We start from the raw sequence: 57,671 nt of genomic DNA, 5'->3' as shown, positions 1-57,671 counted from the left end.
GGCAACCCTGCCGACCGGCGCGGGCAGCTTCGTGCTTTCGCTGTCCTACGGGCTGTATGTGCAGCGGACCTCATCGGTCATATTGATCAGCACGATCGCCTCGGTAGCCACTATTTCGGTCTTCTACGCGATTTTTCCACCGACAGTTTGACATTGTGAAGGGTTGTCACCGCGCCCATGAGCGGCCGGACGCACGCCCTAACACCAAGGTATTATGATATACGAATATTATAGTGTTTTTGCCGCCCTCCGACAGTAATCCTCAAATTCACCTATCTTGAATCCCTTCCTAATAAGTAACTTTAACTAGTATTTTATACCGAAACTCGATGCCATATTTGCATATTAACACCATTTTTGTGGATATTTGTCGATTATCGATTAACCCTTTGTTAATTAATTAACTACGATGCTACCAGCCAAGACGGCAATAATCGTCGAGTTTCCGTGATCCAGCGTCGTCATTCTTACGTACGAGGTTGGCATGTTGAATAGGGGAAGGCGTCACAAGTGTTCAAAATATTGAACTGTCCTGACCGATTGCGGGTGCGCAAACCTAGCCCGACGCAATCGCGGACACCGAACAACTTAGCCGGTCACAACTGAGTGGAACGGCCACCGTTGCACCCTCAAATGGGGATTACTTGAGTACGGCTGAAGTGAAATAAGCGCGGCATCGTAATCGAATGTATTTCAAGCGCACCTGAAAGAGGAAGCACACTGTGTTCGGAAATTTTGCTACTGCCGGGACTTCAGCCCGCGACTCCCAAGCCTTGCTCGACGCGATTGGGGCCTCCCAAGGGCTCATCCATTTCGAGCTGGATGGAACCATCATCACCGCGAATGAGAATTTCCTCAAAGCCGTCGGCTACGAGCTTTCAGAGGTCCGCGGCAAGAATCATAGCATCTTCGCGGATCCGGAATTCGCCAAAAGCCCCGAATACCGTCAATTTTGGGACAATCTGAAAGCCGGTAAGTTTCAGGCCGGAGAGTTTCCGCGCCTGAACAAACAGGGCGAAACCGTCTGGCTTCAGGCAGCCTATAATCCGGTTCTCGACCGAAGCGGCAAGGTGGTCAAGGTCGTCAAGAATGCGATCGACATCACCGAACAAAAAATCGCCGCCCTGGACAATATGGCGACGCTGGAAGGCATCGGCACATCGCAAGGCTTAATCGAATTCGAACTGGACGGCACGATCAGAACCGCCAACCGGAACTTTCTGAACGTGGTCGGGTATACGTTGTCGGAAGTCGAAGGCCAGCACCACAGCATGTTCGCCTCGCCGGAATACGCAAAAAGCCCCGAATACGCAGCCTTTTGGGAAAATCTCCGCGCCGGGAAATTCCAGTCGGGCAAATTTCCGCGCCTGAACAAGCAAGGAAAGACGGTCTGGATTCAAGCAGCCTACAATCCGGTCCTGGGGCTTGATGGCAAACCCTACAAGGTGGTGAAAAACGCGGTCGACATTACCGAAAGCATGAACGCCCAGCAGAGCTTGGCGGAAGATCTCGAAAACGTCGCGGATACCGTGTCGTCAGCCGCCACCGAACTTCTCAGCACCTCTCAGTCCATGGCGTCGTCGGCCGAGGAAACGAATTCCCAGGCCCAGGCAGTCGCCGCTTCCGCCGAAGAATTGAGCTCGTCGATCAAGGAAATATCCTCGCAGACCCAGCGGACGAATGCCTCGGTGGAACGGGCGGTTGATGCGGCAAGGACATCGAATGAACGCGTCGCCACCTTGCAGCGAAAAGCGGAAGATATCGGCAATATCATCAGCGTGATCAACGAAATCGCAAGCCAGACCAATCTACTGGCTTTGAACGCCACGATCGAGGCTGCGCGCGCCGGCGAAGCCGGCAAAGGCTTCGCCGTGGTCGCCAACGAAGTCAAATCCCTGTCGACCCAGACCGCGAAAGCGACCGAAGAGATTTCGTCCGAGATCAAGCAAATCCAGGCCGAGACCAAGGACGCCGTCGATGCCATTGCCGGCATCATCGACCTGGTGAACGAAATCGCCCAGATGGCCGGGGCTATTGCAAGCGCGGTCGAACAGCAGAACGCCGCAACCAACGAGGTAAGCCAGAACATCGCGAATGTTACGGAAGCTTCGGCGGAGTCCGGTTCGGCTGCATCGCAAACAAATGCCGCCGCGGGCGAATTGTCTATCCAGGCGGAAACCCTGCGCAGCCGCGTCAGCGATTTTCTAGAATCCAACACGAAATAGCCGTTGGTAAGGCACGAAAGGATCGAAGCCAGATGCGACTTCGACAAGCCCGCCTGGGCGGCCGTAGGGAATCTCGAGGCGATCAATCTGCCGCAGGAGAGGCGGACGGGTTGATCGCGGTCCGCACCGACAAGGCGGACAAATCGCGCCTTGCGCCGCGCAAAGTGCCGAAAACGGCAAGATCTGGCGGTGACGCTTACTGGAGCATGTCGCAATCACGCCACACAATCGATGCTGGGCGAGCTGAAATGGCTCAAATATCGGCCGAATTCCCCCCCATTCGAGGGTTAAGCGCGAAGATGTATTCGCCTACACACGTACACATTAAAGCGGCGGAGCCGAACTGCACTGCGCCTATTAATTATAAAGTCATACCCTGAAAGGGAGCTGGTACGATGAGAGCTTCAAATTTCCGCGTGTCCATCCGCATTTATGCCATGGCAGGCTTGCTGTTGGCGACTATTGCCTCAGTTTCAGGTATCGGCATTTGGAAAATGCACAAGATCGGCAAAGAGGTTACGGAAATCGCCCATCGCGACATTCCGCTGACAGAGATCGTTTCAACGATCAGTGTCCATCAACTCGAACAGGCTGTTTTGCTGGCCAAGGGAACCGGAGATCTTAACCCGGCCGATACGAACACGCTTTTGAAAAGTTTCACGGATTTGGGACACAAGGTGGATGCCGAACTGAAGCAAGCGCTCAACATGGCGTCCATGGCCCTTGAACAGGCTTCAACGCCTGAGTCGCGTCGGGAATTCGAGAACCTCGTCACGCAATTGGACCGGATCGGAAAAGAACACCTCGTCTATGAAGAGCATGGCGAAAAAGCACTCCAGCTGCTGATTTCTGGTGATGTGGAAACCGCAACGGAAATCGCCGCGGATACGGCAAAGGAACAGCAGGAATTGAACCGCGAATTGGCGGAAGTGCAGGGCCAGTTGGATCGCTTCACCGCCGCCGCCGCGCTGAAGGCGGAAGAGGACGAAAAGCTCGGCATACAACTGCTTATCGGCAGTGCGGTTGCCGGTACCATCTTCGGGATCCTCGCCGCTTTCTTCATCGGCCGTTCGATTGCAAGGCCGGTCGCGCAAATCACGCAGGTGATGGGCCGTTTGGCCGCGGACGATACGGATGTGGAAATCGACTATACCGAAAACCGTGACGAAGTGGGTGAGATGGCCCGTGCCGTACAGGTTTTCCGCGACAACGCCATAGAAGTGAAACGCCTGAAAGCGTTGCAGGAAGAAGCGGACCGCAAAGCCGCCGAGGACCGCGCCACGATGCTGGCCGATGTCGCCGCACAGATCGAAAACAACATTGGCGGCATCGCCCAGCGCATGGCGGCCGGCGCAACGCAGGTCAAAGGTTCGGCGCAACAGTTGAGCTCGAACGCAGATCAGGCGTCGAGCCAGTCCAGTATGGTCGCCAGCGCCTCCGAGGAAGCATCGGCAAACGTTCAAACCGTTGCTGCTGCAGCCGAGGAATTGGCGGCAACCGTTTCGGAAATCAGCCGTCAGGTCGTCCATTCCACGGAAGTTGCGCGTCGCGCTGTCGAGGAAGTCGAGAAAACCAATTCCAAAGTCCAGGACCTTGCGCGCGCCGCGGGGCAGATTAACGCAGCCGTTTCGCTGATCAGCGATATCGCCGAGCAAACAAATCTGCTGGCCCTGAACGCCACGATCGAGGCGGCACGCGCCGGCGAGGCGGGCAAGGGTTTCGCCGTCGTCGCGTCGGAGGTCAAAAGCCTCGCGACACAGACAGCCAGCGCGACCGGGGAAATTTCGTCGCAAGTCGCCGAGATCCAGTCCGCAACCAACGAGGCCATCCACGCGATCAACGCGATCGGCAAGGTGATTGAAGAAATCAGCAACACGACCAACGGCATCGCCGCTGCCGTCGAAGAACAAGGCGCCGCGACTCAGGAAATCGCCCGCAACGTGGAAGAGGCCGCCAGCGGCACCGAGGACGTCACGTCGAACATTGCCGGCGTGGCGCAGTCCGCGACGGATACGAATGCACAAGCGCGCGAATTGCTGACTGCGTCGGAAACGATGGATCAGGATTCCAGTGAACTGAGCCAGCAGGTTGTCGATCTGGCCAACCGGATCCGAGCCGCCTGACGAACAGGGTGTAGGGACGTCCGCACGGCTTCCAACAGCAACGCATGATGCGTATCGCTGTCAGATGTCGCGGACGTCCTTAAGGAAGGTGGCGATTGAACTGGTCATTTTACCGGACTGGTCGCCGATAGAATCCGACGCATTCCGAACGTCACCAGCCGCAGCCTTCGTCACTTCGGCGCTTTCGCTTACATATTGTATGTTCTTGCTGACGTCTTCCACAGCCACGGATGCCTCTTCCACATTTCGGGATATCTCATTCGTGGCCGCGGTCTGTTCTTCGATCGCTGCGGCCACCGCAGCCGAAATCTGGTTGACCTCGTTGATCGTTTTCGAGAAGGCCGTGATACTTGTCACCGTCGTCCCGGTGGCGGACTGAACCGCAGCGATCTGGCGTTCAATCTGCTCCGTCGCCTTTGCCGTTTCAGCCGAAAGCGACTTCACCTCGTTGGCCACCACGGCAAAGCCCTTGCCGGCATCGCCTGCGCGGGCGGCCTCAATCGTGGCGTTCAGGGCAAGCAGATTTGTTTGCTCCGCGATGTCCTTAATCAAATCGACGACTTCGCTGATCTGCGCAACCGCGGTCTCCAGGCTCGTCACGGTCTGCACCGACGACTCTGCCTGACCCACCGCCGAGCGCGATATCTGCGCCGCGTTCTGGATCTGGCTGCCGATTTCGACAATGGATGCGGAGAGTTCTTCTGTCGCGGCGGCAACGGTTTGCACGTTCATCGCACTTTCCGACGAAGACGCGGCGACGGTCGCCGCTTGGGATTGAACGTCCGACGACGCCTGGTCCATCTTTCCTGCTGTATTTCCCATTTGGGTGATCGCCGTGGCGACTTCCGCAAGGATGCCTTGTATCAAGGCATCAAACTCGGCGGTTCTTTTCATCAGCCTGTCCGCGCGCTCAACTTCCAACTGCTGCGCTTTGCGCTGTTCCTCGGCCAGCCGGTCGGCTTTTATCAGTGAGTCGCGGAAGCTCACCACCGAATGCGCCATACGTCCTATTTCATTGCCGTAATCCGTCGCAGGGACGTCTACGTCCCGTTTCCCATCGGCCAACTGCCCCATTGTGGCGGTCATAGACAGAATCGGATTGTTGATTGTCCGTGCGACGCCAAACCCGGCAAAAGCGGCGACAAGCGTTACAACGGCAATCGACGCGGGAATGACCACCTTGGTCTGTTCGACCACCTGGTCCGCCTTCGCGATCGCAGCCGTCCCGTCGGCGTTTATGGTGTCGGCGATGCTCTGCATGATCGGTTCGATTTCGGCAAAAACATCGGAAAGGCCGCCTGTCTTTTCATCAAGATCGAGGATCAATGCCGCCAGTTCCTTAAAAGAGGAAACATAGACAGTCATCAATTCTTCGATCTCGGTCCGCGTTGCAGCGTTCATGTCCGATGCGTCCAACAAGGCCCGCAGTTCGCCTCGGCGATCATCAATCCGGCCTATATATTTGGGGTCGATACGAAGCAAAAAATCCTTTTCGTGCCGGCGCATCATCAGCATTTTGACAACCATATCCGGGTTGCCGGACTCGTTGAGCCGCTCTTCCACATTGTGCACGGCCGACCGCAACTTACCGCGCAACCCGTCTTCCTCGGTCAAGCCGATTGCGATCACATCCGCCGCGACGTGTTTGAACCGTTCATGATAAGTGTTGATACCATCGTTCACCGCCCTGATATTGGTGGCGACCGCGGATGGCACCCCCAATTTTTCAAGCCGGTCCAAATCGTCGTGAATTGCGGCGACCACCGCGTCGAGTTGCGTCGCGTATTTTTCATCACGCCTGAGAAGAAAGTCCTTTTCGCGTCGCCGCGCGTTCAAGAACAGGTACTGCACCGATTGAACGATCGAAATGCGGGCGCCCGCCGCCTCAGCGATTTCTCGTTCCGCACTGACCTTTGCGTCGCTCCAGAAATACACGCCGCCGACGATAAGGAAGCCGAGAACGGCCAATCCCACGATCGAAAGTACTTGTTTCAGAATACTCAAGTTCCGCATCCGACATCCCCTTAAATTATGCAAAGTACGACGCCGACATCCGCCAATGCCCGACGGAAGATCGCTTCCCACAGCTCCGCGATAAAAATACCCAGGCACTGAACAAATTAATATTTAGTAAACTTGAATATAATTGGTGCAACACGCCGACCGGTCAACCGTCGGCCCGGTCAATCGGTGAGAAAGTCGATGACCGCTCGAGCACCACCGGATGAAATCGCATGCCGGGCATGGCTTTCATCGATGGTGACAGTGAACTGTCCACCTTCCCCAGCACCGGCCAAGGCCTTTTTTACCACTTCCTCGTAATGTCTGCCCTTCACATTCCGGTAGCAGCAGCGGTCGTAGCGGTTGAAAAGCTGATGATAGGCCCGTCCCTCGCCGGCGCCGGCCAGAATGAACAGATCCAGGAAAGAGATCGGCCCGCTTTCTGCCAATTCCCTGGCGATGCCGAACAGTTCATCCTGACCTTCGCGAAGATAGGGCGGCAGGATCCCCGCGGCGGCGACGGTTCGGCGCAGCCGGGGGTCGATCGCCGCGGCGAAGGTGACCGTCGCAGCCCCGGCGGAAAATCCCAGGGCGTCAATCTGTGCGAAACCCAACCCCTTCAAAAGGTCCACGCCGGCCAGCACAGGTTCCACATGCAGCGCAACCGGCGTGTCGAGCTGCGCCAAGTCAAGCTGAAGATTGGCGAGGCATGGAACACCCTCGGGAACCGCGCTACCGTCCGCTTGTTTGTCGCAATGTAGTTCGCGGGCGCTTTCGCCATAGCCCAACTGGTTGAAGGCAAGAACCGTCCATCCTTGCTTCAATAGGGGTTCCAGCCAATCCCGTGCCGCAACGAAAGTCGAAGCCATGCCGTTGTGGTAAATGACCGCCTTGCCCGCACCCGGACCGCTGTTCCCATCCAGCGGCGTCAATAAATAGGCGTAGGAAATCAGGTCAGGCCGAACATTGATGTAGTACTGCGCCACACCGCCAAGCCCGTCCCAGTCCAATATTTCAGACGCATGCGACCAACCGGCGCGGGGATAGTACAGCTTCGCCACCCGGCGTTCCGCCGGATCGGTACCGTATATCCAGCCCAACAGCGCCTGCCGCGCCGCCGCCACGTCCTCTGCGGTATCGATCGTTATCAGGGCCGCAGGGTCGGTCTTGAGCAGGTCTGGGTTGATTTCCTCATACTGGTAAGGCGACGACGCTTTCAGCCGTTTGTAATAGACATTGATCGGGTCCAATGTCCGCGCCGCAATCAAAACCCCACCCGCCAGCACAACGATAATCGCCAATCCAATGCCGATCCGTTTAAGTGCTTTCGCCCGCATAGGCCCGTTCCCCGCTCCTGGACATCGTCTCGTCGAGCAAACCTTTCGGCACCGGGTTTGGCAAGCTGAAGAAGTATGGGTTTTTTTTACCCTTTACCGAACCATTTTCGGTATTATTTTTCGATTTTTGCCGATTCCGCGCCAAACTCAGCAAGAAATTGCCGCTGGTCCGGTCATAAACTGGAAGGAAATCACCGTAGAATACTAGGAGATTTTCGTGTCCTTTTCCCCGTCCGGCAAAACCAACGTCAATACCGTGACCAATATTGACCAAGGCTATTCCCTGGATGATCGGTACACGCGCGCCTCCGGCCGCGTTTTCCTGACCGGGACGCAAGCGCTCGTCCGACTGCCGATGTTGCAGGCGCTCGCCGACCGGGCGAAGGGGCTCAACACGGCCGGGTTCATTTCCGGCTATCGCGGATCACCGCTCGGCATGTACGACCAAGCCTTGTGGCAAGCAAAGAAACATCTCGAACCGCTGAACATCCACTTTCAGCCGGCGATCAACGAAGACCTGGCCGCCACGGCAATCATGGGCACGCAACAGGTGGAAACCGAAGGATCGGCCACCGTCGACGGCGTGTTCGGCCTTTGGTACGGCAAAGGACCGGGCGTCGACCGATCCGGTGACGCCCTAAAACACGGCAACGCCTTCGGATCTTCCCCGCATGGCGGCGTGCTCGTCGTCTGCGGCGACGACCATGGCGTTGTCTCCTCCTCTATGCCGCATCAAAGCGATCAGGCACTGATGGCCTGGTCCATGCCGGTCTTGAACCCGGCGAGCGTGGAGGAGTATCTGAGCTTCGGCCTTTTCGGCTGGGCATTGAGCCGCTTCACCGGCGCCTGGATCGGCTTCAAGGCGATTTCCGAAACCGTCGAAAGCGCAACTTCCATCGCCCTGCCCGAAACCATGCCTGCCTTCTTGGAGCCTGCGGATTTCGTTCCGCCACCAGGCGGCTTGCACTACCGGAACGGCGACTTGCCGAGTTTGGCGATCGAGGAACGGCTGCGCTTCAAGCTGCAAGCCGTGCGCGCTTTCGTCCGCGCGAATCGAGAGGTCTTTGCCATCGACCGTGCGATTGTCGACAAACCCGACGCGACGCTCGGCATCGTCACGGCCGGCAAGGCGCATCTCGACCTGATGGAAGCGCTGCGCCTGCTGGGGCTGGACGAAACGGCGCTAAAGGACGCGGGTATCCGGGTCCGGAAACTAGGCCTGACCTTCCCGATCGAACCGGTCGCGATGGAAGACTTCTGCACCGGCCTGTCCGACCTTCTCGTCGTGGAGGAAAAGGGCCCCGTCGTGGAAGGCCAGATCAAGGACCAATTCTACAACGCCCCCGCGGATCGCCGGCCCCGCCTTTGGGGCAAGAACCACCCGGACGGCGCGGCCTTCCTGCCCGGCTGTGGGGAAATGCGCCCAGCGCGCCTGGCCCGCTCCCTCGCCGAATTTCTGGATGCGACCGCGCCCTTTCTTCAGGCAGGCGCCCGCCTGGTCCGTGCCGGCCTGGCGCCAAAAGGGCCTGAGGCAGCCTCCCTGGCCGGGATCAACGGCGCGGCCAAACGCATGCCGTATTTCTGTTCCGGCTGCCCGCACAACACCTCGACTAAGGTGCCCGACGGGTCGAAGGCCTATGCCGGGATCGGCTGTCATTTCATGGCCAACTGGATGGACCGCGAAACCTCTGGCCTGACCCAGATGGGCGGCGAAGGCGTGAACTGGATCGGCCTCGCCCCGTTCACCAAAACCAAACATGTCTTTCAGAACCTGGGGGACGGCACTTATTACCATTCCGGCTTGATGGCGATCCGCCAGGCGGTCGCTGCGAAGGCCAACATCACCTACAAGATCCTCTATAACGACGCGGTCGCGATGACCGGCGGCCAACCGGTGGACGGGACGCTGAGCGTTCCGCAAATCGTCAACCAGTTGCGCGCGGAAGGCGTGGAACGGATCGAGATCGTCACGGACGACACCGCGCGCTATGGCGGCTTTTCCGACGTTCCGGTTCACGACCGCGCCGAATTGGATGCCGTGCAGCGGGACCTGTGCACGGTTGGCGGCGTCTCCGCCCTGATCTACGACCAGACCTGTGCGACCGAAAAGCGGCGGCGCCGCAAGAAAGGCGACTTTCCGGATCCGGCGAAACGTGTGGTCATCAACGACCTCGTCTGCGAGGGCTGCGGCGATTGCGGCGTGAAATCCAATTGCCTTTCCGTCGCGCCGCTGGAAACCGAATTCGGCACCAAACGGGAAATCGATCAGTCCAGCTGCAACAAGGACTATTCCTGCCAAAACGGCTTCTGCCCCAGTTTCGTGACTGTCGAAGGCGGCCAGCTACGCCGCAAATCCGGCGCGGATATTGCGGCCCGGTTGGACGCATTGCCCCTGCCTGTGATGCGGGAACATGAATTGGCAAACAAACCCAGCGAGATCCTGGTTGCCGGCGTCGGCGGAACGGGCGTCGTCACGGTCGGCGCGCTGATCACCATGGCCGCGCATCTGGAAGGCCGCCCGGCCAGCGTGCTCGACTTCATGGGCTTCGCGCAAAAAGGCGGCGCGGTGTTGAGCCATGTTCGCATCGGCGCGCGCGGCACGAAACTGAACCAGGTTCGTATTGAGCCGAAACAGGCCGACCTGTTACTCGCCTGCGACCTCGTCGTCGGCACCTCGCCGGAAGCGATCGCGACGCTCGATCCGGAAAAATCACGGGTCATCGCCAACAGCCAGACGATCCACACGGCCGCCTTTTTGAAGGATCCGAAAGCGATACAGAAACCGGATATGATGCTGGATATTCTGTATCATGTTTTGGGCGAAGCCGGGGTCGACAGCCTGAACGCGACCAAGGCGGCTTTGACCCTGATGGGCGACTCCATCGGGGCGAATATTCTGATGCTGGGCTATGCTTGGCAGAAGGGTGAAATTCCGGTCTCCCTGCCCGCACTGACCCGCGCAATCGAGTTGAACGGCGTCGCGGTGGCGGCGAACAAGCGCGTCTTCGGCTGGGGCCGTCTGCTCGCTGCCGATCCCGACGCGGTGCGCGACCTGCTGGCCGATGGAGAAGATCGCGGCCGCTTCAAGCCCGCCGAAAGCCTGGACGAGATCATCGCAAGGCGTGTCGATTTCCTGACCGGCTACCAGAACGCGGCCTATGCGGATCGTTTCGTGGCCCGGATCGAAAATCTTCGAAAGGCCGAGAAGTCTTTGAACGGAAAGACGGAACTAACCGAAGCCGCTTCCCGGTCGCTGTTCAAGCTGATGGCCTATAAGGACGAATACGAGGTCGCGCGCCTGTTCACGGAAAGCGATTTCGAAGCCCGCCTCGCCGCGCAGTTCGAGGGCGATTACAAGATCGCCTATCATCTCGCCCCACCGGGACTGAGCAGGCCCGGGCCCAATGGCGAGGAGCCGGCGAAACGCCGTTTCGGCCCCTGGCTGCGCCCGGCAATGAAGGGCTTGGCGCGGTTGAAGGGCCTGCGCGGCAGTTGGGCCGATCCTTTCGGGTATCCCCCGGAACGCAGGACGGAACGCGCGCTGATCCAGCGTTTCGAGGCCACACTCGACGAAATCGCCGCAACCCTGACCCCGGAAAATCGGGACGCGGCGCTGGCGCTTCTCAGCCTGCCAATGGAAATTCGCGGCTTCGGACCGGTGAAAGAGCGCGCCCTGAAAACCGTTATGCCGGAATGGGATGCGCTTGAAGACACCTATCGGAACCCACCCGAACCCGCCTTCCAGTTCGCCGCCGAATGATCATACCGGCAAGGCCGTCGCGTATTTGACCCGGCGGAGCGAGAAACGGGAATTGACCGAGGCTACCTGTTTCAGCTTCAGCAAGCGGCCGGACAGGAAGCGCTCGTAGCCTTCCATATCCGCGGCGACGATGCGCAGGTGATAATCCCGGTCGCCGGAAACCGCGTGGCATTCCATCACCTCCGGCCAGGTTTCCAGCGCGCGTTCGAACGCGGCGACCGTTTCGTCGTGATGATCGTTGAGTGAAACAGTGGCCAGCACTGTCAAACTGAGCCCCGCGCTTTTCGGATCGACCAGGGCGACCTGGCCGGTGATCACCCCATCGTCGCGCAGTTTCTTCACCCGCCGCCAACAGGGGCTTTGCGACATGCCGACCCGTTCCGCCAATTGGGCAATGGGGATATCCGCCTGTTGTTGCAGGATGGCGAGAATTTTCCGGTCCATATCGTCGAGCGTGCTCATGGCCCGAGATTAACCGAGCCCGTCGCGCACAACCAGTCCGCTTGCAGCCCCCTTTTTACGGTGCCAGTTTTCCCCAACGAGAAGACGAACCCTGGTTTCGCAAGGAGGAACGCCGTGTCCAAACCCGTCATCATGCCGTTCAAGGGCGTATCGCCCACGATCGGGAAAGACGTTTTCATCGCCCCGACGGCCGCAATCATCGGCGATGTCCGCCTGGGCGACCGCAGCAGCGTTTGGTTTTCCTGCGTGCTGCGCGGCGACGATCATTATATCGAGGTCGGCGAGGACACGAATATCCAGGACGGCACCGTCGTCCATGTCTTCGAAGGGAAATTCCCCACCCTTATCGGCAAGCGCGTTACCGTCGGCCATGGGGTAATGCTGCACGGTTGTGTTTTGGAAGACGATTGCATGGTCGGGATCGGGTCCAAGGTTCTGGACGGCGCGCATGTGGAATCCGGCGCGGTCGTGGCCGCCGGCGCCGTCATCTCTCCGGGCAAGCGGGTGAAGTCCGGCGAGCTTTGGGCCGGCGTCCCCGCCAAACCCGTCCGCGAGGTACGGGATGTTGAGCGTGGCTTCATCGACGAGAACTGGCGCCACTATCATGAGGGTTTGGCGAAGGTCTACCTCTCGGAAAACTAATCCTTTCCCATTTTCCAGGCGGGCCGGACGGTTGCGGATCGGTAAAATCAATTATTTTATTGAACGATGTTCATTTAATGCCTATTTATTGAACGATGTTCATTAAAGTCGGGGAAGCGTCATGTTTGACAGTCTCGTTTTGCTCTTGCTCGCGGCAGGGCTTTCGATTGTGGCCACGCCGATCATCGCGATCACCGCCCATACGCGCATCGGCAAACTTCGCGATGAGATTGCCGAGGTGAAGCGCCGGCTGGAAACAGTCTCGCTTCGGCAGATGGAAGGCGACGCCCCCGAAGCCGACCCTGCGCCCGAAGAGACGCCCGACCCGGAACCGCGGCAAAAGCCGGACCCCGCCCCCATCCCGGTACCGGAACCTCAATCAGTGCCAAAATCGCCAGTTGGGCCGCCAATTGGGTCGCCAGTTGGGCCGACAACCGAACCGGCGCCGCAACCCGCGACTGCCGCACGCGCAGACGAAACGCGGGAAGACGGCACGCAAGACGGCGCCGATGGTGAACGGAACTTCGCCACGAAATGGCTGGTTTGGCTGGGTGGATTGACCATCGCGCTGGGGGGCGTGTTCCTGGTCAAATACAGCATCGATAACGGCCTGCTCACCCCCGCCATGCGCATCGCCACCGGGCTGATTCTGAGCATCGCGCTGGTGATCGGCGGCGAATGGGTTCGACAGAAAACGGCCCAGCGGGAGACCGACCGCAGCGACGAACCTGCAAAGCGCGCCGACTACGTGCCGCCGGCCCTGACCGGCGCCGGTGTCGCCACCGCCTTCGGCAGCCTTTATGCCGGTTATGCCCTTTACGGCCTGATTTCACCGCTTTTCGCCTTCGCCGCCATGGCGGGGGTGTGCACCCTCGCCTTGGGTCTTTCCCTGTTGCAGGGCCATTTTGTCGCGATCCTGGGCGTCATCGGCGGTTTGGCCATTCCCGCCCTGGTCCATTCGGACAGCCCTTCGGCCTGGGCCCTGTTTTCCTACCTGACCTTTATTGCCGGCGCGGCTTTCGCCATCGTCCGGTATAAGGATTGGTGGTGGTTGGCGAGTATCACGCTTCTGGGCATGTCCGGCTGGCAGTTTCTGTGGATCGTAGGCGGCGCAGCGGATCAATCCATGTTGCCGCTTTACCTGCACATGGTTGCAGTCTTCGCGATCACCGTGGCCTGCCGACCCGGCGATAGTTTGGGGTCACCGCGACGAACGCCGTCGCACCCCCTCGATATCGGCGCACTCGCCCCGATCCAGCACATGGTGACCCTTGCGGGCGTCTGCCTGGCGGGCATGACGGTATTCGCCCTTATGCGAATGTCGCACGACAGCGGCGCGGTTCTGTTCGCCGGATTGGTGGTCGCGATACTGGGCGGCACCGCCTTCCGGGCGCGGATCCTGGACGCCTTGCTGCCGATCAGCGCCGGCCTGGCACTGGCGGGCCTGTTCACTTGGATCGTTCCGAACCAAGTCGGATATTTCGGGTTGAGCCTGTTTGACACCAGCAACACGGCCGAACTGGCGCAGATTCCCTTCTCCCCCGAATTCCAAGCCTTTGGCTTTGCGGCCGCAGCCGCCGGGATTTGGTTCGCCATCCTGGGATTCGCCGGGATCTACCGAAATGGGCGGCGGGACCTATGGGCCGCGATCTCGGGCGTCGTTCCTTTGGCCACCCTGTTCCTGGCCTATGCCAAACTGTCGACGCTTTTGCCGCAAACCCTGTGGTCGGGCATCGCCATGGCCCTGGCATGTGGGGCGATCGCCGCGACCAGCCAGGCCGCTCGCCGCCGCAGCGACCCCTTCATGGAAAGCGTGGTCGGGCTATATGCCCTGGCGGCTCTTTCAGCGATTGCGCTGTCCCTGACCATCCTGCTGGACGGGTCCTGGCTGACTATCGCGCTGTCTTTCATGATCCTGGCCGCCGCCTGGGTGAATGGCAGGTTCGAGATTGCCTATCTGCGCCCCGCATCCGCGATCGTCGCGGCCGTCGTGATCGGGCGTCTCGCCATGCTGAACCAGATCCCCTTCACCTTGTCTGTCGTGGAAAGCGACGCGGTCTGGATTCTGTATAGCTACGGTCTTCCGGCCATGGCCCTTGCAGGGGCGGCCCGGCTGTTCCGCAGGCAGAAGGACGACACCCTGGTCGGATTGCTGGAATCTGGCGCCATCGCGCTTGCCTCCGCGACCGTCAGTCTGGAAATCCGCGAATTTTTCGGCACCGCCACGGAATGGCCGAACCGTCTGACGCTGATCGAGGTCAGCCTGCACAGCTTGAACTGGCTGATCTCCGGCACGGCTTTGTATTACCGCAACATCGTCCGCCCCCGGGCCCTGCACCGCATCGCGTCCCGACTGTTCTTGGGATTGGGCGGGGCTGCCGTGGTCGGGCTTCAGGTCCTGCTGATGGGACCGTTCACGGGTGAAGCGGTCGGGAGTTCGACCTTTATCAACACGTTGTTGATCGCTTATCTGGCTCCCGCCATGATCGTCGCGGTGCTCGCCTATCTGGCCCAATGGGGCGGGGAGCGGGCACTGGCCCGCATACTTGCATTCGCCGCCGCCGGACTGGCTTTCCTGTGGATCAATATGGAAGTCCGGCACGCCTTCCACGGCACGCGGCTGGATATCGGCCCGACGACGGAAGCGGAGCTGTACACCTATTCCATCATCTGGCTGCTCTGCGCCGCCCCCGCCTTGATCCTGGGTTTGATCCGCGACCGGCGGATACTGCGCCGGGTCGGCCTGGGGCTGGTTTTGCTGACGACGGCGAAGGTCTTCCTGGTGGATATGGGCGACCTGGACGGGCTGTACCGGGTGATTTCCTTCCTGGGCCTTGGCTTCAGTCTGGTCGGGATCGGCTTCCTGTATCAGCGCTTCTTCAAGTGAGGCGGCCGCTGCCAAACCATGTCAGCCAATCTCGGGTCCGGCCGACATTGTGACAAACTCATGACATTTTTCTTCAAAATGCGCACGACGTGCGCTATCCTCCAAGAAGAGGGGACGGGAAATGGAGGTTTGTTATGGAGCTTGCGCTTTTGGTGCTGCTGATTGATCCGACCCCGTCGGCCACTTTCCAGCCGATCAATCAGGTTTACCGCTATGTCCCGGTTTATGAATGCCGGGCGGCGGAAAAGATCTACGAGGCCTATACCGACCGCATCGCCGTATGCCTGGACGGGGTGGATGAGGACTTGTCGATCGACGAAATCGTCGCCCTGGCCAGTAAGAACATGGCGATCCCGCTGACGGATAAGAGCATCCAGTAAGAAAGCGAAAGTACCGGCCGCATGATTGGATTCCCGGCATGTGACGGGCAATAGATCGACCGGACAGCCCCCACCGCATGATGCCATCCCTAACCGGCAAACAGGTCCAAACCGGCGAGGCCGGGTCCGCCTTCCTGATCGAACCGTCCACGAGGCGGTGGCGGTCGACGGAAGACTCATCTAATCGAACAACACGGCGATCATCAGCCCCCGCACGAATATATCTCGACGAAGCATGCGAGAGCTGATTCGATGTCCAAGCACGCCGTCAATATTAACGAGATTCCCGGTCCGGCCAGTCCCAGATGAAAAAGCAAATTGTGAAACTGTTGCGAATGGCGAAGGTCTTGCGGCAATCCTATGCCCGGCCCGGTCGGCAGTATGAGAGCGGGACATGGTGGGACGAGAACTTCTACGAGGACTCGATCAGCGACAGCGATACGATCGGCCCAGGCAGAAACCGCTATTCAACAGCCTATCACTACGCCAGCGTCGAAGCCCTTATCTGCAAAGCGCTGTTCGAACGCCTTGAGAACGGCCCTGTCGGCGACGTCATCGATATCGGATCCGGGGCGGGGCATTGGCTCGACTTCTACACCCAGCTGGGCGCGTCTTCCCTGCACGGCGTCGAAGTATCCCAACGTGCCTATAAGGCCTTGAACGAACGCTATGCAAACACCCCCAATATGACCCTGGCACATGGGACCGCCAGCGACGCTTTGGCCGAGGTATCCGGGAAAGTGGACCTTGTGAACGCCATCGGCGTGATGTTTCACATCGTCAGCGACGATGAATGGCGCGAGACCATTCAGCGTATGGCGGGCGTCCTGAAACCCGGCGGATTGCTTGTCGTCGGCGGTTGGTTCGGCTCGCTCGACGGCCTCAACGCGCAAGTCGACAAGCAAGGGCGGATCAATAAACGATTGCGCAGCGCGTCGAACTGGAAACGCACCCTGGCTTCGTCCGGGTTCGATGAAATAGAGATCTTGCGCAACCGCATGCGCGACGGGATCGCCGACGCCCAGCCGGAAAACCACCTTCTCGTCGCCCGCAGAGCAAGATGACGGATCCACGCTTCTCTCAAGCCGCAACCTAATTCAGGCGCCTTGTAACCATGACCAAAATTGCCCTCCGCCCCGCCGAAGAAACCGACGCTCTGGATCTACTCAGTTGGCGGAACGACCCCGCGACGCGGGCACAGTCGAAGAACCCTGAAAAGATAGACGAAGCCTCACATCTCGCCTGGTTTCGCGGAAAGTTGGCCAGCCCCGACAGTCTGATCCTGATCGCGGAAATCGACGGCACGAAAATCGGATCGGTCCGTTTCGACTGCGCCGGCGAACAAGCATTCGTAAGCATCGCCCTTGCGCCCGATTGGCGCGGAAAGGGATTAGGCGGCACCGTTTTGATACGGGGCATCGACAGATTCCGCGACTACGGCTGGCGCGGACAGGTCTTGGCGGATGTCCACGTGGACAATGCCGCAAGCCAGCGCATTTTCGAACAGGCCGGATTTCGCAAACAATCATCCAAGGGCGGGTTTGATCAGATGGCGCTTATCCAGTAAGGAAAATCAGGGTTCCACGCAGGATCGAAGGCTGGTGTGGGTATTCAACCGAAGAATTGTTTTGCGATAGTATGGTTCCGCCCCGAATGTGCTGGCGCCTTGTCGGACGGCAGACATAACCCCTGACATGCACACAGGAAAAAAATGTCCTGGCAAGAATTACTGCCTTACTTCCGCGCCCTGAAAGAAGCCGTCGCCGAAGGTGAACCGCTGCAAGAACCATGGGAAGCGTTCCAGCAGGCGGTACAGCGGACAAGCGGGAATCCGCCCTACCATCTGCGCGGTCTTTTGAAGGTTGTCGGCACATACAGCGAGGGACGGCCCAAATCGGAAATCGTGATTCTTGACCACGGATGCGGTGCGGGATTTTCACTCCTTTATCTATGCGCCCTGGGCTATACGAATGTGCTGGGCGTCGATATCCCCAGCACCGCCTGCGACCGGTGGAACACGCTGTTCCGAACCCTATTCAAGGAAGACAAGGATCGTTTCTTTCGCTATTCCGGCGAGGCGCTACCCTTCGATGACCGAACGGTTGACGTCGTGTTCAGCCAACAGGTCGTCGAACATGTCGAGCAAGCGGTTTTCGAAAACTACTATCAAGAAGAAGGCCGGGTTCTGAAACCGGGCGGCATTGCTTTCCACACCGTTCCGCACCGCTTAGTTCCCTTCGATTCCCATACAAAAACCTGGCTTCTCCACTGGTTTCTGCCGCGCGGCATGTGGCTTGGCGCATTGCGGATGCTGGGCCGCGATACATCCTCCGTCGAAACCAGTTTGTTCCTGCGCTGGCCCTGGCGTCATTTTGACCAAGCCCGTCGTGCCTTCGGGCATGTGGACGATGTAACCCTGATGCGGCTTCAGGATTTAACCGACCTGGACTATTACGACGGGCCGAAGCGGTTGCGGGGCGCATTGACGCGTGCCGTGGCCCTACCCGTTATCGGGACGGCCTTGGGGGCGACAATAAGCAAATTCGTTATGCGCGATACCTTATCGCGGAAAGTCGCGCGCTGAACCGCTTAAATTCTTCGTGACAGAGGCGGCCGACGTGGTTATACACGGGCCAAAGCTTGTTCACCGCGTGAACGCTGGAGGCGATTCCCCTCCAGTGCGGTAGCCGTTCTAAAGGACGACACAGTTTATCGACGACGCCACAGGCCTTTTAGCCGCCCGCGCACGTCGCAATCCCCACGACCTAGACACCCTACCTGATGAAGGGACCGCCTCATGTCTCATGACTTCTCCAGTGTTGCCATTGTCATGCGTCCATGGATCACGGAGATCCTGTTGGACATTGTTTGCGAGTTGAAGCGTCGGCACGGATCAAAAATCCACGCTTATGTCGATAACAAGGTCGATGTCACGTATTTCGAAAAATACGTGGAAGACGGCACATTGGATAGCGTGACCTTTTGCGGTCATATGAACACGGCGCACGAGATTGAAGTTGAAAACGAGCAGGAGGTTCTTCGCAAAGCCCGTCACTTTGAAACGAAGATCGGGCGCACGATCAACTCCGTTTCCATGTCTCGGAAGGCCTACGGTGCCCCGTTTTACCTTGGTGGATATGGGTTTCCCAAATCCAAGGTTTACAAGAATTCCAGTACGCTTCAGATCATCAACGGCTTCGTTAACGAGTTTGAATTCTGGGAAAAAGAATTCGCCGACAAATCAATCACGTTGATGATGAACGGTTGGGTTTCGAATGCCGTGATCGCCCGTGCGAACGGCATTCCGTTCCGCCGCTTCATGGAGACGCCGGTCGGCAGTGCCGCGTTCTGGGTTTGCGACGAATACCTTCAAAACCCCATGGTTGAGCATCGATACAATGAGCTTCTCGATCAAGAATTTGAACCGATCAACCTGACGTCTTCCTATGCGAGCTCAGCGCTAGGCAATAAGAACCGGCTGAAGTTGTTCGGAAACCCGCTCAACCTCCTCCCAGCCTATTTCCGCCTGACACGCGACCATGTCTACAGCTTCCTGCGCGGTCGGTTTAAAGCCTACCCGTGGTGGAGCGAGATCCAGTACGAAACCAGCCTTCATACCGAGTTCTGGAAGTTTCTCTATATGAGGAAGGGATACAAGGCCTCGGACTTGAGAGCCACGCCTTACGTCTACTTCCCGCTCAATCGCGAACCCGAGCACACATATATGATGATGTCGCCGGAGTTTCTGCACCAATTGCCGGCGCTCGCTTCCATCGTTCGCGATTTGCCGTCAGGGTTCGTTGTCGGTGTGAAAGAACACATCGCCGGCGTGGGGTCACGATCGCCCAAATTCTACGAGCAGATATCGTATTTTAAACAAACCCGGTTCTTGGACCTCGTGGAATCGACGTTTGAATGCATGCGCAACGCTGAGATTGTCGCGACGGTAGCGGGGACGGCCGGCATCGAGGCGTCGGTCATCGGAAAACCCGTCATTTCCTTTGGCCGCCACGCGCTGAACAGGTTCTTGCCGCATGTGCTCGAGGTAACGGACGAAGCGCAGGTCACCAAATACCTTAGCATGGTCGCCAATAAGGAAATCGACCTGGAAAAAGCCAAGGTCGACGGCGCCCGATTCCATCAGGCCGTATTGGATGTTGCGTTCGACATGTCCGATTTCGAATGGGACGAGGACCGGAAAATTGACGGCAAGATCATTGGCGACGCCGTCGATCTTCTGGAAAACAGCGTCCGTATCATCGGTGTTGGATCCATTCCGGGTTTGACGGACCAGCACGAAAGCAAAGCCGCATAACGCGGAGGAAGAAAATAATGCCCGATCAATCAATAAATCTAGACAACGAAAAATCCACCGACGCGACGGAAAGCCGCCTGCGGAACCGGGACAAGACGCTGATTCAATCGGCCGTCCTGAGTGAAACGCCGAGCTTCCCGAAAAGCGTCTTGGTCGAAGTGGCCAATATCTGCAACCATGCTTGCACCTTCTGCCCGTATCCGTTGACCACCCGGCGCGGAAAACTGATCGATCCGGAGTTTCTCAAGCGCGCTCTCAAGGAAGCTTATGATCTTGGCGCCCGCGAGGCCGGCCTGTATGGCGGCGCGGAACCATTCACCTGCAAGAAGCTGGACCTGCATGTCCGAAACGCCAAAGAGGTCGGATACGACTATGTATATGTGTCGACGAACGGATCTCTGCCGAGCAAGGAGCGCCTGAAAACGGTCATCGACGCAGGCGTCGACTCACTCAAATTCTCGGTGAATGGCGGCAACAGGGAAACCTACGCGCTGGTCCATGGACAAGACCATTTCGACAAGGTCGTCGAGAATATCGAGTTCGTGCTTGAGCATCGGAAAACCCTCGACCGTAAGATGTTTGTCTATATCTCGTTCGTTCAGGTACCGAAGAACGCGGACTCGCTGCCTGAACTCATCGAACGGTTCGAGGGCCGGATAGACGAGTTCTACATAAACCCCGCCGTCAATGTTTCCGGGCAGATGCCGAACCTGCCGCTGGACGAGAACATGCCGGATACCTGCGTCATCCCATTCAACCAGTTGAACATCACGGCAGAAGGTCATCTTCGCGTTTGCTGCAACGACTATCAGAACAGTCTTGCCATCGAAGACCTGAACAAAATGAGCGTAGGCGACGCATTTTACGGCGACCGGTTCCGTGATTTCCGACGCCGCCACATGAACGACGATTTGAAAGGCACGCTTTGCCACAATTGTCTGAAGGGATGCTTCGAAAAAGTTCACCCCCTGAACCCCGAACTCGGGGATTGGGGTCCCTTGAACCAGTCAAAGCTTCGGATCATCTAAGCCTGAAACGTCAAAACAGTATCGATACCGTCAGTGTTCTCATTACTCTCCAAGTGCTTCGAGCTAGGGTTAAAACCCTGGCTTGTCGTGTATCTTCTGTTTCTCAACTTGGTCGCCGTGGTCGTCGAAGGCCTGGGTTTGGCCATGATGCTGCCGATCTTCGAGTTTCTGCAATCCAACGGAGACCTGCAGACGCTGACCGAGAAGGGCGTTCATTGGAAATACATCCTTGAGGTGGCCGGGGCGCTGGGCGTCCCCGTCTCGCTTGAGAGCCTGCTTGCCTTCACACTGATCATGATCATTACGCGGCAGGCGATCCTGTATGCGCGGCAAGTCACGGTCAGTGCGGCGAGAATGGCGCTGCAGAAATCGCTTCAGGATGAAGTTTTTCGCCGATATCTGCATACCAGCCTTGAGTTTCAGAAATCCCATTCGACCGGCACCGTTGTAAACGACATCGTCGGCGAGATCGGCAAAGCGACACGGGCCATTGTCGATTTGCTCACCATCATCGGTATTCTCGTCGTCGGCGCCGTCTATGTTACCGCAATGCTCGTCATTTCATGGCAGATGACCCTTTCGGCGCTCTGCGTGTTCGGGGTCATCGTCTTCAGCGTTCAGGGCCTGATGCGGCGGAGCCGGGAGATCGGCCAACAAATCGTCGATATCAATCAGTCGATCACGCATTTCCTGGTACAACGACTGTCTTCGACCCGTCTGATCCGACTTTCCCGTACCGAACAGGCTGAAATAGACCGCTTCTGCAGCTACACAACGGTAAATGCCGATCGTGCCGTATCCCTGCAGCGATCCAAGGCCATCATCGACATCGTCCCCGAGCCTATTCTGGCCATCACGGCTGCCGCCACGATCATCTTCGGGGAAGCCTTGTTTGGCCTGACGATCACGACACTGAGTGTTTTTCTGGTCATTGCGCTTCGCCTGCTTCCAACCGTCAAACAAGCGCAATCGGTCCGGCAGAATATCCTGGCCAACCATGGCAGTATCGAAGTTGCGGTAAACAGCCTGACGAGCCTGAAGGCCAAAGAAGAATCGGCAAGCGGCAACCGCACTTTCGGCTCCCTCGACCGCGAAATTCGCTTTGAATCCGTCAGTTTCTCGTATGGATCCGACGAAGATAAACGCGTGTTGGATCATCTTGACCTGACCATTCCCGCCGGCAAACTGGTTGCCATCGTCGGCCCGTCCGGTGCCGGAAAATCCACCTTGATCGATATGCTGCCGCGGCTGCGCATTCCCGATTCGGGCGTTATCCGTTTCGATGGCGTCGATATATCCGAATTTAATCTGCACAGCCTTCGCAATGGGATCGCCTATGCGCAGCAAAGCCCTGAAATCTTCGATGGAACCATAGCGGACCATATCCGGTACGGTCGATCGGACATGCCCGATGCGGATGTGCTTAAGGCTGCAAAACTGGCCGGGCTGGGTGACTTCCTGGACGGTCTGCCTGAGGGGTTGAACACCTATGTCGGCGAAAAAGGCGGGTCCCTATCCGGCGGCCAGAAGCAACGGCTTGAAATCGCCCGCGCCATCCTCGGCGGCGTGCCAATCCTGATTCTAGATGAGCCGACCAGCCAGCTGGACGCCCTTTCGGAACGGGATTTTTGCACCTTGATGACCCGGTTGGCCCGTGAAACGAATATGACCATAATCATGGTCGCCCATCGCATCTCCACCATTCAAATCACGGACGAAATTATTGTGATGCTGAATGGCAAGGTCGTTGATACCGGCGTCCATTCCGAGCTTATCGACAAGAACGGTTGGTATCGTACCGCTTTCGGATCCCCACCCGCGCTTCATGCCGCGGATGGTGGTGTCGAAAGCGCGGAAACCGCGGCACAGACGGTCTAGGCATGATGAGTAAGGCGCATATGGCGCGACAACAGGCCGTCTTGAAAAATGCCGTGGAAAGCGCTGTTTCGCAGACAGCGCTTTCTTGAACTTTGATTTGAACCGCGAATTGGCTCAAACCCTGTTTTGCGGGACGTCCCGACGAGAATGCCCGGCCAGCCGGTCGTACGAAACGAGGAAAAATAATGGATAGAGATCGCGACCTGGATAAGGTCCTGGAAGACGGCTTCGGCGGCAAAATGCGGAGCTTCACCAATCCCGAAATGGATCTCAACGGCAAGAATATTCTTGTAACGGGTGGGACCGGGTCCTTCGGCCATGCCTTCGTGAAGAGCGTGATCGAACGGTATACCCCGGAGCGGCTGATCATTTTCTCGCGGGATGAGCTAAAACAATACGAGATGGCGCAAGTCTTCTCCGATACGGAACACCCGTTCCTGCGCTACTTCATCGGCGATGTCCGCGACTTGGAACGGCTGAAAATGGCCATGCGCGGGGTCGATTATGTGGTCCATGCGGCCGCGCTGAAGCATGTGCCGATCGCTGAATACAATCCGTTCGAATGCATTCGGACCAACGTGCACGGCGCGGAAAACGTGGTGAATGCCTCGATTTACTGCGGCGTCAAAAAGGTTGTCGCGCTATCGACGGACAAGGCCGCCAACCCGATCAACCTCTACGGCGCCAGCAAGCTCGCCTCGGACAAGATCTTCGTTGCCGGAAACGCCCTCGGCGGGCGGAACGGGCCGCGCTTCTCGGTCGTGCGGTACGGCAATGTCATGGGGTCGCGCGGCAGCGTCGTCCCCCTGTTCAAGCGCCTGGTGAATAACGGCGCGACCCATCTGCCCATCACGCACCCGGATATGACGCGTTTTTGGATCACATTGCGTCAGGGCGTGAACATGGTCCTCTCTTCCTTCGCGCGTATGCAGGGCGGCGAAATTTTCGTGCCCAAGATTCCCAGCGTCGATATCAAAACCCTGTGCGCGGCGATCGCACCGGACCTGCCCATGGAAGACATCGGCATCCGGCCCGGCGAAAAAATGCATGAGATCATGATTACCGAAGACGACGCGCGGGCGACGCTCGAACTCGACGATATCTATGTGATCATGCCGCTGATGCAATTGTGGCGTGAATCCAGCCGCGAAGAGTATTTCGCCTCCGGCGCGCGGGAAGTCGACCCACGGTTCTCCTTTGCCAGCGACACCAACACCGAATGGCTGTCACTTGAGGAAACCCGCACGCTGTTGAATTCCCTAGGATACTAAAATGGAACGCGCGTTCCTTCCCTATGGCCGGCAACAGATCGACCAAGCCGATATCGATGCCGTCGTTGGTGTATTGACCTCCCCGTATCTCACCACGGGGCCCAACGTCGCATCTTTCGAGGCCGCCCTGGCCAAAGCCGTCGGCGCAGACCATGCCATCGCCTGCGCGAACGGAACCGCCGCGTTGCACATGGCCTACCACGCCTTCGGTGTCGGGCCCGAAACCTCCGTAATCGTTCCGACCACGACCTTCGCCGCCACGGCAAGTACGGCCGACCTTTTGGGCGCGGAAGTCGTCTTCGCCGACGTTGACCCGGACACGGGTCTGATGACCCCGGAAACCGCGCAAGAAGCCATATCCAGGGCGAGCTTTCCGGTACGCTGCATAACGCCGGTGCATCTGGCGGGCCAGATGGAAGACATGGCGGCAATGCGGGCATTGGCGGATTCGGTCGGCGCCTATCTTCTGGCCGATGCCTGTCATGCACTGGGCACCGTGTCGGACGAAGGTTGGCGGGTGGGTGCTTGTCCCCACACCCATGTCGAGACGTTTTCCTTCCATCCGGTCAAGACAATCGCAGCCGGCGAAGGCGGAGCGGTCACGACAAGCGACGCCAAGTTGGCGCAAAAAATGCGGCGGTTCGGCAACCACGGCATTGTGCGCACAGGCGACGAGTTCACCTACAAGGATCTTGCGCTCGACGCCGAAACCGGGGCCGTGAACCCGTGGTACTACGAGCTTGCCGAGCCGGCCTTGAACTACCGCCTGTCGGACATTCAGTGCGCCTTGGCGGAAAGTCAGCTTGCGAAACTGCCGCAGTTCGTAGAACGCCGGCGGGCGCTGGCCGACCTCTATGACCGGGCGTTCAGCACGTCCCCTGCGCCGGTTAAACCGTTTGGCAGAACGGCCGCGAACCAGCCCGCTTGGCATCTGTATGTGACGCTGATCGACTTCGATGCCATCGGCAAGTCCCGTGCGGCAGTGATGAACGCATTGCGGGAACGCGGCGTCGGGACCCAGGTTCACTACATCCCGCTGATCCTGCAGCCGCACTTCCGATGCGATGCCGCCAGTAACCAATATCCGGGGTCGCTCGCCTATTACCGGCGCGCGCTGAGTATCCCCCTATTTCCGAGCATGACCGACGACGACGCGGAATATGTCGTCCGGTCAATCGAGTCTGTCCTAGAGCCCTAGGCTCCCAAAGTGCCATGGAGAACGTTATGCGCTACTGCACGAAGTGTCTGATGCCGGAAACCGCGGAGTCCCTCCAGTTCGATGAAGAGGGAGTCTGCTCCGTCTGCCGACAGGTTGAATTCAAACACACGAAGATCGACTGGGATCATCGCCGCGGAGAGCTGGACAAGATCGTCGCGGACTTCCGTGGCAAGGGAATGTACGACTGTATCGTCCCGTTTTCCGGCGGGAAGGACTCGACCTTCACGCTTTGGTACCTGGTCAAGAAAATGAAATTGAAGCCGCTGGTCGTTCGTTTCGACCACGGCTTCCTGCGTCCCACGCTGCAGGAAAACGCGCTGCGCACCTTCCGGACCCTGGGCGTCGACGTGCACCACTTCACGCCGAATTGGCAGGTTGTCCGGAAGCTGATGTATGAATCGCTCAAACGGCGCGGCGATTTCTGCTGGCATTGTCATACCGGCATCTTCGCCTACCCGATGTGGGTGTCGCTGTGGCAGAACATTCCGCTTCTGGTATGGGGCGAACCCACGGCCGAATATGCGTCCTTCTACAGCTATGACGAGCATGAGGAAGTGGACGAACGCCGGTTCAATTCCTTCGTCAATCTGGGCATGAACGCAGAAGATCTCGTCGGGATGCTGGACAACACGATTTCCGACTATCCCGTTACCGAACGCGACATGCTGCCCTACACCTATCCGCCAATGCGCGACCTGCGGAAACAGGGCACACGGTCTATCCTGCTTGGGTCCTACATCCCCTGGGACGTCAAGGAACAGGTCAAACTCATCAAGGACGAACTCGGCTGGAAAGGCGACCAGGTCGAGGGCATTCCGCCGATGTACGATTACGAAAAGATCGAGTGTTTCATGCAAGGGGTGCGCGACTACATCAAACACCTGAAACGCGGCTTCGGCCGGACCACTCATCTTGTCTCGATCGATATCCGGAACAACCGGCTGACACGGGACGAAGGCGCACAATTGGTGGAGGACTATGACGGTCGCCGCCCGGCCGCGCTCGATGTGTTCCTAGAATTCCTCGGTATCACGGAACAGCATTTCATGGACTTGATCGAGCCGCATGCGGTCGAGCCGCACAAGACGCCGTCCTGCGAGGAATGCCAGTCGAATTGCGCCAATTGGAAGCCATGGGACTATGACCAGTGGCCGCGCGTCATCGGTGATATGGAATTGGACAGCAAAAGAGAAGCTTCACGGTGAGTGTCGTATCCGTCATTGACTATGGCGCGGGCAACATTTCCTCCGTGTCCAACGCTATCTGGTACGCGGGTGCTGATGTAGAAGTGATCAGCACCCCGGACGAGGTCGCCAAGGCGGACCGGCTTGTGCTTCCCGGTGTGGGGGCAGCCGGCACCGCGATGGCGCGGCTTCGTTCCAGCGGGCTGATGGATGCGCTACGTGAAATGGTTTTCGACAAGGCCCGGCCCTTCCTGGGGATCTGCATCGGCATGCAGGTCTTGGCGGAAGAACTGGAAGAGTACGGCGCGGGCGCCGGTTTTGGCTGGGTTCCCGGAACGGTTCAAAACCTGAAATCCCATGCCGCGGAGCGCCAGACGGTGCCTCACATCGGATGGAAAGCGATTGAGGTTAACGCTGAGAACCCGCTGTCCAATATGATGAGCCCCAAAGGCGTCTATTATTTCTGCCATTCCTTCGGCCTGTTCGGCACGCCGTTGGCGCAATCGACCGCTACCCTCGACACATTCGATGGATGCGTTGCCGCCATCGGTTTCGATACGGTCGTCGGAACGCAATTCCACCCCGAAAAATCCCAAAACGACGGCATTCAATTCCTCGAGTCCTTTCTGGCCTGGAAGCCTTAGCGAACACACGATGCGCGAACTTTGCAGAATTATTCCCAGCATGCTGCTGTCCAAGAACCGGTTGGTTAAGGGCACGCGCTATGCGGAGTACCGAGATGCCGGCAGCGCCAAGACGACGGCGCGGGCCTACAATGCGCAGGGTGCGGACGAGATATTCCTGCTGGATATCGACGCCAGCAAAGAAAACCGCGAACCGGATTTCGAAACGATCGCGGCGGCGGCGCTGGAATGCTTCGTCCCCCTGACGGTAGGGGGCGGTATTTCCTCCCTCGATATCGCCGACCGGTGTTTCAAGAGCGGTGCGGACAAGATCTGCCTCACTTCCACGGCGCGTTCCAATCCGGCCCTGATCGACGGAATCGCGCACCGATACGGAAGTCAGGCCACGGTCATCGGCATCGATGTCTGGAACGAGGACGGGACCTATCTGCTGTACGACCATCTGACCGGCCGCCCGACACGCGATCTTTCGTTGGAAGATTGGCTGGACCAGGTGATCGATCTGGGCGCCGGGGAACTTCGGGTTATGGATGTGTCGCGCGAAGGGACTCGGGAAGGCCTGAACACCGACCTGTACGACAAGGTCCGAACCCGTGTGTCCGTTCCGGTTATTCTGGAGGGCGGCGCAGGCACTTTGTCGCAAGTTGCCGAAGCCTTGTCCGCAGGGGTCGATGCCGTCGCGCTTGGCACCTTGCTCGTCTTCTCGGACAACAATATTCGCAAGATCAAACACTATATGCGGCACGAGAAGCTGCCGGTCCGGTTGTAGCATGCCAATGCAAAGCATCATCGAAACGGCGCGCCTGCGTCTGCGGGAACTTGAACCGGACGACGTCACGGACGCGTATGTCTCGTGGTTGAACGACCCCGAGATCAACCGGTTCCTTGAATCCCGGTTTGCCGAAAACACGATGGACGATGTAAGGCGTTTTGTCGGGCAATGCCGGGGCCGGGAAGATACACAGCTTTTCGGTCTGTTCGCGGAAGACGGTCAGCATATCGGCAATATCAAGATCGGCCCGATTTCAACGCATCACAAGCGCGGTGAAATCGGTATTCTGATTGGTGAAAAATCCGCTTGGGGAAAAGGGTTCGGCCGCGAAGCGATCGCCGGGCTTGCCAACTATGCATTCCAAGACCTAAAGCTCGCAAAGCTGACGGCCGGCTGCTACGCGCGCAATGTCGGTTCGCGCAAAGCGTTCCGCCAAGCGGGATTTGAAGAAAAGGCCATCCGGCCTGCCCATTTCTGGTGCGATGATCATTGGGATGATTTGGTTTTGATGGACAGGTTCGCCAGCCAGTCCACCGGTTCAGGAGAATAGGGAAATGAACGATCACCAGTATGTCGCTTTCGGCGAACGCAAGGTCGGCGACGGGGAGCCGATCTTCGTGACCTACGAAGCGGGACCGACCCATGAAGGCGTGGAAAGCGCGAAGGATCTGATTCGGCACGCCGCCCGTGCAGGCGCGGACGCCGTGAAATTCCAGATCTTCGATCCGGACCGCGTCGTCGAGGACAAATCCGCCCTGTTCACCTATGAAATTCTCGTCGATCGGGAAACGGGCAAGACGGAAACGGTTCAAGAACCGCTCTACGACCTGCTGAAACGCCGGGCCCTTTCGAATGACGAATGGCGCGAAGTCAAGGCTTGCGCGGATGAATGCAATCTCGCCTTTTTCGCAACCATCGGCTTCCCGGATGAGGTCGACCTTGTCGAATCGCTTGGTTGCGCTTCGATCAAGATTGCATCCGGCGATGTGAACCATTTCCCGCTGATCCGCAAAGCAGCCCGAACAGGCATGTGCTTGCAACTGGACACAGGCAACTCGACGATCGGCGAAATCGAACGCGCGATCGACGTGATCCGCTCGGAAGGCAACGACAACGTCATTATCCACCATTGTCCGTCGGGTTATCCCGCCCGTCTGGAGGGGATCAACCTCAATATCATTCCGTCGCTGAAGACCCTGCTGGGTTATCCTGTCGCCTTCTCAGACCATTCGCCCGGCTGGGATATGGATGTCGCCGCCGTCGCACTTGGCGCGAACCTGGTCGAAAAGACGATTACCAAGGATCGCATGACGCGCAGCATCGAGCATATCTTCTCCCTTGAACCGCAGGACATGGCGGCCTTCGTGCAATTGATGCGCGACCTGCCGACGGCGCTGGGCAGCAGCCGCCGGATCATGCAGCCGGTGGAATTGGAAAAGCGGGAAATCGCGCGCCGCAGCACCTATCTTGCCGAAGATACGCCGGCAGGCCGGAAGCTGAAGGATTGCGCGCTCGACTATCGGCGTCCGGGCGGCGGTCTTGCCCCCGACCAAGCCGAAGCTTTGGGCGAACAGTCACTGCGCACCGATCTGCCCGCCGGTCACAAGGTAATGCCGGGCGATCTTGCCTAACCGGTTTTCCACCCTCGTCATCCCTCATATCTGGCGTCCATGAAACTCGCCCTCATCCCTGCCCGCGGCGGCTCGAAACGGTTGCCCAGGAAGAACATCGCCGATTTCCTCGGGAAACCGATCATCGCGCATACCATCGCCGCGGCGCAGAATTGCGGGATATTCGACCATGTTGTCGTGTCTTCCGACGATGATGAAATCATCGATGTCGCGGCAAAGTTCGGTGCGGAGATCATCGCCAGACCCAAGGACCTTGGCAGCGACAGCGCCCGGGTCACGGATGTCTGCCTGCATGCGATGCAATTCTTCGACGACCGGTCGGAGGCCGTCACCGAACTATGCTGTCTGTACGCGACAGCGCCGCTTCGCACGGGCGACGACATCGCGGCGGTGCACGGGCTTCTTGGTGTAGAGGGCTGCGGTTTCGCAATGGCCGTCAGCACCTACCCGCTGCCGCCGCACCAAGCCCTGCGGGCCACACCGGCCGGAACGCTGGAGCCGATGTGGCCCGATTTGGTGTCCAAACGTGAAAGTGACCTGCCGACCTTGCTGGTCGACAATGGCAGTACCTATTCGGTGAATGCCACGGCGTTCAAAGAACACAGAACCTTCTATGGACCGGGGCTGCGTGGGCATGTGATGCCGCAGTCCCGTTCCATCGACATCAACACGCGGGAAGATCTTGTGGTCGCCACCGCCGTGGCGTCATCCCGGTAGGCTAAGATGAAGTGTATTGTCATCGGGTGCGGTTCGATCGGTCTGCGGCACAGCCGCAATTTCGCCGCTGCGGGCTGTGAGGTTGCCGTGATCGACCAGGACGCGGTTCGGCGCGATCAAGCCGCGCAAGAAACCGGTGCGCGAGCCTTCGCGACCCTAGACGAAGCCTTGGCCTGGCAACCCGATATGGCCGTCATCGCCGTCCCCCACCGGTTTCATGTTCCGCTTGCGCTGGAGCTGCTGGACCGGGTTCGCGCCCTTCTCATCGAAAAGCCCCTGACGCTGTCGGCCAATGAAGCAAAACGGTTTCAGGATCGGGCGCAGCAATCCGACACGCTTGTCCGCGTTGTCTCCAACATGCGGTTTCATCCGGGCGTCGCGTCGCTTCGTGAGGCCCTCGACAGCATCGGCGAGCCGCATTTCGCCCGCGCCCATTACGGTAATTACTTGCCTGCCATGCGTGCCGACGGGGACTACCGCAAACTCTATTGCGCCCATGCCAGCGAAGGCGGCGGTGTGATCTACGACGCGATTCACGAAATGGATTACCTGTGTTCGTTCTTTGGCCAGGCAACGGGCTGTGCCGGTACGTTTGGCAGGATCGGAACGCTTGATATCGATGTCGAGGACTGGGCGTCCATCGTGTTGACACATGCCACGGGCATGCGGTCCAGCATTCATCTGGACTATTTGCGCAACCCGAAGTCACGCGGCTGCGAAATTGTCGGGACACAGGGTACGATCCTTTGGGAAAGTCTGGGCAAGGCGCCGGAAGCATGCCGGGTTACCTTCGCCGACAGCAAAAGCCGAAAGACATTGTTCGAATCCGCGGGGATAGACACCAACCAGCCATATCTCGACATGGCAAAGAATTTCACGGCATTGGTGGACGGCGGGGTCACCGATGACGATCGTTTGGCGAGCGTCGACGACGGCGCCCATGTGGTTGCGCTGGCGGAAACCTGCAAGCAATCGCTGGGCAGCTCGGTGGCCCTGGGGGCCGAATTCTCAAGGGAGGCTTCACATTCATGCAATCGGTAGTCGTCGTTGATTATGGGTTCGCGAATCTGCGATCCGTGCTGAACGCGTTGGAGTGTTTCGAAATATCCGTCAGCGTGGCCGAGGCAGGAAGCGAGTTGAAAGGGGCCGACAAGATCGTTCTTCCGGGCGTCGGGTCGTTCGATGCTGGGATACGCGAACTGCGCCGGCGCGGGCATGAAGAAGCGCTGGCCGAAACGGTCCTGGACAAGAAAACGCCCTATCTTGGTATCTGCGTCGGGATGCAGTTCCTGTATGAAGGCAGCGAGGAAGGCGTCGAACCCGGCCTGGGATGGATCAAGGGAACCGTCACCAAGTTTCCGGAAGGCCCTGGAAAGCCCAAGGTGCCGCATATCGGCTGGAACGCCGTCAGGAAAAGCAAAGAAAGCCGGCTTTTCAACGATCTGGCGGAAGAGTCCGACTTCTACTTTGTCCACAGTTATTCCGCGCCGGTCGGCGGTACGGACGACAGTTGGGTCGCGGGAATCTGCGACTACGGCTATCCTTTCGCCGCGGCCGTGGAAAAAGACCACATCTCCGCGACCCAGTTCCATCCTGAGAAATCACAGCTGGCCGGCATGAAGCTGATTCAAAATTTTCTAGAGATCTGAGCCATGACTGTAGCGACCAAACACAGGCTTATCGCCACGCTTTTGTGCTATCGCGGAAACGTGGTTCAGACCCGGAGGTTTCGGCCCACCAACATGGTTGGAAACGCCTTCACGGCCGTGGATTTCTTTAATTCCTGGGCCGTCGATGAGATCTGCGTTCTGGAGATTTCGGCCGACGATTCCTATCTGGACCATTTCCTTGAGGTCGTGCACGGCCTGTCGCGCCGCTGTTTTGTTCCGCTATCCGTCGGCGGCAAGATCCGTGACCTGGACAAGGTCAGGGAATACACCCGGGCCGGCGCCGACAAAGTGGTTCTGAACACACATGCTTACCAGTCGGACAGCCTGATAGAAGACGTCGCCGGTTCATTCGGCAAGCAATGCGTCGTAGTTTCCGTGGATGCCGCGCCGAACCCCGACATGCCATCGGGTTATGAAGCGGTTATCGCGCGCGGCCGCGAAAAGACCGGCGAGGACGTGAATACCTGGGTGCTTCGAGCGGCGCAACGCGGCGCGGGGGAGATACTCCTCAACAACATCGAGCATGACGGCGACAAGCGGGGCTATGACCTGTCCCTCATCAAGAGTGTGACCGCGGTATCCCCGATCCCCGTGATCGCGTTTGGCGGCGTCGCGAATTGGGACCACCTTGTCGAAGGAATTGAGGTTGGCGGCGCCGATGCCGTTGCCGCCGGGAACATCTTTCACTACACAGAACACAGCACGAAAAAGGCCAAGGAGCACATGGCCGCGCAGGGCCTTTGGGTCCGCGATTCCACCTTCTATAAGGTCGATATGCCAAGGCGGCCGACGTACCAGCCCTACTAGGAGCAGTTTAATGGAATATTGTAAGCGTTGCGTATACCCGGCCAACGCAAAGCCCGGGATCATTCTGGACGATGACGGCATCTGTTCGGGTTGCCGCAGCTTTGAAAGCCGGACGACTTTGAAAGAACAAGTCGACTGGGCCTCACGCGAAAAGATGTTCCGGAAGATCCTGACCGAGGCGGCCGAGAAGCAACGCGCGAAAGGCAATCCCTACGACTGCATCATCCCGGTCTCGGGCGGCAAGGACTCCACCTATCAGGTCTATGTCGTAAAGGAAAAGTACGGGTTGAACCCGTTGCTGGTGTCTTACAACCACACCTTCAACACACCGCTGGGCATCCGAAATCTGGCGAACCTGATTGAACAGACGGATTGCAATCTGGTCCGCTACTCCACCGCGCCGGGCTCGGCGATCCGGATCGCCAAATACATGCTGAAGCTTGTTGGGGATGTGACCTGGCACTATCACGCCGGGATCATGACCTTCCCGATGCGGGCGGCGGTGCAGCACGATGTGCCGCTTGTCGTTTGGGGCGAAGAAGGCTTTTCCGAACTGGTCGGGATGTATAACGACGACGATTTCGTCGAATTCACGAAGAAGAAGCGCCAAGAGCACTCCATGCGGGGGTTTGAGCCGGAAGACCTGCTGCAGCGGGACGATTGCCCGCTGACACGCTACGACCTGGCCCCCTTCTTCTATCCCTCCGATGAGGACCTGGAGCGGGTCGGCGTTCGCGGCATTTATATGTCGAACTTCCTTCCCTGGGACGGCCGCGATCAGGCGGAATTCGTGATCAACAACCTGAACTTCGCAACCGCCCCTGAGCGGGAACGTACGTTCAACACCTACGCCAAATTGGACGACATCCATGCCAACGGCCTGCACGATTATCTGAAATACCTCAAATTCGGGTACGGCCGTGCGACCGACGACGCCAGTAACGAAGTCCGCCATGGCCGGATGACCCGTGAACAGGCAATCGATATGGTCGAAAAACATGACCATGTCCGCCCGTTTGACCTGGACCTGTTCCTCGAAGCCTCCGGGATGACCGAGGACGAACTGCTCGCCATGATCGAGCCGATGCGCGACCCGTCGATCTGGGCCAAGAACGATGCCGGCGAATGGGTAACGAAGGACAGCGTCGCGAATCACCGGAATGAGGACGGGGTCGAAGAAGCCCGCATTCCGATGATCGAAAATGCGCGCCCATTCCTTCATTCGCCGCCGAGCGACGACGAACGGTCGAACTTTTTCGAAAAACAGAGCCATTACGTGCTGCTGTAGGGCCACTGAACTGTCGGTCTTGGCATCACGCTGACACGGAAAACCTGGAAAGCCGGTCGGATCGGAACTTTTCTGTTCATTCTGGAAGCCGGCGGCGACGTGGGGTTGGGGCATTTCAGCCGCTCCTCGCGTCTCGCCGCCGTTCTTTCGGCGCGCGGCCACACCGTCCGCGTCGCGGTCCGCGGGGTGCCATCACCAAAACCCGTGGCAGGCGCGCGCGTTGAAGGCTTTCCCGGCGACCTTACCGACGCGGAACTGGCGGAAGCGCTTGGGCGCGACGCAGTCTGGGACTGGGCCATCGTCGACGGCTACGGCCTGGCGAAGGAGGGTTGGCCGGCGCGCAAGGTGTTGGCGATCGATGATTTGGGGGATGCGGTGTTCCACGCTGACGCCATTCTCAATCAGAACACAAACCGGAACCTTTACACCGGCCAGGAATGGCGCAAACCGGCGGTCCTCAACGGCCCGGCCTTTGCCCTGCTCGATCCCTCCTACACCGCGATCGCCGCATCGAACCCACTCTCGGCCGGAACCAGGAACCTGCTCGTGACACTGGGTGCCAGCGACCCGCAGAACTGGACGCGACGCGTTTTGGAAGACTGTGAAGGTCTTCCGCAGGATTGGACCGTGACGGTGGTGATCGGCCCCTTCTTCAAACATGAAGCGACCTTGCCCGCGTCGCTGCCCGCGGCGCGACTGGACTATGTGCACGCCCCGGACGGGTTACAGACGCTGCTCGAATGGGCGACGCTGGTCGTCACAAGCGCCAGTGTCACCGCGTTCGAAGCCTGTGCGGCAGGCCGACCCGTGATCGCGGTCCAGACCAACGCCGCGCAGCATTTCTTGATGGAGACGGTGGTGTCCTCCGGCGCCGGTCGGGCTTTTGAGCCCGGGTGTTTACCTGGGACGATTCAGACCATAATGAATGCAGACGTCGCTGCGGCCATGCGCGACCGGGCCATGAACCTCGTTGATGGTTTGGGATTGGTTCGCGTCGCCGAATGGCTGGAAAATCAACTTGACGCACAACCCGCGCCGAACGGCGCCGGCATTGGATAGCACCATGACATCGGTTTCCCCCCCTGCCTCTGCCCCATCCACCATAGAACTGGCCGGAAAACCGGTTGGTCCGGAACATCCCCCGTTCATCATCGCCGAACTTTCAGGCAACCATCTGGGCCAGCTGGACCGGATGCTGGACCTTGTGCAGGCCGCGGCGGACACGGGTGCCGATGCCATAAAAATCCAGACCTACACGGCCGATACGATCACCATTGACCATGACGGCCCCGGTTTTGTGTTGGGGCCCGGCCTTTGGGAAGGACGCAGCCTGTACGAACTGTACCAGGAAGCGCACACGCCCTGGGAATGGCACGAGGCGATATTCAACAAGGGTGCCCAGGTCGGCATTCCGGTCTTCTCCTCGCCCTTCGACCCGACGGCTGTCGATTTCTTGGAGCAGTTCGATCCGCCGATATACAAGATCGCGTCCTGCGAATTGGTGGACCTGCCCTTGATCGAGTATGTCGCCGCCAAGGGCCGTCCTATGATCATGTCCACCGGGATGGCGGATCTTGGCGAGATCTCCGACGCGGTGGAGGTCGTTGCAAAGGCGGACAATGTTCCGATGTGCCTGCTGCACTGCGTTTCCGGTTATCCGACACCGGTGGCCGAGTGCAATCTGGCGACCATCCCCCATCTGGCGCAGGCCTTCGGTGTTCCCGTCGGTCTGTCGGACCACACATTGGGCACCGCCGTACCCGTGGCGGCCACGACTCTGGGCGCGACGGTCATCGAAAAGCACATGACCTGGAAACGGTCCGACGGCGGTCCCGATGCGGACTTCTCGCTGGAGCCCGCGGAATTCGAGGCGATGGTGACCGCAAGCCATGAGGCGTTCGCGGCGGTCGGCCGTCCGTCCTATCAAACGACGGATAGCGAGGCCGGAACCAAAGGGCTTCGGCGCTCCTTGTATGTGGTTCAGGACATTTCGGCGGGCGATACGCTTTCGGCGGATAACGTTCGCTCCATCCGACCGGGCGGCGGGCTTGCACCCAAATTCATAAAGTCGGCAATCGGCCGGAAGGCGCGGCGGGATCTTCCGCGCGGAACCCCCCTGTCCTGGTCGGATATTGACTAGACGAACTCGCCGGCCTGGTGTCGACGGCTTTTCTGTGCCGTCCGATGCCTGTCCGGAAACCGTGTTCGCATAGATTCTTGGAAGTAGATTCTTATGACTGAAGCTTCGGATTTGGCGCCGGTGAAGCCAAAATCTATCCTCGTGTTCTCCCATTCGGAACTTAGCGGTGTGCTTTCGGATTTCCTGAAAGGGTTCAAATCCGATGGCGCCAAGGTCACGCTTGTCTGCAAGAACCAGCAGGAAGTTCATCACTACGAACAGACCTACGGGACGCTGTTCGACGCCATCGAAACGACGACGTTCAGATACGACAGCCTGCTTGAACCGTTGGAAGCGCCGCAAGAGTGGATTGATCGCGCGAAGGCCCTGGAGCACGAACTGGGTTTTCGGTTCACGCATTTGCTTTTGGACGACCGGCACCTTGGCACCGGGTTCCTGGCAGCCGGAACAAACTACCGCGAAACGCGGTGGAGCAGAGCAGCGACCTACCCGAAGGCGCTTCGCGCCTATGTATCATTCGTCGAATTCTTCAAAGGGCTTTTGCAGAAGCACGACGTCGATCTGGTTCTGCAGCCCAACAAGTCCTGTTGCGTCGCCGCGCGGGGCATGGGCATTGCGATCCGCTATTTCGTATCCGCAGGATATGAAGACTATTACTACTGGACCGAAAACGAGTTCATGGAACATCCGACGATCGCCCATGCATTCGAGAAGGCGACCGTTCAGCCGGACGGCCCGACGATCACGGGCCACTACAAGGTCTATCTGGACGAACGCGCCAAGATGATCAGGCGGTTCTCTACATCCATCATGCTGAAGAACATGACGCATGAATTCGTGCGATATTTCTACTACCACCTTCGCCGCTACGAGAAGCGGAAGGGCTTGGTTCTGAAGGCGCAACTGCGCGAGCATTTCGACATATGGGACCATTTCCGGACCCTTCAACGGAACGCCACGGCCAGCCTGCAGGACATCGAGAACGTTCCCTTCGTGTATTTCCCCCTCAGCGTCGAACCGGAAGTGACGCTGACGCGCGAGTCACCTGAATTCAATCATCAGCCCTTCGCCATCCAAGCGCTTGCGAAAGAGCTTCCGGCCGGGACCTTCCTTGTCGTGAAGGAGCATCTCACCTCCGTCGGGGCGCGGCCGGCGGACTTTTACAAGTCGCTTCGTAAGATGCCGAATGTCATTTTCATCGACCCGATGGAGTCCGGCCTTAAGGTCATGGACAAGGCAGCCGCCGTCGCGACGATCAACGGGACATCCGGTTTCGAGGCGGCGGTGAAAGGAATTCCGCTGATCCTTTTCGGCATGCACGCAAACTACCGCATGCTTTCCCACGTTAAGCAGATTACCTCATGGACCGACATCGGACCGGCACTCGATTGGGTGTTCGGCACAGAGCCGCACGACATTGGGTCATACGCGGAACGGGGGAAACAGTATCTTCAAGCCGTGGTCGATGTGGCCATCGATATGCACGGCACCGACTTGATGGGCAGAGTATCGCCGGAGCTGCTCGACAAGATGCGGGAAACTTTTGATGCTTCCTTCCAGCAGCAAAGTTAGCATGGCGGTCACCAACACCAGCACGGAAGCCGATGCCGAGGCGCGCGGCCCCCTTTTCTTTGATGCACCGGCGATCAGATCAGCCGGGCGGGCAGGCTTTGCGGACAGTTTCTGGTGGCCGGTTTCCGAACACGATCATACCCAATTCCTGGACGCCTTTTGGAAGGCTTTCGACCTTTTCCACGCCGCCCTTGAGGGTGAAGACAAATATGTGCTTCTGGCCGATACGCAGTTCGCCTTCATTTTAGCTGCGCATTGCCATTTTGCCGGTGCATTTGCCCAGGCCAAGGCATTGGGTGTCGAGGCCAACTATACCGAAACGTCCAAACGTTTCCTGGAACCGGATTGGGACGTCTTCGCGACGGCTTTCGATGCCCCGCCGGCGGCCAAACTCATATCAAGGCTCCGAATTCGGAACCTCATCCGCAACACAATCTTCAATACACGCGTGGCCTGCAAAACGCTGATGCGGGGCCGCCTTCCACGATACGATACGATCGGCATCGGGAGCGGCGACGATCTAAAGCTTGAGTATCTGGAACGAAAGGGGCGGCTTTGCCGGCATCTGTATCTGGAACTCGTCCTGAATGGTGTGGAGGCTGAATCCGCAAAAACTTTGTCGTCAGAAACCATCGAGCATCTTCATCGTTTTCTCGAATCCGCCGCCGCGGCTGCATCGAAATACTTGAGATGCGAGAACATTGAGACTGCGACAATCGCACAGGCCTGGATCAAACGGCTGCAACGATTGAAGCAGCTGTACACGTTCGCGGCCAGAACGATGCCGGCGGCGGAAAGCGTGGTTGTCACCCAGCTAGGAAAGCCGCTGAACAGGACCTTGGCATTCGCAGCGAAAAGCCGCGGCAGCCAGGTCATCGGCTTCCATCATGGGAACGACATGTGCAATTTTTGGGAACGGGCGCAGGCCTATTCCGAATATGCCGTATGCGACCTGTTCGTTTGCCCGACGACGAAATCGGCCGAACACCATGCGACGGAATACCGGCTGTCCGGCATTTCCGAACAGCAGCCCACAGAGTTCATCGGCCTGGAAACGAGTGACTACCAACGGCAAATAGAGGCGTCGCGGAAATCCGCCCTGCCGGCGGAGATCCGGTCCGTGATGATCGTCGGCTATCCGATGACCGCGCTGCGGTATCACTATTCACCAGCCGATTTCTTTGCTTTTCAATTGGACCTCGAAATCCGTGTCTGCCGGTTTCTGAAGGATCAAGGCTACCGTGTACTGTACAAAGCCCATCCCGATAGGCTGAAGGAAGTTCAAGGGCTTTTCGACGATCTGGCCGATGAGGTGATCGCAACCCCCTTTGAAGAAGTCTGGCAACAAGCCGACGCGATCTTTTTCGGCTGCATGACCAGCACGACGTTCGGCTACACATTGTGTACGAACCGGCCGGTCATCGCCCTCGACATCGAAGAGACGGAGTGGAACCCGGCCTTGAAACCGCATCTTGATAACAGATGCCGGTTCGTTTCAGCTTACTGGGATTCCCGTAACCGCCTGATATTCGATGAAAAGCAGTTCGCCACCGCCCTGCGCGAACCGCCCACACCGCCCGATCAGGGCTATGCCAATGCTGTCTTACTGCCTCAAACCGATAAGAGTGCACCGCGATGACGTTACGCAATACTGATCTTGATGTAAGCAAGAGCCTGGCTTTGCTTGAGCGTAGTCTCAAAACAATTCCGCTAGGCGCGCAGACTTTCACGAAGAGCTTCCAGCAACATGTGCATGGGACAACCCCCTTGTTCCTGGAGCGCGGCGATGGCCCCCGATGCCTGGATGTCGATGGCAATTGGTACATCGACTATGTGATGGGTCTGCTGCCCATCGTGCTGGGCTATTGCGATCCGGATGTCGACAAAGCGATCAAGGATCAGCTTGCCAAAGGGATTTCGTTTTCGCTGTCGACCGACCTGGAGGCCGAGCTTGCAGAACGGCTTGTGCGACTGATCCCTTGTGCTGAAATGGTTCGTTTCGGCAAGAACGGGACCGATGCGACATCGGCGGCCGTGAGGCTCGCGCGGGCAAAGACCGGTCGCGACAAGATTCTGGTTGGCGGATATCACGGCTGGCAGGATTGGTATATCGGCGCGACGACACGAAGCCTCGGCGTGCCGGAAGCGGTTCGGAACTTGACCGTCAAGTTCCCGTTCAATGACCTGGATGCGCTGACCGCCGTGGCCAGAGAGCATGGTAAGGATGTCGCCGCCATCGTCATCGAACCCGCGGTAACGACGCCGAAACCGGGATACCTGCAAGGTGTGCGCGACATCGCGGATGAAATCGGCGCGGTCCTCGTCTTCGACGAAATCATCAGCGGCTTCCGGATCGATATGGGCGGCGCGCAGACCTATTACGGCGTAACGCCCGACCTGTCCGCATTCGGCAAAGCAATGGCCAACGGCATGCCGATTTCCGCAATTGTCGGTAAAGCTGAATTCATGGCGCCGATGACCGAGATATTCTTCTCGGGCACATTCGGCGGTGAAGCTCTCTCCATTGCCGCCGCCATCGCAACGATCGACAAATTGGAAGCGAATAAAACGCCGCAACAGTTCTGGCAGTATGGCGAAGCCCTCATGAGCGGCATGAACGACAGGATCGCCGCTGCCGGATTGCAGGAGTCGCTTCAGATTACCGGCGACCCCTGGTGGCCCAAGATCACGCCCTCTCCGGATGCCGGGGTGGAAGGCCCAGTGGTCATGAGCTTGATCAGAGAGCAATTGGCGGAACATGGCGTGCTGACCGGCGGGGGGATCAACTTCTGCCAGCGTCATATTGACGATGGTTGCCTTGAGCCGACCTTGAAGGCATGGGACGCGGCGATGGATCGGTTGAAAGCCGCCATGTCGAGCGATGATCCCGAATCCTGGCTCAAGGGCGATGTCGCCCGCCCCGTGTTCAAGGTTCGCTAGGAGCGACCGTATTTTCCCCTGGAGGTTCAAGCTTCGGTGCAACCGCTGAAGATTGCCAAGCATTTCTCGAACAAGGCGCTCGGATTTTTCGAGACGGATATCTATTGCCGTCTGACGGGCCAAACCTATCCGAAATATCCGCCGATATTCATCATTGGCGCGCCTCGCAGCGGAACCACCTTGTTCTACCAGCTACTGGTTCAAGCCCGGGCATACGGTTATATCAGCAACTGGCATTGCGCGCGGCATGCCGCACCGGGGCTTTGGCATTCCTTCACGGGTTGGCGGCCCGGCAAGACGTCAGGCGATTTCGCCTCGTCCGGCGGCAGGACAAAAAGCCCGGATGGTCCCAGCGAATGCGGTGCGTTCTGGTATCGGTTTTTTCCGCGCAACCCACATTCCGCCGGGCGCGGTGCTATACCGCACGGCCGCCTAAGACAAATGACAGCATCGGTTGCCGCCCTGACACAGGCCTGTGACGCGCCCGTCATCTTCAAAAACGTTATCAACAGCGTCCGGATGGCAGCCCTGGACGAGGCCTTTCCGGACTGCCTTTTCATTGAAGTTCGACGCGATCCGGAACGGAACGCGCAATCCATTCTTGCCCAGCGCAAATTGGAGAACGGGACCTATGACGATTGGTGGTCCGTGCGGCCCGCCGGATTGACGGTTTCAGACCAGGACGATCCGGTAAGACAGGTTTTCGAACAGATCGAAGCTGTCAGAAAATCGGTTGCCGCTGATGCAAGCACCCTTCCCGACGAACGCTTCCTGTCGGTTCAATACGAAGATTTTCTTGAAGACACGGCTGCGACGCTGGCGCGCGTCGATGCATTTGTAGCGCGTCACACGATGCTGCCAGCCACGCGCGGCCAGGTCCCACCCAGCTTTCCCGAGACCAAAGCCCCCGCCCTCCCGGACGCGTTGCAGACTGAAATCGCCGCCGTCTGCAATTCGCCGGCGCACGTTCCCGAGCGGTCGACATGATTGGAAATTCCCCCTTCGATCAGCCTTGGTGGCTGGATATCGCCGCCCCAAATGGCTGGGACGAAGTCTGCATAGAAGAAAACGGCGCCAGCATCGCCAGGTTTCCGTATCTGGTTCCGCGCGCCGGATCCTATGGCGCCACCATTTCCACGATGCCGCCCATGACGCCCTGGCTCGGCCCATCCTTCGCCGCCATGGACGGCAAACCGTCGACGGTATTGGGTCGGCGGCAGGCTGCATTGGCCGACATGTTGGAACGGCTGCCTGCGGCGGGTTATTTCCAGCAGGACTTTCACCCCGCCGCCGAGATCTTCTACCCCCTGACCCAGGCCGGATTTTCCGTCGAACCAAGACTGACCTACCGGCTGAAGGACATTTCGGATACCGATGCCGTTTGGGGAATGTTCCGCGAGAACATCCGCCGCGAGATTCGAAAGGCGCAACGACAGCTGACCGTTGTCAGTGACGCACCCTTGGACATTTTGGTGGACCTCAACGCCAAGACCTATCGAAACCAGGGGAAATCCGTGAAGACCGACCCGGATCTTCTCGGCGCGCTTGCGGAAGCCGCGGCAGCACGGGAATGCGGCACGATCATGGCGGCGATGGATGAAGCCGGCCAAGCACATGCCGCACTGTTCCTGGTCTGGGATCAGGCCTGCGCTTACTACGTTCATGGCGGAACCGACCCCGAAACACGGACAAACGGCGCGATGAGCCTGCTGTTATGGAACGCCATTCAGACCGCCGCGAAAAACGCCGAGGGTTTCGACTTCGAAGGCTCGATGCATGCCCCGATCGAACGCTATTTCCGTGCCTTCGGGGGGGAGCAGCAGGTCTATTGGCGCGTTAGCAAATCAACCGGCCTGTACCGGTGGGCGCAAGCGTATCGACTGGCGCGTGGCGGATCATGACCGGGATGTTGGCGCCATCGCTTTTGTTCGACGCCGATCTCGGCTGGTCGAAGCAAGACAATGATCACGGAACAATCTGGCAGAAGGGCCATGCAACGCGGTCGCCCGCGGCGCTTCTGGAAGGCCTGACCACGGATGGGGCATTCGACGCCTGCGCGGATTGGCTTGGTTCGGTCAGCGGTAATTTCGCATTCGTTCTGCAGAACCGCGATGTGACTGTCGCGATGACGGACCATGTCCGCTCGATCCCGCTTCTCATCGGTGCGCAGAACGCCAAGATTGTCATCGGACAATCAGGCAACGTTCTGCGCAAAACGCTTGGCCTTGCGGAGATCGACGAGCATGCGGGACTGCAAATCGCGATGGCCGGCTATACGGCGGGCCGTGAGACGCTGTATGCAGGCCTTGAGCAGCTGCGCGCTGGGGAGATTGCCTGCATCGACCACAGAACGGGCAAGGTAGCGTTCCAGCGCTATTACCACTATCTGCCCGTGGCGGCCGACGACACGGCGGAGGATCAGACCTGGCAATCCCGCTTGGCGGACGCGATCCATGACGTGTTTGGCGATTTGGCCGAAGAGCTGAAAGACAGACCGGTTTTCGTCCCCCTCTCCGCAGGATTGGACTCCCGCCTTGTCGTGTCCGGCTTGGTGGAAAACGGGCATAAAAACGTTACGGCTTATGCCTATGGCCGACCCGGGAATTTCGAAGCCCAGGCATCGCAGAAGATTGCGGACCAGATGGGTATTCCTTGGATTTTCGTGCCGTATTCGCCGTCGGACATCAGACGTTTCTCCGACTCGTCGGATTTTCACCGTTATATGGAAGTGTCGGATACCTGTGGGTCTCTTCCCTTCCTTCAGGATTTTTATGCCGTCTCCATGCTGAAGACCATGAACAGCGTTCCGGAGGACGCAGTCTTCATCAACGGCAATTCCGGCGACTATATTTCCGGCGGTCACATCCCGGACAAACTGTTCCAGGACGCCGCCGGCAATGGCTCGGCCGACCGCGCGATCCAGGCACAGGTGACAAAGCACTACAGCCTGTGGAAAGACCTGCATACGGCAGGCAACGACGCCGCGATCCGGGATCGCCTGTTCGCGTCACTGCACGAACGGTTCAGCAGCGAAGAGCTGGACACCATGGACAGCCGGTCCCTCTATGAATATCTGGAGTTCGAAGCGCGTCAGACGAAATTCGTCATTTCCGGTCAGCGCGTCTACGAACATCTTGGCCACGAATGGCGGCTGCCGCTGTGGCACAAGATCTTCTTGGACTTTTGGCAGAGTGTCCCGTGGCGTTTGAAGCGCCGCCAAAAACTGTATGTCGACACCTTGGCGGATTTGAACCTTGGGTCGGTCTGGCAACCGATGCGCCATCCGGAATTCGTGACCCCACCCTGGACGAGACCCATGCGATTTCTTGGAAAGTGTCTTACGGCGCCCTTCGGCCGGGATGCTTGGCGGCGCATGGATCGCCAGGTTTTTCTGTATTGGACCGACGTGATCTCCACCCTCGCCTATCGCCCCTATAGCCGCGCCCTTTTTGACCGGCGCGGTTTCCGAAGCGGGGTCGCCCTGCGATGCGAAAGCTATCTGCAAGATCACGGTTTGGACCATCAAGGCCGTCCGGGCCGGGGGCCTCAAACCCGATGACGGAAAAACGCTCAATACGCCTTTCCACGGCACCGGAACTGCAAGCCTTCCGGCCTGAGCTGGACCATGTCTGCCGCTTTCTGGAAGCCATGTTTCCGCTGCGTTTCGATGACGGGGCGGAAGTTGCGCTTCACTATGGCGCCGACGCCCCCGACGACGCCATTCTGACCATTCCGGCGGTTGCCTTCCCGGCCTGTGTCACGATCGGCGACAAAGGCGATCTGCTTCCAAACCGGAAAGCCCTCGAAGACCTCACAGCAATGGAGACGGGAACGACCCCGTTGTTCCCACCCGCGGGTGAGACTTCTGCAATTGAAGCGCGCCTTCCCTATGATGCGATCGGCTCGATTTTCGTCTTGATATCCAGGCTTGAAGAATACGGCGCGGAGACCGGCGACCGTTACGGCCGCTATACGATCGAAGCGGACCTGGTTGCGCGCTGCGGCCGCTATGGCGAGGCCCTTGCCGACAGGGCCGCGTGGGATATCGCGGCAGCATTGCTGAACGGCACACCCGAATACACTACCCGCTACGATGTCATTCCGACCCACGACATAGACTCGCTGAAAGGGTATCACAGCGTCCACGAACCGCTGCGCTGGGCAATGGGCGACCTGATCAAGCGGCGCAGCCTTTCAAAAGCGGCGAACCGGCTGCGGGAGGGATACTTCTCCGGCGCGCCCTGGCGCTCCATCGAGGATCTGATGGCGGCATCGGAAAACCACGGTTTGAAAAGCCGCTTCTACTTCATGGGCCCCACATTGGACCCGATGGACGCGCCCTATGCGGCCAAGTATCCCAAGCTGACCGGTAAGGTCATCCGGCGCATCCGGCAAGGCGGCCACCGGCTTGGCTATCATCCCGGATTCCAAACCTGGGACGACGAAGAGGAATGGGCCCGGCAACGCCGGGATCTGGAAGCCCTGGCCGGTGTTCCGGTCCTGGAAGGCCGGCAGCATGTTCTGCATTACAAGACAGGCGTGACCGCAGAGATTTGGGACCGGATGGGAATGGATCTGGACCTGACGCTCGGCTATCCCGAGAAAAGCGGCTTCCGCACCGGTTCTGCCCATGCGGTCCCGGCCTACAGCCTGCGTCAGCGCAAGACGCTCTCCCTGCGCCAAGCCTCCACCGCCGTTCTCGACTTCGGCTTTTTCGGCGGCAAATATCGCTCCATGAGCATCGACGAAGCGCTTGAAGAATGCCGCGCGGTCATCGATCAATGCAAACGGTACCAGGGCCAATTCGTGTTCCTGTATCACAACAATCAAACGACCGCGCCATTGTGGCCCTTCTACAATCGCCTGTTGGATCTTGCCTGTGACTGACACCGGAACCGAGATGGACATCGACGCCTACCGGGCGCTGGTCGGTGCGTTTCACGACCGCGGATATGCCTTTGTCGGCTTTGACGCCGCGGAGGAGGACGCGCGCCATGTCATCGCGCGGCATGACGTCGATTTCTCGATAGACCTCGCCACCACGCTTGCGGAAACGGAGGCGGCGCTTGGCATCGCGGCGACCTATTTCGTCATGCTCACCAATCCGTTTTACAATCTCGTCACCCGTGAGGGCCGCGCCGCGCTGCAACGGATCATTGCGCTGGGACATGCGGTGGAATTGCATTTCGACGTCTCATGCTATGCGCCGGACGCACTCGAAGAAGCAGCGGGCGCCGAATGTGGCCTGCTATCCGACCTCACCGGCCGGGCGGTCAACCTGATCAGCTTCCACAGACCGGCCCCGGAATGGTTGGACAATCCGGCCACCCTTGCCGGCCGCTCTCACACCTACATGCCCCGGTATTTCAGCCGGATCGGCTATTGTTCGGATTCACGGGGCGCGTGGCGCTTCGGACATCCGATGGATCATGAGGCCGCGGCCGCCGGCAAAGCCCTGCAGCTTCTGACCCATCCGATCTGGTGGACAACGCCGGCGGGCACGTCGGTCGAGAAGATCGACCTTTGGCGGGCGCAAAGACATGAAGCCGAGACGGTACAGGTAGGTGACAATTGCATTCCCTACCGTGACCGGCCGGTTGATGCCCGCTAGACCTTCCGCTGGAACAGGCATGCGCATAACCTTCGTCTATCGCCTCTTTTCCGGTTTCGAGGATAGCTTTCGGTCCGGCTTCTGGAAGCCCACCGGCGTGCCGACCGTCTATCGTTTGATGGAGGCTTGCGAAGAAAAGGGCATCGACTGCGAATTCATTTTCACCGCCAAGGACGATCATCTCGTCCGCGATTTTCCGGCAGCCGCGACCCTGGCGCTGGACGGGCTGAAGACACCGGTTCATATCATCCCGTCCGCCAACTGCGGCAAAGGTCTTTGGGGAAAGGCCCGCCGGGCGCTAATGGAGGTCCGCCAGGCTTTTCAGGTCTACAAACGTATTCGATCCAGCAATCCGGACCTCGTCTATATCGGAAATGCCAACCTGTTGCTCGCCGGGTTCCTCGCCCGCTTCACAAATTTCAAAACCCTGTTTCGGGTTATGGGCATTTACCCGGTGATGAGAACGGCGCTTGAAAGCAAAAGCCTTGTCCTGCGCGCCATGGCGTGGCTGTACCGGTCGCCTTTCACGGCGGCCCTGGGCACACAGGATGGCAGTGGTTTTCCGGCCTGGGCGTCGAAGGCACTTCGGCCAGGTGTGCAGGTCGCCTATCTGCTGAACGGTGTGGACAATCCCGATCCGGCGCAATCCTTGCCCCCGTCGCTGCCGCCCGGACTGGCGCAGAAAACGGTCGTCCTGTTCGTGGGGAAACTGACGGATATGAAGGGCGCGCAGGAATTCGCCGACGGGTTCCTGAAAGCGTTCAAGGATTGCCCCGACGGGCTGTTCGCCATTATGGTCGGCACCGGCCCCCTGAAAGAACCCATTCAGCGGGCCGTCGTCGATGCCGGCGCCGACCACGCCTTTGCTTTGATCGACCGGTTGCCTCATGATCAGATTCTCGCCGTCCAATCCCTGGCTGACATTTATGTGTCGCTGAACAAGCAGGGAAACCTCAGCAATGCGAACCTTGAAGCCTACCGGTCGGGCCGCTGTGTCATTATTCCGTCATCGCAACCCGATATCGGGGTCGATGCGGACACTGACGAACTTCTGGGACCGGACACGGCCGTCCGCATTCCGGACGCGGGCGACATCGATGCCTTGGCCGAAGCGATCACACGGCTGCACCGCAACCCATCGGAGCGGTTGAGCCGCATGGAAGCCATGCAGAAAGTATCTGAGACACTGCCGGGCTGGGACGACCGCATGGCGCGGGAGCTCGATTTATTGCAGTCAATTGCCGGAGTACAGAGATGAAGAAAGTGCCTAATGTAGCGGTTATCGGCGCGGGTGGCTGGGGTAAGAACCACGTGCGCAATTTTCATGCTCTGGGCGCGCTGCGGTCGGTTTGCGACCCGGACACCGAAAGACTGTCGGCGATGGTTTCACAGTATGACGGCGTGGCGGCCCAACCGGACCTGCAGGCCATTCTGGACGATCCGGATATCGACGGTGTCGTTATCTCCAGCCCCGGCGCGACCCATGGTGAGATCGCCCGCGCCGCCCTTCAGTCCGGAAAGCATGTTTTTGCCGAAAAGCCTCTCTGCCTCGACTTGGAAGAGGGGAAACAGCTGAGGCTGCTTGCGGAGGAGCGCGGCCTGACCCTGATGGTCGGCCATCTATTGCTCTATCATCCGGCTTTCATCGCGCTGCAAGATTTCGTCGCGCAGGGCGGGTTGGGCGACATCCGGTATGCCTATTCGAACAGGACGAACCTTGGGCGCATTCGAAACGAGGAAAACGCCCTTTGGTCTTTCGCGCCGCACGATATCTCGATGCTGCTATCCCTGATCGGCGAAATGCCGTCCCGGATCGTCTCCAATGGCGGCACCTGGCTGTATCCCCCGGTCGCCGACACATCGCTGACGCACATGGATTTTTCGGACGGGGTGCAAGCGCATATCTTCGTCTCCTGGCTTCACCCGTTCAAAGACCAGAAACTTGTCGTCGTCGGTACCAAGGGAATGGCGGTGTTCGACGACACACAGGCCGAGGACGGGAAACTGGTTCTCTATGACCATCGTATCGGTTGGAACGAAAGCCTTCCCGAGATCGAAAAAGCCGATGCGACGCCCATCCCGTATGAGCGCTCGGAACCGCTTCGAAACGAATGCCAGCACTTCCTTGACTGCATCACGAACGGCACAAGGCCGCGCTCGGACGCCGCTGAAGGATTGCGGGTACTGGCCGTTCTGGATGCCTGCGAGCGAGCCTTGCGGACGGGTGAAACGACAAAACCGGCACTGGCCTGGGATTTGGACGGCACGCCATGACCGATACCGGCTATTTTGTCCACGAAACCGCCGTGGTCGACGCCGATGTGGAAATCGGCGCGGGCACGAAGATCTGGCATTTCTCTCACATTTTATCGGCGGTCAAGATCGGTGAGAACTGCGTGTTCGGTCAAAACGCCAGCGTCGGGCCGAACGTTTCGATCGGGTCCGACTGTAAAATCCAGAACAATGTGTCGATCTACAAAGGTGTGACCCTGGAGGACGATGTCTTCTGCGGCCCCAGCATGGTTTTCACAAATGTGCTGACGCCGCGTGCCTTCGTGAACCGCAAAAGCGAATTTCTGCCGACCCTGGTCAAGAAAGGGGCGTCCATCGGCGCGAACGCCACGGTTGTCTGTGGAACGGTGATCGGCCGGTATGCGATGATCGGCGCCGGTGCGGTAGTCACGAAAGACGTCCCCGACCATGCACTCGTCTTGGGCAACCCGGCCAGGCAAGCCGGCTGGGTCTCGCGCAATGGCGACCGGCTGGGGGAAGATCTGGTCTGCCCCTCGACCGGCGAACGTTATTCCGTCGGCCCCGACGGCCTGACCCTTTTATGACCCTTTTCCTTCTCACGATCACTTAATCCTAGGATACCGACATGAGCACGATTCCCTTTGTCGATCTAAAAACCCAACTTTCCCGCATTCGGACCGATGTCGACGCGCGGATCGCCAAGGTGCTGGACCATGGACGGTTTATCATGGGGCCGGAGATCAAGGAGCTTGAGGATCGGTTGAGCGCCCATTGCGGCGCGCGCCATACAATCAGTTGTTCCAGCGGAACCGACGCTTTGTTGATGGCCATGATGGCGATCGATATCGGCCCGGGGGACGGCGTGCTGGTCCCGGCCTTCACCTTTCCCGCCACGGCCGAAGTGGTCCAACTGCTGGGGGCGACCCCGGTCTTCGTCGATATCGATCCGGTTACCTACAACATCTGCCCGGCAGCGGCGGCACGGACCCTGGCGGAACTGGCGGACGAGGGCAAGGTCGCGGCAAAGGCGATCCTTGCCGTCGACCTGTATGGCCTGCCGGCGCCCTATGGCGCGTTGCGCAGCCTTGCCGACGAGCACGGACTGGCCTTGATCGGCGATGCCGCGCAGAGCTATGGCGCGAGCACCCCGGACGGCCGTGTCGGCACCCTTGCCGACATCACCGCGGTCAGCTTTTTCCCAGCCAAACCGCTTGGATGTTTCGGCGATGGCGGCGCGCTTCTGACCGATAACGACGAAATCGCTCACCGCTGCGCTTCGATCCGGGCGCACGGCAAGGGTGACGCCAAATACGATATTGTCCGCATCGGTCTGAACGCCCGTATGGATACCATGCAGGCCGCGATCCTGCTGTCGAAGCTGGACATCTTCGACGACGAGTTGGCGTCCCGTCAGAAGGTCGCCGCGCGGTATGAGCAACGGCTTTCCAACATCGTAAAAACGCCGGTCGTCCCGGAAGACGTCACCTCGGCCTGGGCTCAATACACCATTCGTGTGGACAACCGGGATTCGATCGTCGCCGCGCTTTCCGAGAAGGGCATCCCGTCGATGGTCTACTATCCGCGCCCGCTGCATCAGCAACCGGCGTATGAACAATTCGCCCGGTCCGGGTTGGATCAAAGCGAGCAGGCATCGGAACAGGTTTTGAGCCTGCCCTTCCACCCCTACCTCTCGGGCGAGGATCAAGAACGGATATGCGATGCCGTTTCGCAAGCCGTTGCACACGGATAGCAGTACAACCGCGATGCATTTCTGTTTCGTTCTACCGTCCTTTACCGGCGGGGGCGCGGAACGCGTTACCCTTCACCTCGCCAATGGCATGCGTCGGAAAGGACACCGCACGACGGTGATCGTTTTCAACGGAACCGGGCCCCTGCGGGACCTTGTGGATGAAGAGATGCCCGTCATCGATCTCCACAAGGACCGGCTTCGCAGCGCCATTTGGTCCTTGTTCGCCACCCTGCGCCGGGAACGCCCGGACATCACCTTCTCTTCCTTGGGGTATGTGAATGTCGCATTGCTGCTGGCACGCCGATTCCTTCCCGGACGTCTCGTCATCCGCGAGGCCAATCTCCACGCATTGAACGACCGCATGAAGGGCTTTGATCGTCTGGTCTACGCGCTGTCAAAATGGCTGTATCGTGACGCGGATCTATGCATCGCCAGTTCCCATACCATGGAGCAGGCGTTGCAGGCGCACCACCGGGTCGCGCCGACCAAATCGACGGTTATCTACAACCCGGTGGATATCCAGACGATCCGGAATTCGCTTGAGCCGCAATCAACCAAGGCGGATGGAATACATATCGTCGCCGCCGGCCGCCTTACCGCGCAAAAAGGTTTCGACCGACTGTTGAATGCCTTTGCCGATTGCGCGGCCGGAACACATTTGACGATTCTGGGCACGGGGCCGGAACACGACCGCTTGCTTAATCTGGCGACGGAACTGGGCATCTCGGACCGCGTCGACTTCGCGGGTTTCGTCAAACAACCTTGGACCATCCTGGCATCGGCGGACCTTTTCGCTTTGCCGTCCCGCTGGGAAGGCATGCCGAACGCCGCCCTTGAAGCGCTTGCTTGCGGCACACCTGTTCTGGCAACACATACAAGCGGCGCTATCCACGAGGTCGCCCGTCTTGCAGAACCGGATTGTGTCGCGGTTTCCAAGGATTGGGACGAATTCGTCATGCGCCTGAAGGATTGGACGAAACCGACAGGCACTCTTCCCCGTGACAGTCTTCTGCCCGCTACATTCAGTCTCGAGACGGCAATCGCCCGGTTCGAGGCCGAAACATCAACCCTTGTTCAGGCATAGGCGCCGGGTCCCATGAACAGCGTGTTGAAGCAATTGGACGGCCTTACGGAGCGGCAGGCCCTTCTGCTCGTCACCGGACTGGCGCTGGTTTTGCGGTTGATCAACGTCGTCCTGATGTCCGCTCGACCCGATCTGACCTTCCTCGAAGACGCCAAAATCTATTGGGCGACGGCATCAAACATCGCCGATCTGGGCGGCTTCTATCGCACGATCATAGACGGCACCCTGATCCCGGAAACCGAACGGATGCCTTTATACCCCTATATGATCCTCGGCATCCGGGCGGTTTTCGGGGACGTGCCGACCGCCGTACTGCTGAGCCAGGCGGTTCTGGACACCGCGACCTGCGCGATCATGTTCAAGATGGGTGTGACCTACAGCCGCCGCGCCGGTGTCTTCGCGGGGCTGGCCGCGGCCCTTTGCCCTGGAATGATTATTTTTTCCGGCCTGCTGCTGACCGAAACGGTATTCCTGTTTTTCCTGACATTGGCTGTTTATCTGGGCCTCAAACATCTTAGAACCTTCCATTTCAGAGATGCCCTTTTTGCCGGTCTGTGTTTCGGCCTGGCCTTGGCCACCCGTTCGGTCCTGTATCCTTTGTTGTTCTGCATTCCCGTTTGCTTTGTCTTGATCGCCGCCTTTCAGTCGAAGTGGCGCGAGGGGGTTCTGGGCGGGCTGGCTTTCCTTGTCGCGGGCAGTCTGTGCATTGCCCCGCTGCTGGTTCGTAACGCCACGGTCTACGATTCCTATAGTCTGACCGCGCAGACAGGACAGCACATGCTGTATTGGGTGGCGCCGGTTGTCATCGCCAAGGCGGAGGGCACACCACGGGAGCGGGCGATTGCCGATCTCCGGGCTATATACGAGCAGAACTATTCTGAACGCACCGTCGACGGCATAGAGCAGAAATTCGAAATATCCGCCAACAAGACCGAACTGGCCTTTGCTGAAATGTCAAAGACCGGCGTCGGGACCATTGTCCAGGCCTGGCTGGAGGGCGCCATCGTCAATCTCTCCGCCCCCTCAATCATGGTCGATCCGCGTGTTCGGGAATTGGTTAGCGGCAGCTTCTATGACCAAGCGGGCGGGACTAAGGAAAAAATTCTGTCCTTCCTCGGCCACCAGAAAAATCTGCTGTATTTCGCCCTCGTGGCCGCGTCAGCCCTGACACTTCTACTGGTGAACCTACTCGGCGCATACGGTCTTATCACACTGTTCAAACGCGATGCCGTCACCGCCGGCTTACTTACCGCTTTGATACTGTATTTCCTGTTGGTGACCGGCCCCGTCATGTCGCCGAAATACCGCCTTCCGGTCGACCCCTTGCTGCTGCTGCTGTTCGCCGTCGGGCTGGACCGCATCCTGTCCGTCACTAGGTTTTTCCGCCCGGCCGGCGACCCGAACTAGCCCGGGTTCAGGCAGTATGTCGGCTGCGCGAGCCGGGTAATCGTTCGCCTTTTTCCGCCGCCGCCGTCGCTTCGGGATCCAAGGCCGCCATCGCGTCATGCTGGCTGAGGAAAATGGCGCCGGTCAAATGGGCGAGGAATTCCGTCTTCTTCAACTTATCCATGACCGGGCCTTTGACTTCCGACAGGTGGAAGGTCACACCGGCGGCATCGAGCCGATCGCTCAACCCTTCCAACCCTTCAAGCGCGCTGGAATCGATCGCGTTCACGGCCGAACAGATCAACACCACATGCTTTACCGTCGGGCTAGAGATCGCCATGTCGTACAGCATGTCTTCCAACCAGCGCGAATTGGCGAAGTACAGACTTTCATCGACCCGCACACTCAAGACTTTCCCGCTGGTGATCACTTCATGCCGTTTCACGTTTCGGAAGTGATGCGTGCCCGGCACCTGCCCCACCACGGCAAAATGCGGGCGGGCGGTACGGCCCAGGAATAGAACCAACGACAGGCCGACACCGGTGATGATCCCGATTTCCACCCCCATGCCGAGAACCATCACGATGGTCGCGGCCATGGCGGCGAAGTCCATCTTCGAGTAGTTCCACGTGCGGCGTAGCGCCCCCAGGTCGACCAGCGACAAGACCGCCACGACGATGGTCGCCGCTAAGGTCGCCTTCGGCAGTTGATGGAACAGCGGCGTCAGGAACATCGCCGTCAATCCAATCCCCACCGCCGTCATCACACCCGCCAGCGGCGTGCGCGCGCCGGCGTCGAAATTAACGACCGACCGCGCGAACCCGCCCGTCACCGGATAGCCGCCGCTGACAGCCGCCGCCACATTCGCGGCGCCGAGCCCGAGCAATTCGCGGTTCGGATAGATCCTCTCCCGCCGTTTGGCGGCCAATGTCTGGGCGACGGAAACGGATTCCACGAATCCGATGATCGAGATCAGGATCGCCGACGGCATCAATTCCCGCCATAGGTCGATATCGACCGGGGGGACCGAGAATGGCGGCAGTCCTTGCGGGATCGCCCCGACCACCTTCACCCCATCCCCATCCAGTCCCAGAAATTCGACCGCCAGGATCGTGACGATTACCGCCGCGACCGGGCCTGCTTTGGCCAGGGCATCCGCCATGACCGGGCCAAAGCCCAAGGACTTGAGCATCGGTTTGAGTTTCGCGCGAACCCAGAACAGAAAGGCCGTCGCCAAGACGCCGATCACCAAGGTCGGAACGTTCGCCTCCCCCGCATGGGCGATCAGCGATTGCACAAGTTCCAGCATGTTATGCCCGGATGCGCTGACCCCCAGAATATGCTTGAGCTGACTGGTGGCGATCAGCAGCCCCGACGCGGTGATGAAACCCGAAATCACGGAATGGCTGAGCAGGCTGGCCAGGAAGCCGAGCCGCAAAAGCCCCATCGCCAACAAGAACACACCCGACATCAAGGCCAGCGCCAGCGCCGCCGAGGCATAGTCCACATTGCCGTTCGCCGCGACATTCCCGATCGCCGCCGCGGTCATCAGGGACACCACCGCGACCGGCCCCACGGCCAGCGCGTTCGACGACCCGAACAGCGCATAGCCCGCCAAAGGCAACATGCTGGCGTACAGGCCGACTTCCGGCGGCAACCCGGCAAGCAAGGCATAGGCCAAGCTTTGCGGGATCAACATGATGGTGACGATAACCGCCGCCAAGGCGTCGCCGTGGAAAGCTTCCGCATCGTAACGGCGCAGCCAGCCGATGCAGGGCAGGACCCGCTCAATCATTCCGAATATATCCAACGCGTAAGGGTTAGTTGACGATTTCCGGTTTCGCGACCTTCGGCTTCACCAACCATTCGCGGCCGCGCAACATGCCTTCCCAATAGACCGGCGGCAGAATCTTTTCCTTCAGCAACCAAGCAAGGCGGCTCGGCCGTTTGCCGTTGATCAGCCATGTCGGAAAGCTTGGCAGCAACTTGCCGCCATAACCGAATTCCGCGAGGACGATCTTGCCGCGTTCCACCGTCAGAGGGCAGGACCCATAGCCGTCGTAATGGGCGACGCCCGGCCCGCGCCCCATATCGGTCAGGATGTTCTGGGCAACGATCGGCGCCTGCATCCGCGCCGCGGCCGCTGTCTTCGCATTGGGCGCGTTCATCACATCGCCCAAGCTCCAGATGTTTTCATACGTCTTGTGCCGCAGCGTATTCTGATCGACATCCACCCAACCAGCTTGGTCTGCCAAGGGGCTGACCCGGATGAAGTCCGGCGCGCATTGCGGCGGACAGACATGAATCATGTCGAAGGACTTTTCGATCGTTTCCGTATTACCGTCACCGTCCGTCTTCGTGAACCAGGCTTTCTTGGCCGGTCCGTCGATGGCGGTCAGGTTATGGCTGAACATCAGGTTGGCGTTGTACTTCTCGACATACTCCATCAAGGCCGGAACGTATTCCTTCACACCGAAGAGCGCACCGCCGGCGTTATAGAAGCCGATATCAATATTCTTCAGCACGCCCTGGCGGTGCCAATGGTCGGCCGACAGATACATCGCCTTCTGCGGCGCCCCGGCGCATTTGATCGGCATCGGCGGCTGTGTGAACAGTGCCGTCCCTTCGCGCATGCCGCTGACCAGTTTCCAGGTATAGGGGGCCAAGTCGAAACGGTAGTTCGACGTGACACCATTCTTCCCGAGCGTATCGTCGAGCCCGTCGATTTTGTGCCAGTCCAGCTTCAGGCCCGGACAAACGACCAACCGGCCATATTCGATCACCCGGCACCCTTCGAGCAGAACCGTGTTCTTTTCCGGTTCGAAGGCGGCAACCGCGGATTTGATCCAATGGACGTTGCTGGGAAGAACCGAGGACAGAGTCCGGACCGTTTCATCCGCCTGGAAAACGCCGCCGCCGACCAAGGTCCAGCCCGGCTGATAGTAGTGGATATCGGCCGGGTCGACGATTGCGACGTCGATATCCGGCGCCCGCGACAGGATTGAGGAGGCAACGGAGACACCCGCCGCGCCGGCCCCGACGATGACGACGTCGAATTTACCGTCGACCGCATTGCTTGGCGTCTTGCCCTTATTCGCAACGCGCCGCACCACGCCGGACATGTCGTATCCGGCCTTTTTGGCCTTCGTCAGAATTTCCGGCAACTCGACCTTTCCAGCCCGGCTGAGCGACCAAAGCGTGATCGACCGCGTGCCTGTCCGGCAATAAGCGAAAACCGGCTTGGGTGCGCTATCGAGCAATTTGCCGAAGGCTTCGGCGTCTTCGTCCAGTACCTTGCCGCTTTCGACCGGCAGGTAATGGCATTCAAGCCCCGCCTTCTTCGCGGTTTCCTCGATTTCATGGAACAGCGGCTGATCGTTGCCTTCGCCGTCTGGGCGGTTGCAGACAATCGTCTTGAACCCCGCCCGCGCGATTTGCGCGATATCCGTCGCCGCGATTTGCGGCGAGACACTGAGTTCCGTATCAACAGTATTGATTTTCATGACTCGTTTCCTCCGATTCCGTCTGGTCTGCTCAATGGGTGTCGATCAAAGAGCGTCGAGCGGAATTTTCAGATAGCGCGTGCCGTTGTCCTCCGGCGGCGGCAAATCGCCCGCACGCATATTGACCTGCACCGATGGCAGGATCAGGACCGGCATATCCAATTTCGCGTCGCGTTCCGTCCGCATCTTGACGAAGGCATCCTCATCGACGCTGTCATTGACGTGGATGTTGCTTTCGCGCTGAGCACCGACGGTGGTTTCCCACACATAATCACGCCCGCCCGGTGCATAATCGTGACACATGAAAAGGCGGGTTTCGGTCGGCAGGGACAGGATCTTCTTGATCGATTGATAAAGCTGACGCGCGTCGCCGCCGGGAAAGTCGCAGCGGGCGGTGCCGAAGTCCGGCATGAACAGCGTATCCCCGACAAAGGCGGCATCGCCGATAACGTAGGTCGCACAGGCCGGCGTATGGCCCGGCGTGTGGATCACGGTCGCCTCCATCTCACCGATGTGGAAGACCTCGCCGTCTTGGAAGAGATGATCGAACTGCCGCCCATCCGTCGCGAAGGAGTCTTCCACGTTGAAGACCGTCTTGAAGACCCCTTGGACCACGTCGATGCGCGCACCGATACCGGTTTTCCCACCCAAGGCAGCCTTCAGATAAGGGGCGGCGGTCAGATGATCGGCATGGACATGGGTTTCCAGGATCCATTCGATGTTCAACCCTTCCGCTTTCACAAAAGCGATCAACGCATCGGCTGATGTCGTCGAGGTTCGGCCCGATTTCGGATCGTAATCCTTAACGGAATCGATAATCGCGGCATGCTTTGTCGTCGGGTCCCACACCACATGCGACGCGGTAAAGGTCGCTTCGTCGAAAAAGGTCTTCACACTCGGTTTCATTGCTTTCCTCCATCGGCTTTCTTGATGCCGGTCCCCGCCTGGCACTGGCGGTCGATACGCCGAATACGCCCAACCGTCCGATTGATTGCAGCCGAACGAGGGGGTAATCCTTGACCCGCTTACCGGTGACCCGGCGCGGATACTCACAACAGCCACCATGCGCTTGCGGCCCCGGTATGTATGTGACTTAGTCACGCGGCCGTGAGGTTTCCCGGTTTGGCTGCGCCTTTGGAGGGGTGATTTATGACGGAATGGATCGACCAGTTTCCGGATCTGGCGGCGCTG

General features: G+C 58.9%; 48 protein-coding genes (2 of these 48 running past the window's edge). 42 read left to right on the top strand and 6 right to left on the bottom strand.

The window, feature by feature from the left end; genetic code table 11:
- The 3 genes from EOI86_RS16595 to EOI86_RS16585 all read left to right on the top strand — a co-directional run.
- Positions 1–151, top strand: the end of a protein-coding gene (locus tag EOI86_RS16595; RefSeq protein WP_161973868.1) for an AEC family transporter. It extends 791 nt beyond the left edge of the window; the window shows 151 of its 942 coding nt (coding positions 792–942); the start codon falls outside the window, past its left edge; its stop codon occupies positions 149–151.
- 571 nt (positions 152–722) lie between these two features.
- Positions 723–2,225 (top strand): methyl-accepting chemotaxis protein, encoded by a 1,503-nt coding sequence (locus EOI86_RS16590; RefSeq protein WP_127766258.1) that lies wholly within the window; start codon positions 723–725, stop codon positions 2,223–2,225.
- Between the two features lie 395 nt (positions 2,226–2,620).
- Complete coding sequence (locus EOI86_RS16585; protein WP_127766257.1) at positions 2,621–4,348, top strand: HAMP domain-containing methyl-accepting chemotaxis protein; 1,728 nt, start codon at positions 2,621–2,623, stop codon at positions 4,346–4,348.
- 60 nt (positions 4,349–4,408) lie between these two features.
- Here EOI86_RS16585 and EOI86_RS16580 read toward each other — a convergent pair whose 3' ends face one another.
- Positions 4,409–6,352, bottom strand: coding sequence for a methyl-accepting chemotaxis protein (locus EOI86_RS16580; RefSeq protein WP_161973867.1), 1,944 nt, complete (start codon positions 6,350–6,352; stop codon positions 4,409–4,411).
- Between the two features lie 179 nt (positions 6,353–6,531).
- On the bottom strand, positions 6,532–7,686 hold the full coding sequence (locus tag EOI86_RS16575; RefSeq protein WP_127766255.1) for an alpha/beta hydrolase family protein: 1,155 nt from the start codon (positions 7,684–7,686) through the stop codon (positions 6,532–6,534).
- A gap of 217 nt (positions 7,687–7,903) precedes the next feature.
- Between EOI86_RS16575 and EOI86_RS16570 the strand changes: the two genes are divergently transcribed.
- Entirely contained in the window at positions 7,904–11,446 is a 3,543-nt protein-coding gene (locus tag EOI86_RS16570) for an indolepyruvate ferredoxin oxidoreductase family protein (protein ID WP_127766254.1), read from the top strand.
- On the opposite strand, the gene EOI86_RS16565 is transcribed toward EOI86_RS16570, so the two are convergent.
- Positions 11,447–11,908 carry an Lrp/AsnC family transcriptional regulator gene (locus tag EOI86_RS16565; RefSeq protein ID WP_127766253.1) on the bottom strand — a complete coding sequence of 154 codons (462 nt, stop codon included), beginning with the start codon at positions 11,906–11,908 and terminating at the stop codon, positions 11,447–11,449.
- Between the two features lie 114 nt (positions 11,909–12,022).
- Between EOI86_RS16565 and EOI86_RS16560 the strand changes: the two genes are divergently transcribed.
- The 37 genes from EOI86_RS16560 (at position 12,023) to EOI86_RS16380 (ending at position 52,998) form a co-directional block, all read left to right on the top strand.
- Complete coding sequence (locus EOI86_RS16560) at positions 12,023–12,550, top strand: gamma carbonic anhydrase family protein (RefSeq protein ID WP_240035693.1); 528 nt, start codon at positions 12,023–12,025, stop codon at positions 12,548–12,550.
- A gap of 121 nt (positions 12,551–12,671) precedes the next feature.
- A complete protein-coding gene (locus tag EOI86_RS16555; protein ID WP_127766252.1) occupies positions 12,672–15,437 on the top strand; it encodes a DUF2339 domain-containing protein in 2,766 nt (921 codons plus the stop codon).
- A 134-nt stretch (positions 15,438–15,571) separates the two neighbouring features.
- Positions 15,572–15,817: a hypothetical protein gene (locus EOI86_RS16550; RefSeq protein ID WP_127766251.1), complete on the top strand. Its 246-nt coding sequence runs from the start codon at positions 15,572–15,574 to the stop codon at positions 15,815–15,817.
- Positions 15,818–16,122: 305 nt separating this feature from the next.
- On the top strand, positions 16,123–16,881 hold the full coding sequence (locus tag EOI86_RS16545) for a class I SAM-dependent methyltransferase (RefSeq protein WP_127766250.1): 759 nt from the start codon (positions 16,123–16,125) through the stop codon (positions 16,879–16,881).
- A 50-nt stretch (positions 16,882–16,931) separates the two neighbouring features.
- Positions 16,932–17,384 carry a GNAT family N-acetyltransferase gene (locus EOI86_RS16540; protein ID WP_127766249.1) on the top strand — a complete coding sequence of 151 codons (453 nt, stop codon included), beginning with the start codon at positions 16,932–16,934 and terminating at the stop codon, positions 17,382–17,384.
- A 144-nt stretch (positions 17,385–17,528) separates the two neighbouring features.
- Positions 17,529–18,401, top strand: coding sequence for a class I SAM-dependent methyltransferase (locus tag EOI86_RS16535; protein ID WP_127766248.1), 873 nt, complete (start codon positions 17,529–17,531; stop codon positions 18,399–18,401).
- 213 nt (positions 18,402–18,614) lie between these two features.
- On the top strand, positions 18,615–20,132 hold the full coding sequence (locus tag EOI86_RS16530; protein WP_127766247.1) for a hypothetical protein: 1,518 nt from the start codon (positions 18,615–18,617) through the stop codon (positions 20,130–20,132).
- 17 nt (positions 20,133–20,149) lie between these two features.
- Positions 20,150–21,160: a radical SAM/SPASM domain-containing protein gene (locus tag EOI86_RS16525; protein WP_127766246.1), complete on the top strand. Its 1,011-nt coding sequence runs from the start codon at positions 20,150–20,152 to the stop codon at positions 21,158–21,160.
- A 33-nt stretch (positions 21,161–21,193) separates the two neighbouring features.
- Positions 21,194–23,038: an ABC transporter ATP-binding protein gene (locus EOI86_RS16520; RefSeq protein ID WP_127766245.1), complete on the top strand. Its 1,845-nt coding sequence runs from the start codon at positions 21,194–21,196 to the stop codon at positions 23,036–23,038.
- A gap of 185 nt (positions 23,039–23,223) precedes the next feature.
- A complete protein-coding gene (gene pseB / locus EOI86_RS16515) occupies positions 23,224–24,309 on the top strand; it encodes a UDP-N-acetylglucosamine 4,6-dehydratase (inverting) (protein ID WP_205032225.1) in 1,086 nt (361 codons plus the stop codon).
- A gap of 1 nt (position 24,310) precedes the next feature.
- The gene (gene pseC / locus EOI86_RS16510; protein WP_127766244.1) at positions 24,311–25,507 is read left to right on the top strand and encodes a UDP-4-amino-4,6-dideoxy-N-acetyl-beta-L-altrosamine transaminase; all 1,197 of its coding nucleotides are present in this window, start codon (positions 24,311–24,313) and stop codon (positions 25,505–25,507) included.
- 26 nt (positions 25,508–25,533) lie between these two features.
- Positions 25,534–26,733, top strand: coding sequence for an N-acetyl sugar amidotransferase (locus EOI86_RS16505; RefSeq protein WP_127766243.1), 1,200 nt, complete (start codon positions 25,534–25,536; stop codon positions 26,731–26,733).
- Positions 26,730–27,356, top strand: a complete 627-nt coding sequence (hisH, locus tag EOI86_RS16500) for an imidazole glycerol phosphate synthase subunit HisH (protein WP_127766242.1) — start codon at positions 26,730–26,732, stop codon at positions 27,354–27,356. Before EOI86_RS16505 ends, hisH (EOI86_RS16500) begins: the two co-directional genes overlap by 4 nt.
- Before the next feature lie 10 nt (positions 27,357–27,366).
- Complete coding sequence (gene hisF, locus EOI86_RS16495) at positions 27,367–28,125, top strand: imidazole glycerol phosphate synthase subunit HisF (RefSeq protein WP_161973866.1); 759 nt, start codon at positions 27,367–27,369, stop codon at positions 28,123–28,125.
- Position 28,126: 1 nt separating this feature from the next.
- Positions 28,127–28,678 carry a GNAT family N-acetyltransferase gene (locus EOI86_RS16490; RefSeq protein WP_161973865.1) on the top strand — a complete coding sequence of 184 codons (552 nt, stop codon included), beginning with the start codon at positions 28,127–28,129 and terminating at the stop codon, positions 28,676–28,678.
- A gap of 4 nt (positions 28,679–28,682) precedes the next feature.
- Positions 28,683–29,759 (top strand): N-acetylneuraminate synthase family protein, encoded by a 1,077-nt coding sequence (locus tag EOI86_RS16485; protein ID WP_127766239.1) that lies wholly within the window; start codon positions 28,683–28,685, stop codon positions 29,757–29,759.
- A gap of 39 nt (positions 29,760–29,798) precedes the next feature.
- Positions 29,799–30,476: an acylneuraminate cytidylyltransferase family protein gene (locus EOI86_RS16480; RefSeq protein WP_127766238.1), complete on the top strand. Its 678-nt coding sequence runs from the start codon at positions 29,799–29,801 to the stop codon at positions 30,474–30,476.
- 6 nt (positions 30,477–30,482) lie between these two features.
- Positions 30,483–31,517, top strand: coding sequence for a Gfo/Idh/MocA family protein (locus EOI86_RS16475; RefSeq protein ID WP_127766237.1), 1,035 nt, complete (start codon positions 30,483–30,485; stop codon positions 31,515–31,517).
- Positions 31,505–32,125: an imidazole glycerol phosphate synthase subunit HisH gene (gene hisH, locus EOI86_RS16470; RefSeq protein WP_127766236.1), complete on the top strand. Its 621-nt coding sequence runs from the start codon at positions 31,505–31,507 to the stop codon at positions 32,123–32,125. The genes EOI86_RS16475 and hisH (EOI86_RS16470) overlap by 13 nt, the downstream gene beginning before the upstream one ends.
- Positions 32,126–32,128: 3 nt before the next feature.
- Positions 32,129–32,953, top strand: a complete 825-nt coding sequence (hisF, locus tag EOI86_RS16465) for an imidazole glycerol phosphate synthase subunit HisF (protein ID WP_127766235.1) — start codon at positions 32,129–32,131, stop codon at positions 32,951–32,953.
- A gap of 10 nt (positions 32,954–32,963) precedes the next feature.
- Complete coding sequence (locus tag EOI86_RS16460; RefSeq protein ID WP_127766234.1) at positions 32,964–34,241, top strand: N-acetyl sugar amidotransferase; 1,278 nt, start codon at positions 32,964–32,966, stop codon at positions 34,239–34,241.
- Between the two features lie 99 nt (positions 34,242–34,340).
- On the top strand, positions 34,341–35,300 hold the full coding sequence (locus tag EOI86_RS16455; protein WP_127766233.1) for a hypothetical protein: 960 nt from the start codon (positions 34,341–34,343) through the stop codon (positions 35,298–35,300).
- Positions 35,301–35,304: 4 nt separating this feature from the next.
- A complete protein-coding gene (gene pseI / locus EOI86_RS16450) occupies positions 35,305–36,381 on the top strand; it encodes a pseudaminic acid synthase (protein WP_127766232.1) in 1,077 nt (358 codons plus the stop codon).
- 93 nt (positions 36,382–36,474) lie between these two features.
- On the top strand, positions 36,475–37,953 hold the full coding sequence (locus tag EOI86_RS16445; RefSeq protein ID WP_127766231.1) for a capsular polysaccharide export protein, LipB/KpsS family: 1,479 nt from the start codon (positions 36,475–36,477) through the stop codon (positions 37,951–37,953).
- A 1-nt stretch (position 37,954) separates the two neighbouring features.
- Positions 37,955–39,592, top strand: coding sequence for a hypothetical protein (locus EOI86_RS16440; RefSeq protein ID WP_127766230.1), 1,638 nt, complete (start codon positions 37,955–37,957; stop codon positions 39,590–39,592).
- Positions 39,589–40,893, top strand: a complete 1,305-nt coding sequence (locus EOI86_RS16435; protein WP_127766229.1) for an aspartate aminotransferase family protein — start codon at positions 39,589–39,591, stop codon at positions 40,891–40,893. Before EOI86_RS16440 ends, EOI86_RS16435 begins: the two co-directional genes overlap by 4 nt.
- A 36-nt stretch (positions 40,894–40,929) precedes the next feature.
- On the top strand, positions 40,930–41,880 hold the full coding sequence (locus EOI86_RS16430; protein ID WP_161973864.1) for a sulfotransferase family protein: 951 nt from the start codon (positions 40,930–40,932) through the stop codon (positions 41,878–41,880).
- Positions 41,877–42,794 (top strand): GNAT family N-acetyltransferase, encoded by a 918-nt coding sequence (locus EOI86_RS16425; protein ID WP_127766227.1) that lies wholly within the window; start codon positions 41,877–41,879, stop codon positions 42,792–42,794. Before EOI86_RS16430 ends, EOI86_RS16425 begins: the two co-directional genes overlap by 4 nt.
- Positions 42,791–44,452, top strand: a complete 1,662-nt coding sequence (locus EOI86_RS16420; protein ID WP_127766226.1) for an asparagine synthase C-terminal domain-containing protein — start codon at positions 42,791–42,793, stop codon at positions 44,450–44,452. Before EOI86_RS16425 ends, EOI86_RS16420 begins: the two co-directional genes overlap by 4 nt.
- Complete coding sequence (locus EOI86_RS16415) at positions 44,449–45,780, top strand: DUF7033 domain-containing protein (protein ID WP_127766225.1); 1,332 nt, start codon at positions 44,449–44,451, stop codon at positions 45,778–45,780. The genes EOI86_RS16420 and EOI86_RS16415 overlap by 4 nt, the downstream gene beginning before the upstream one ends.
- A complete protein-coding gene (locus EOI86_RS16410; protein ID WP_127766224.1) occupies positions 45,773–46,504 on the top strand; it encodes a hypothetical protein in 732 nt (243 codons plus the stop codon). Before EOI86_RS16415 ends, EOI86_RS16410 begins: the two co-directional genes overlap by 8 nt.
- A 19-nt stretch (positions 46,505–46,523) precedes the next feature.
- Positions 46,524–47,762 carry a glycosyltransferase gene (locus tag EOI86_RS16405; protein ID WP_161973863.1) on the top strand — a complete coding sequence of 413 codons (1,239 nt, stop codon included), beginning with the start codon at positions 46,524–46,526 and terminating at the stop codon, positions 47,760–47,762.
- On the top strand, positions 47,759–48,778 hold the full coding sequence (locus EOI86_RS16400; RefSeq protein ID WP_127766222.1) for a Gfo/Idh/MocA family protein: 1,020 nt from the start codon (positions 47,759–47,761) through the stop codon (positions 48,776–48,778). Before EOI86_RS16405 ends, EOI86_RS16400 begins: the two co-directional genes overlap by 4 nt.
- Entirely contained in the window at positions 48,775–49,341 is a 567-nt protein-coding gene (locus EOI86_RS16395) for an acyltransferase (protein ID WP_127766221.1), read from the top strand. Before EOI86_RS16400 ends, EOI86_RS16395 begins: the two co-directional genes overlap by 4 nt.
- Positions 49,342–49,382: 41 nt before the next feature.
- Positions 49,383–50,507 carry a DegT/DnrJ/EryC1/StrS family aminotransferase gene (locus tag EOI86_RS16390; protein ID WP_127766220.1) on the top strand — a complete coding sequence of 375 codons (1,125 nt, stop codon included), beginning with the start codon at positions 49,383–49,385 and terminating at the stop codon, positions 50,505–50,507.
- Positions 50,476–51,591 carry a glycosyltransferase gene (locus EOI86_RS16385; RefSeq protein WP_127766219.1) on the top strand — a complete coding sequence of 372 codons (1,116 nt, stop codon included), beginning with the start codon at positions 50,476–50,478 and terminating at the stop codon, positions 51,589–51,591. The genes EOI86_RS16390 and EOI86_RS16385 overlap by 32 nt, the downstream gene beginning before the upstream one ends.
- A gap of 12 nt (positions 51,592–51,603) precedes the next feature.
- Positions 51,604–52,998, top strand: a complete 1,395-nt coding sequence (locus tag EOI86_RS16380; RefSeq protein WP_127766218.1) for an ArnT family glycosyltransferase — start codon at positions 51,604–51,606, stop codon at positions 52,996–52,998.
- Between the two features lie 7 nt (positions 52,999–53,005).
- On the opposite strand, the gene EOI86_RS16375 is transcribed toward EOI86_RS16380, so the two are convergent.
- From EOI86_RS16375 to EOI86_RS16365, 3 genes are read right to left on the bottom strand one after another with little or no spacing between them, the layout of a single operon-like run.
- Positions 53,006–54,772 carry a SulP family inorganic anion transporter gene (locus EOI86_RS16375; RefSeq protein ID WP_127766217.1) on the bottom strand — a complete coding sequence of 589 codons (1,767 nt, stop codon included), beginning with the start codon at positions 54,770–54,772 and terminating at the stop codon, positions 53,006–53,008.
- Between the two features lie 25 nt (positions 54,773–54,797).
- Positions 54,798–56,480 (bottom strand): bifunctional protein tyrosine phosphatase family protein/NAD(P)/FAD-dependent oxidoreductase, encoded by a 1,683-nt coding sequence (locus tag EOI86_RS16370; RefSeq protein ID WP_127766216.1) that lies wholly within the window; start codon positions 56,478–56,480, stop codon positions 54,798–54,800.
- 45 nt (positions 56,481–56,525) lie between these two features.
- Positions 56,526–57,386, bottom strand: coding sequence for an MBL fold metallo-hydrolase (locus EOI86_RS16365; protein ID WP_127766215.1), 861 nt, complete (start codon positions 57,384–57,386; stop codon positions 56,526–56,528).
- A gap of 243 nt (positions 57,387–57,629) precedes the next feature.
- Between EOI86_RS16365 and EOI86_RS16360 the strand changes: the two genes are divergently transcribed.
- A protein-coding gene (locus EOI86_RS16360) for a Crp/Fnr family transcriptional regulator (RefSeq protein ID WP_127766214.1) crosses the window boundary here: on the top strand, positions 57,630–57,671 show its start. Its footprint extends 615 nt past the window's final position; 42 of the gene's 657 nt are visible here — the first part of the coding sequence; it begins with the start codon at positions 57,630–57,632; its stop codon lies off the right edge, out of view.

It is taken from the genome of Hwanghaeella grinnelliae (assembly GCF_004005845.1).
In the GTDB taxonomy this organism is placed as follows: Bacteria; Pseudomonadota; Alphaproteobacteria; order UBA8366; family Aestuariispiraceae; genus Hwanghaeella; species Hwanghaeella grinnelliae.
The sequence above is the reverse complement of the archived record's forward strand: the minus strand, read 5'-3'. Positions and strand labels throughout refer to the sequence as shown.

Coding starts and splice junctions, on each gene's coding strand:
- EOI86_RS16415 (WP_127766225.1), top strand. CDS start 44,449: ATGACGGAAAAACGCTCAATACGCCTTTCCACGGCACCGGAACTGCAA.
- pseC (WP_127766244.1), top strand. CDS start 24,311: ATGGAACGCGCGTTCCTTCCCTATGGCCGGCAACAGATCGACCAAGCC.
- EOI86_RS16535 (WP_127766248.1), top strand. CDS start 17,529: ATGTCCTGGCAAGAATTACTGCCTTACTTCCGCGCCCTGAAAGAAGCC.
- EOI86_RS16390 (WP_127766220.1), top strand. CDS start 49,383: ATGAGCACGATTCCCTTTGTCGATCTAAAAACCCAACTTTCCCGCATT.
- EOI86_RS16395 (WP_127766221.1), top strand. CDS start 48,775: ATGACCGATACCGGCTATTTTGTCCACGAAACCGCCGTGGTCGACGCC.
- EOI86_RS16435 (WP_127766229.1), top strand. CDS start 39,589: ATGACGTTACGCAATACTGATCTTGATGTAAGCAAGAGCCTGGCTTTG.
- EOI86_RS16420 (WP_127766226.1), top strand. CDS start 42,791: ATGACCGGGATGTTGGCGCCATCGCTTTTGTTCGACGCCGATCTCGGC.
- hisF (WP_127766235.1), top strand. CDS start 32,129: ATGACTGTAGCGACCAAACACAGGCTTATCGCCACGCTTTTGTGCTAT.
- EOI86_RS16440 (WP_127766230.1), top strand. CDS start 37,955: ATGGCGGTCACCAACACCAGCACGGAAGCCGATGCCGAGGCGCGCGGC.
- EOI86_RS16380 (WP_127766218.1), top strand. CDS start 51,604: ATGAACAGCGTGTTGAAGCAATTGGACGGCCTTACGGAGCGGCAGGCC.
- EOI86_RS16475 (WP_127766237.1), top strand. CDS start 30,483: ATGAAGTGTATTGTCATCGGGTGCGGTTCGATCGGTCTGCGGCACAGC.
- EOI86_RS16480 (WP_127766238.1), top strand. CDS start 29,799: ATGAAACTCGCCCTCATCCCTGCCCGCGGCGGCTCGAAACGGTTGCCC.
- EOI86_RS16385 (WP_127766219.1), top strand. CDS start 50,476: ATGCCGTTTCGCAAGCCGTTGCACACGGATAGCAGTACAACCGCGATG.
- pseB (WP_205032225.1), top strand. CDS start 23,224: ATGGATAGAGATCGCGACCTGGATAAGGTCCTGGAAGACGGCTTCGGC.
- EOI86_RS16530 (WP_127766247.1), top strand. CDS start 18,615: ATGTCTCATGACTTCTCCAGTGTTGCCATTGTCATGCGTCCATGGATC.
- EOI86_RS16425 (WP_127766227.1), top strand. CDS start 41,877: ATGATTGGAAATTCCCCCTTCGATCAGCCTTGGTGGCTGGATATCGCC.
- hisF (WP_161973866.1), top strand. CDS start 27,367: ATGCGCGAACTTTGCAGAATTATTCCCAGCATGCTGCTGTCCAAGAAC.
- EOI86_RS16545 (WP_127766250.1), top strand. CDS start 16,123: ATGAAAAAGCAAATTGTGAAACTGTTGCGAATGGCGAAGGTCTTGCGG.
- EOI86_RS16540 (WP_127766249.1), top strand. CDS start 16,932: ATGACCAAAATTGCCCTCCGCCCCGCCGAAGAAACCGACGCTCTGGAT.
- EOI86_RS16400 (WP_127766222.1), top strand. CDS start 47,759: ATGAAGAAAGTGCCTAATGTAGCGGTTATCGGCGCGGGTGGCTGGGGT.
- EOI86_RS16575 (WP_127766255.1), bottom strand. CDS start 7,686: ATGCGGGCGAAAGCACTTAAACGGATCGGCATTGGATTGGCGATTATC.
- EOI86_RS16445 (WP_127766231.1), top strand. CDS start 36,475: ATGACTGAAGCTTCGGATTTGGCGCCGGTGAAGCCAAAATCTATCCTC.
- EOI86_RS16485 (WP_127766239.1), top strand. CDS start 28,683: ATGAACGATCACCAGTATGTCGCTTTCGGCGAACGCAAGGTCGGCGAC.
- EOI86_RS16525 (WP_127766246.1), top strand. CDS start 20,150: ATGCCCGATCAATCAATAAATCTAGACAACGAAAAATCCACCGACGCG.
- EOI86_RS16490 (WP_161973865.1), top strand. CDS start 28,127: ATGCCAATGCAAAGCATCATCGAAACGGCGCGCCTGCGTCTGCGGGAA.
- EOI86_RS16550 (WP_127766251.1), top strand. CDS start 15,572: ATGGAGCTTGCGCTTTTGGTGCTGCTGATTGATCCGACCCCGTCGGCC.
- EOI86_RS16585 (WP_127766257.1), top strand. CDS start 2,621: ATGAGAGCTTCAAATTTCCGCGTGTCCATCCGCATTTATGCCATGGCA.
- EOI86_RS16565 (WP_127766253.1), bottom strand. CDS start 11,908: ATGAGCACGCTCGACGATATGGACCGGAAAATTCTCGCCATCCTGCAA.
- EOI86_RS16375 (WP_127766217.1), bottom strand. CDS start 54,772: ATGATTGAGCGGGTCCTGCCCTGCATCGGCTGGCTGCGCCGTTACGAT.
- EOI86_RS16365 (WP_127766215.1), bottom strand. CDS start 57,386: ATGAAACCGAGTGTGAAGACCTTTTTCGACGAAGCGACCTTTACCGCG.
- EOI86_RS16505 (WP_127766243.1), top strand. CDS start 25,534: ATGCGCTACTGCACGAAGTGTCTGATGCCGGAAACCGCGGAGTCCCTC.
- EOI86_RS16370 (WP_127766216.1), bottom strand. CDS start 56,480: ATGAAAATCAATACTGTTGATACGGAACTCAGTGTCTCGCCGCAAATC.
- pseI (WP_127766232.1), top strand. CDS start 35,305: ATGACATCGGTTTCCCCCCCTGCCTCTGCCCCATCCACCATAGAACTG.
- EOI86_RS16460 (WP_127766234.1), top strand. CDS start 32,964: ATGGAATATTGTAAGCGTTGCGTATACCCGGCCAACGCAAAGCCCGGG.
- EOI86_RS16405 (WP_161973863.1), top strand. CDS start 46,524: ATGCGCATAACCTTCGTCTATCGCCTCTTTTCCGGTTTCGAGGATAGC.
- EOI86_RS16555 (WP_127766252.1), top strand. CDS start 12,672: ATGTTTGACAGTCTCGTTTTGCTCTTGCTCGCGGCAGGGCTTTCGATT.
- hisH (WP_127766236.1), top strand. CDS start 31,505: ATGCAATCGGTAGTCGTCGTTGATTATGGGTTCGCGAATCTGCGATCC.